We start from the raw sequence: 56130 nt of genomic DNA on the forward strand, positions 1-56130 counted from the left end.
CGCCATCCGGCGCATAGAACAGGTCGGCGGAGAAAATGTTGCCCACGCGAGCGTCAACGCCCAGCGCTTTTGCCGCGTCAACCGCGTTACGCACCATGCCAAAGTCGGCAATCGCCGCAAAGTCGTGGTCTTTAAAACGCATACGGTTAACTTTAGAGTCGGTGCAGGCACCCATGCCGATAACCACGTCGCGCAGCTTAACGTCCATACGCACCGCGCCGCAGGAGCCTACGCGAATGATTTTTTTGACGCCGAAGTCGGTGATCAGCTCTTTTGCGTAAATGGAGCAGGACGGGATCCCCATACCGTGGCCCATAACGGAAATTTTGCGGCCTTTGTAGGTGCCGGTGAAGCCCAGCATACCGCGCACGTTGTTCACTTCGCGGACGTCTTCAAGGAACGTTTCTGCAATGTGCTTCGCGCGCAGCGGGTCGCCCGGCATCAGCACAACGTCAGCGAAATCGCCCATTTCTGCGTTAATGTGTGGAGTAGCCATCGTTAAATCCTTCTGAATGTTGTTGCCTGATGGCGGCAGCGCCTTATCAGGCCGACAAAAAAGGCCCGGCGAACGAAGCTCGCCGGGCAAATAATCACAGCATGTTTTTGCCGTAGTCCATCGCAGAGGTACCGAAGTACGTCGCCAGGGTCTGGCCAATATCCGCGAAGGTTTCACGGTGACCCAGCGAGCCCGGCTTCACTTTCGGGCCATAAATCAGTACCGGAATGTGTTCACGAGTATGGTCGGTACCGGTCCAGGTCGGGTCGCAGCCGTGATCGGCGGTCAGGATCAGAATGTCATCTTCCCCGACCAGTTCCATCAGCTCCGGCAGACGGCGATCGAACAGCTCCAGCCCTGCGGCATAGCCTGCAACGTCGCGGCGGTGGCCCCAGGAAGAGTCGAAGTCTACGAAGTTGGTGAAGACGATGGTCTCGTCCCCCGCTTCTTTCATCTCTTTGATGGTGGCGTCAAACAGCGCATCCAGGCCGGTCGCTTTCACTTTTTTAGTGATACCGCAGTTGGCGTAGATATCGGCGATTTTACCCACCGAAACCACCTGGCCGTTTTTCTCGTCGACCAGCTTCTGCAGTATCGTCGGCGCCGGCGGCTCAACGGCCAGATCGTGGCGGTTACCGGTGCGCTGGAAGTTGCCGGCTTTATCGCCGATAAACGGACGCGCGATGACGCGACCAATGTTGTAGCCGCCTTCGGTCAGCTCTTCACGCGCGATTTCACACAGCTCGTACAGCTTATCGAGACCATAGGTTTCTTCATGGCAGGCAATCTGGAATACCGAGTCAGCGGAGGTATAGAAAATCGGCTTGCCGGTTTTCATATGCTCTTCGCCCAGCTGGTCGAGGATAACGGTACCGGAAGAGTGGCAGTTGCCGAGGTAGCCCGGCAGGTTGGCGCGCTTAACCAGCTTATCCAGAAGCTCCTGCGGGAAGCTGTTTTCATGCTCGGGGAAGTAGCCCCAGTCAAAGAGAACCGGCACGCCGGCGATTTCCCAGTGGCCTGACGGGGTGTCTTTACCGGAAGAGAGTTCATGCGCCCATGCGTAAGCGCCGATAACTTCCGCGCTGCCGTCCATACCGGCGGCAACTTTACCGGTAGAACCCTCATGGGCTTTAACCAGCCCCAGACGGGTCAGATTAGGCAAATTCAGCGGGCCTTTGCGGCCGTTGTCAGCCTCGCCCTTGGCGCAGGCTTCTGCAATATGGCCCATGGTGTCCGAGCCGACGTCGCCAAAGCGATCGGCGTCTTCAGTCGCACCGATGCCGAATGAGTCCAGCACCATAATAAATGCACGTTTCATATTATTCTCCGTACCTTTTGCGCTGTAAAAAAGCGATCAGATCAGTATATAACTATTCGGTGATACGACGATAGACCGTCGGCGTCATTTCAGGCGCTTTAGCGCCAAGTTTTATGGCGGCTTTAACGGCCCTGGCCGCTTCCTGCCAGCTGTTTTCATCTTTTGCATGGATAACCGCCAGCGGCTGCTGCGCGTCGATACGCGCGCCGAGGCGAACCATATCGGTGAAACCGACGCTGTAATCAATCAGATCCGAGGCCTGACGGCGACCGCCGCCCATCGACACCACCGCCATGCCCAACGCACGGGTGTCCATTTCTGCGACAAACCCTTCGCCTTCGGCGTAGACCGCTTTGCTCAGCATCGCGGCCGGCAGATATTTATCGTAGTTTTCCACGAAGTCGTTCGGCCCTTTTTGCGCCGCCACCATCCGGCCGAAGACGTCGGCGGCTTTACCGTTATCCAGCACCGCCTGCAGCTTCGCCCGCGCGTCGGCGTCGTTCTCCGCCAGTTTGCCGGAAATCAGCATCTCGACGCATAGCGCCATCGTCACCTCAAGCAGCCGCGGATTGCGGTACTCGCCGGTGAGGAACTGCACGGCTTCACGCACTTCCACCGCATTACCGGCGCTGGAAGCCAGTACCTGATTCATATCGGTTAACAGCGCGGTCGTTCGCACGCCGGCGCCGTTGGATACCCCAACGATCGCTTCAGCCAGCGCGGCGGAAAGCTCATAAGTAGGCATAAAGGCGCCGCTGCCGACTTTGACATCCATCACCAGCGCGTCCAGTCCTTCCGCCAGCTTCTTGGCCAGAATCGAGGCGGTAATCAGCGGGATAGAGTCCACCGTCGCGGTGATATCGCGCGTCGCGTAAAAACGTTTGTCCGCCGGCGCCAGAGAGCTGGTCTGCCCGATAATCGCGACGCCGACATCTTTAATGATTTCCCGGAAGCGGCTATCGTCCGGGAAGATATCGAACCCTGGAATCGCCTCCAGCTTATCGAGCGTACCGCCGGTGTGCCCGAGGCCGCGCCCGGAGATCATCGGCACATAGCCGCCGCAGGCCGCGACCATTGGCCCCAGCATCAGCGAAGTCACATCGCCCACGCCCCCGGTGGAGTGTTTATCGACGATTGGGCCATTAAGGTTAAGATGCTTCCAGTCCAGAACGGTTCCTGAATCCCGCATCGCCATGGTCAGCGAAACGCGTTCCGGCATAGACATATCGTGGAAAAAAATGGTCATCGCCAGCGCGGCGATCTGCCCTTCTGAGACGGTGTTGTCGCGGATGCCGTTGATGAAGAAGCGAATTTCTTCATCACTCAGCGCATGACCATCACGTTTTTTACGAATAATTTCTTGTGCGAGAAACAAGATAACCTCCCGGGGAAAGAGTCAAAGACCAACCGCAGGCCGGACAACATCCGGCCTTGAGGTCGGCAAATTACGTTTTAGTAGCTGCTGGCGCTCTTACCATCGCCGTGACCCAGCGCTTTCAGCAGGCTTGCCAGCAGGCTGGAGGCGCCAAAACGGTAGTGGCGAGAGTCCGCCCAGTCGGCACCGAACAGCTCATCGGCAATCGCGAGGAATTTTTGCGCGTCTTCTGCGCTACGCACGCCGCCTGCCGGCTTGAAGCCGACGCTCTGCTGAACGCCCATATCGCGGATGACCTCCAGCATGATGCGCGCGCTTTCCGGGGTCGCGTTCACCGGAACTTTACCGGTAGAGGTTTTGATGAAGTCGGCGCCGGCTTTGATGGCGATTTCAGACGCTTTACGAATCAGCGCATCTTCTTTCAGTTCGCCGGTTTCGATAATCACTTTCAGCAGCACGTTTGCTGCCGCGCAGGCTTCTTTACAGGCTTTCACCAGGTCAAAACCGACCTGTTCGTTGCCGGCAATCAGCGCGCGGTAAGGGAACACGACGTCAACTTCGTCAGCGCCGTAAGCGATCGCCGCGCGGGTTTCCGCCAGCGCGATATCAATATCATCGTTACCGTGCGGGAAGTTAGTCACCGTCGCGATGCGAATATCCGGGGTACCCTGCTCGTTCAGCGTTTTACGCGCGATCGGGATAAAGCGCGGGTAGATGCACACTGCGGCAGTATTACCTACCGGTGTTTTGGCCTGGTGACACAGCGCGATCACTTTTTCATTGGTGTCATCATCGTTCAGGGTGGTCAGGTCCATCAGTTTCAACGCGCGCAGGCTGCTTGCCGTTAAATCAGTCATTTCATACTCCGACGGCGTAGTGCCGTTTTAAAGTTTGTTCACCTTGCGAGTCTGTTACTATTGTAACATTCCCTCGCCGCTACACTTCGATACACATCACAGTTAATGAAAACTAATTACTAATTTGCATTACTGTATAGTGATAAAAATCACAAAATAAAGCCTAATCCGTGCGCTTCCACTGCCAGACTCTCTATAAGCATAATCAGGAATCGCCACTGCGAATCAATGTTATTATTATAACATAGCCTCGCAACAAGCCTCGACACCAGCACCGACATTTTGTGCGAAAAAATGCCAGATACATCATGAGTGGTTGATAAATAGAGAATTATAAAATGATAGAATTTTAACACTCAGAAGTGAGAACCCCACGGTGGCAATGCCGCGGGGTTCTTGGCGTGCAAGACGGCGTTATAGCGCGAGGAATACGCCCGCTATCGTGGCGCTCATCAGGTTAGACAGCGTTCCCGCCGCCACGGCCCGCATGCCCAGTTGGGCAATTTCCTGGCGGCGATTAGGCGCCATGCCGCCCAGTCCGCCAATCAGGATGGCAATGGACGACAGGTTGGCAAAACCGCACAGGGCAAAGGAGATGATGGCCTTGGTGTGGGTTGAAATCACCTGCAAACCGGCGGCAGCGACCTCGGTATCGGCTTTCAGATACTCGCCGAAATTCATGTAGGCCACAAACTCGTTGATAATCAGCTTCTGGCCGATAAATGAACCGGCAACGGTGGCTTCATTCCACGGCACGCCAATCACCCACGCCAGCGGCGAGAAAACCCAGCCAAGGATCATTTGCAGCGACAGGTCCGGATGGTTAAACCAGCCGCCCACGCCGGAAAGAATACCGTTAACCAGGGCAATCAGCGCGATAAACGCCAGCAGCATCGCCCCGACGTTAAGCGCCAGCTGCATCCCGGAAGCCGCGCCGGATGCGGCGGCATCCAGCACGTTCGCCGGCGCCTGCGGATCGGCGTCATTTTTTTCCATCGCCGGGTTGTCCCGGGGCTGCTCGGTCTCCGGCACGATAATCTTCGCGAACAGCAGGCCGCCCGGCGCCGCCATAAACGAAGCGGCGATCAGATATTCCAGCGGTACGCCCATCTGAGCGTAACCGGCCAGAACGGAGCCCGCTACCGAGGCCAGCCCTCCGCACATCACCGCGAAAAGCTCGGAACGGGTCATGGTGGCGATGTAAGGACGCACCACCAGCGGCGCTTCGGTCTGACCAACGAAGATGTTCGCCGTGGCGGAGAGCGACTCCGTGCGCGAGGTTTTGAGTACCGCGCGCAGCGCCCCGCCGAGGATGCGGATAACAAACTGCATGATGCCGAGGTAATAAAGCACGGCGATCAGCGATGAGAAGAAGACGATGACCGGCAGGACGCGCAGGGCAAAAACAAACCCGCCGCCGCCGAAGACTTCAAACATCTTATCGGAAACCAGCCCGCCAAAAATAAAGCCGATCCCTTCATTGCCGTAGGCAATCACGTTAGCAACGCCGTTCGACATGGCCAACAGCGCCGTACGCCCGGCCGGTACATAAAGAATTAACGCGCCGATCCCGACCTGGATAATCCAGGCGCCGAGGACGGTGCGCAGATTGATGGCTTTTCGATTACTGGAGAGGAGCACAGCGATGGCTAACAGCACCACCATGCCAATAAGTCCCATGATAATTTGCATACAGAGTCCCTGTGTATTGATAGTTCAGTCTAAAACCCCGCGATTATAACGGCATGAAACCATCACGCTTATTTCAGCTCACACATTTTAAGCAAAACAATGAGATAAAAAGGCAGGAATGAGACACAGGTCACTCAGTAAGACGTTACTGAAGGGAAAACATCTCTTTTGTATTATCTATCAGGGTATTAGCTATCACTTCCGCGGGCTCAGGGCGCAGCTCGCATAGGGTGGAGAAGACGCGAGCCGCCTGTTCGGGCCGGTTCGGCTGCCCCTGGAAACCGTTCAACGGCATATCCGGCGCATCGGTCTCCAGCAGTAGCGCCGAAAGCGGCAGCTGCGCCATCACATCGCGGGTCTTGCTGGCGCGCGGGTAGGTAATGGTGCCGCCAACGCCAATCTTATAGCCCAGTTGCACAAACCGCTCCGCCTGCTGAAGGCTGCCGGCAAAACCGTGGACCACGCCGGTTCGCGGTAAAGCGTGTTTTTTCAGCAGCATCGCCAGCTTATCGTGAGTGCGTCTGGAGTGGAGGATCGCCGGCAAATCGTAGCGTTTCGCCAGACGTAGCTGCGCCTCAAATACAGAAAGCTGGCGCTCAAACTGCGGATCTTCGCGATAGAGATCGAGACCTATCTCCCCGACCGCGACCAGCTTAGCATCGCGTTTCGCCAGACAGCGCTCAAGCCGTTCAAGGCTGTCGGCGCCATGCCGCTCAATCGCTATCGGGTGGAGGCCCAGGGCGGCGTAGAGCTCGCTATGCTTCTCTGCCAGCGCTAACACGCGGTCAAAGTTATCCGCTTCCGTCGCGGGCACCACGATCTGCGTCACGCCAGCCCGCACCGCCCGGGCAATACTGGCGCTTTCGTCACCGGTGAACGGGGGGAAATCGAAATGGCAGTGGGTATCAATAAATCGCAGGGTCACGCCAGATCCTCACTCTCAAAGCTGGCATCATTGGCCTGCACGGCCCCGATAACCGGAGCCTGGGGGATCTCATTGGCCACCGGCGCCGGCGGGATAACCACCGTTTTCGGCACCGCAATACGCGGCGCATGGCGCAGCAGCGGCGGTCTGTCGGCCAGCAGTTTGCCGACGGTGGCGAGGAAATAGCGCCCGCACTGGCGCCCGGTCTTGTAGTCTTCCAGCAACGCCGGTAGACGGCTGCCTAACGCCATACTCTTCAACGGCTTCTGCGGATAAATCTCCAGAATTCTCAGCTTACCCGGCGGTTTTTCAATGAACTCCTGGGTGGAGCGATAGGTGGTTTCGTGGTGCTGCACCAGATTCACAAACGGCTGCAGGCTGCTTTCGCCGAGCCAGCGCTCCATCCGCTTAAACCACTGAGGGGTGTAGTACATCTGGGACGGTACGGTGCGGATCACCACGATGGTTTGCGCCCCGCGACGGGCGGCTTCCTGCACGGGGATCGCATCGCTGACGCCGCCGTCGAGATAGCTCACGCCGTCCAGCAGCACGCCGCTGCGGTAAAAACCGGGAATGGCGCTGGAGGCGCGAATCAGGTCAAGCCAGGTCTGCTGGGTTGGGGAGAAGTAGTTTGGCGTGTAATCATCGCCGCGACAGGCGCACATCCAGAACTCTTTGCCCTGGGCAAAACGATCTTCAGCATAGGCCATCGCCAGCGGCATTTTTTTCGCGGTGCTGTCGACCAGCCAGTCAAGATCGATAAGATTTCCGCCGCGCACAAAACGCATCGGGTCGAAAAACTCGCGGGCGGTGGTGTAGCGGGTGATCACCTTGCGGGCATAGCCGGGCTGGTTGCATAGATAGGCCGACAGGTTTTGCGCCCCGGCAGAGGTGCCAAACATCATATCGAACGGGTTAAATCCCGCGCGCATGAATTCGTCCAGCACCCCGGCGGTAAAAATCCCTCTCTGTCCCCCGCCTTCGCACACCAGAGCAAGCCTGCCCGGCTGGAAGGGTTTAACAGATAACGGCGTAATGTTGCCCAACGTAACGGGAATTCGCTGCCCCACCCTGCTTTCCTGTCCTGCTTATTATAAAAACAAAGGTAACGCATTTTTTAACGCCCTGAAACCGAGAAAGCCAGTCACATTGACTGGCTTTATGTAAGACGGTATTTCACACGTTAACGTCTAGGGACGCCGACGGCCGGTGAACAGGCTGACCAGGAACAGGATAATACCGACAACGAAGACAATTTTCGCAGCCCAGGCAGCGGTACCAGCCAGGCCACCAAAGCCCAAAGCGGCGGCAATTAACGCGATCACCAGAAAAATAATGCCCCATCTAAACATACGTCTCTCCTTACCATAGTTAATGACGGTCGATTTTCTGCGCACTCAGGCCGCGCATACACAACCCTGTGGTGCTACACATCCTGCGGAAAGGCCGCAGAATAATTGTTTTAATGAATAGATTTATTTGACGCTAAGGTCGTTCTTCACGCTTTTGACGCCGGATACAGCTTTCGCAATACCTTCCGCCCGCTCCGACTGCTTACTGGATGCGACCGTACCGGATAGATGTACAACGCCATCGGTGGTCTCTACCTTCACGTTTCGCGACGGAACGATATCGTCAGCCAGCAATTTAGCTTTGATCTCGCTGGTCACCGCCGTGTCGCCGGCATAGCCCTTCAGCGAAGCAGATTTTTCGTTCTGCACGCTAAGCTTATCGTTAACGGAGCTCACACCTTCAACCGCCTTCGCGACGCTAAGCGCCTGCTGGTGCTGTTCTGAACTATCAACCGTCCCGCTTAAGGTGACGACTTTATCTTCAGTTTTCACAGAGATATCGGTGCTGCGAATATCTTTATGATCGATCAGCGCCGCTTTCACCCTGGCGGTGATGGTGCTGTCGTCCATAAAATTCCCGACTTTGTTCATCGAATTATCGACGGCTTGCCCGGCATTGCTTGCTGCAGATTTCGCGCTGTCTACGGTCGAGTTTTCTGCATACGCCGAAGCGCTGATTATTGCTGAGCCCAGGAAGAGGGCCAGGAGTGTCTTGCCGCTCTTAAGTCTTGTCATCGTCGTTCCTCGTTATATCTAAGCAGGTAAAGCAAAATAAGTAGTCTATTAAGCCAGGATTCCAAAAATTACTTATTAAATGTAGTAGATACACGGAAGAGTGCGGCATTAACGGGTAAAAAAGCGCGCAAAACGGTAAGAATTAAGAACTTTCCAGAAAGGGCAAACCGAGGGGAAAATGGCGTGGAGCGCGGCGAAAACCGCGCTCCAAAGAGGATTAGTGCTCGCGGGTTTTACGGAACTGGACGTCTGGGTAACGTTCCTGCGTCAGATTCAGGTTCACCATGGTCGGGGCGATATAAGTCAGGTTATCGCCGCCATCCAGCGCCAGCTGAATTTCATTCTTACGCTTGAACTCTTCGAATTTCTTCGCGTCGCTGCATTCCACCCAGCGTGCGGTCGCGACGTTGACGGACTCATAAATCGCCTCGACGTTGTATTCGCTCTTCAGACGAGCGACAACCACGTCAAACTGCAGCACGCCCACCGCGCCGACGATCAGATCGTTATTGGCGATCGGCCGGAATACCTGCACCGCGCCCTCTTCCGAGAGCTGTACCAGTCCTTTCAGCAGCTGCTTCTGCTTGAGCGGATCTTTCAGGCGAATACGGCGGAACAGTTCCGGCGCGAAGTTCGGGATACCGGTGAACTTCATCATTTCGCCCTGGGTGAAGGTATCGCCAATCTGGATGGTGCCGTGGTTATGCAGGCCAAGGATATCGCCCGGATACGCTTCTTCCACGTGCGAACGGTCGCCGGCCATAAAGGTTAGCGCGTCGGAGATCACCACGTCCTTGCCGATACGCACCTGGCGCATCTTCATGCCCTTCTCGTACTTACCGGAAACCACGCGCATAAAGGCCACGCGGTCGCGGTGTTTCGGGTCCATGTTAGCCTGAATTTTAAACACGAAGCCGGTGAACTTATCTTCCGAGGCTTCCACCGTGCGGGTGTCGGTTTTACGCGGCATCGGCGCAGGGGCCCACTCCACTAAACCGTCCAGCATATGATCGACGCCAAAGTTACCCAGCGCGGTTCCGAAGAATACCGGGGTAATTTCGCCCGCCAGGAACAGCTCTTTATCGAACTCGTTAGACGCGCCCTGCACCAGCTCCAGCTCATCGCGCAGCTGCTGCGCCAGGTCTTCACCCACCGCCGCATCAAGCTCCGGGTTGTCTAACCCTTTTACGATGCGCACTTCCTGGATGGTGTGGCCTTTACCGGTCTGATACAGGTAGGTTTCATCTTTATAAAGATGGTAAACGCCCTTGAACAGTTTGCCGCAGCCAATCGGCCAGGTGATCGGCGCGCAGCCGATTTTCAGCTCGTTTTCCACTTCATCCAGCAGCTCCATCGGGTCACGGATGTCGCGGTCGAGTTTGTTCATAAAGGTCAGGATCGGCGTATCGCGCAGACGGGTGACTTCCATCAGCTTACGGGTACGATCCTCGACGCCTTTTGCGGCATCGATAACCATCAGGCAGCAGTCCACCGCCGTCAGGGTACGGTAGGTATCTTCGGAGAAGTCTTCGTGCCCCGGGGTATCCAGCAGGTTAACCAGGCAGTCGTGATAGGGGAACTGCATCACGGACGTGGTGATGGAGATACCGCGCTGCTTTTCCATCTCCATCCAGTCAGATTTTGCATGCTGGCTGGAGCCGCGGCCTTTTACCGTACCGGCGGTCTGAATCGCCTGTCCGAATAACAGAACCTTTTCAGTAATGGTCGTTTTACCGGCATCCGGGTGAGAAATAATGGCAAAAGTGCGGCGCTTGGCCACCTCCTGCAAATAAGGAGACAACGTCATAATTCAATCTTCTTGAGTAAGCGGCAACGCGCCGCGCATGTTGAATACGAAAAAATTGCGGCTATTTTACCCATCAATGGGGGGGAGGCAATCAGTGTTTACACAGGAGTTGCTCCAGTTCGCTCAAAGAGGTGACCGTCCAGTCCGGGCGGAGGTCCGCGGGCAGCTCGCGTTGATGGGGGTTGAACCAGCAGGTCGCCAGGCCGGCATTTACGCCGCCGCGAATATCAGACTCAGCGGTATCGCCAACCATCAGCACCCGCGCACGATCGGGGTTGCCCGCCTGCGCCAGCGCATAGTCAAAAATACGCGCATCCGGCTTAGCCACCCCAACCTCTTCGGAGATAATCAACAAATCAAAGTGATCGCGTAAACCGGTACGTTCAAGACGCGTCTGCTGTAGCGAGGTAAAACCGTTGGTGATGATGCCCATTTTCACCTTCCCCTGCAGCGAGTCGAGCAGCGATACGGCCCCCGGCAGCGGCGAACAGATTTCCGCCATCGCGTTCATAAACGCGGCGTTCAGCTCGCCGGGAGGGACATTCAGGCGCTCCGCCCAACCGTCAAAGCGCTGATGCTGCAGCTGAAGCGAAGTAATGGCGCCGTTCTGATAATCCACCCACAGCGGCTTATTCACGGCCTGGTAGTCCTGAAAATCCTCTGCGGAGAACGTCACGCTATAGTCGAGAAACATCCGCTGTAGGCCGCTAAACGAGTCAAACGTAAATAACGTTTCATCGGCATCAAAGAAAATCCAGTCCCACTTCATCGTATCACCTTGTCTTACATACTGATTGGCAGTGCCATAATGATTGCGTCCTCACGTCCGTCGACCGTGGGGTAATAGTTGCGGCGAATCGTCGCCTCGTTAAAGCCTAAGCTTTCATAGAGCGCGATGGCGGCGACGTTAGACGCGCGCACCTCCAGCCACAGCGTGACGACGCCGCGTTTTTCGACCTCATCAATCACCTGTTCCAGCAGTTCCCTGCCCAGACCGCGACGCTGAAACGCGGGGTCGACGGCGATATTGAACAGCGTCGCCTCGTCGAGGATGATTTGCGTAATGGCAAAAGCCGCCATCACGCCGTCCACGGACAGTTGAAGATTCAGATAGCGCTCGCCCTGATTACTGGCAAACGTCTGCTCGCTCCACGGAAAAGCGTGGGCGCGCGTTTCAATTTGCCAGGCGCGGGGCAAATCAGCCGGGTTGAGGGTAGAAATCGTGTTCATGTGCGCAAATCTGTTGCCAGAGCGCCATGCGGGCAGGCGTACTGGTCTGAAGTTCATCGAAAGCGGGCGTGGCGATCTGTGCGCCCGCCAGCGGTAGCGGCGCGTCGGTGCCCAGCCGCCAGCTATTACAGCGTGCGTCCTGAGGCAGCATCGCAACGCGCTCAGGCGTCAGCTGCATCACCTGCTCCGGCGTCAGGGCCAGCGCGCGCAGAATATCGCTGATAAGCGGTTCGCTCAGCAATGGCGGTTCTTCCGCCACCATCACCAGGCGAATATGTCCAGGAAGCGAGATAGCGATTTCACCCTGTAACGCCCCAGGACGACGCAGCGACCACTGGGTGATGCCCAGCTGCTGTAATTGCCAGTCTCGTCGGGATGTCATAGCGAAACACTCCTGTTAATTAAGCGCGCAATATAGCAAATCCGTCGTATCTGCGCCAACAAACTACGCGGCGGTCGGAGCGCGTCCCACCGCCAACAAAGAGGCAGCCTGAAAGATAACGTGTATAATCGGCGCCAGTCTCAATGAAGGAGTGTTTCATGTCCGCTTTTACCCCGGCAAGTGAAGTCTTGCTGCGCCACAGTGATGATTTCGAGTCCGCCCGCGTTCTGTTTGCCGGTGACCTGCAGGATGACCTGCCCGCACGTCTGGACACGGCCGCCAGCCGCGCCCATACCCAGCAGTTCCACCACTGGCAGGTACTGAGCCGCCAGATGGGCGAAAATGCCCGCTATAGCCTGGTCGCAGAGGCCGGCGATGTCGCCGATTGCGATACGCTGATCTACTACTGGCCAAAGAATAAACCGGAAGCGCAGTTTCAGCTGATGAACCTGCTTTCGCTGCTGCCGACCGGTATTGATATTTTCGTGGTTGGCGAGAACCGCAGCGGCGTACGCAGCGCCGAGCAGATGCTGGCGGAGTATGCGCCGCTGAGCAAAATCGACAGCGCGCGCCGCTGTGGCCTGTATCACGGTCGTCTGGAGAAACAGCCCACGTTCGATCCCGAACAGTACTGGGGCGAGTATCCGCTGGAGAATCTGACGATTAAAACGCTTCCCGGCGTCTTCAGCCGCGACGGGCTGGATATTGGTAGCCAGCTGCTGCTTTCCACGCTCACCCCGCATACCAAAGGTAAAGTGCTGGACGTCGGCTGCGGCGCTGGCGTGCTGGCAACCGTGCTGGCCAGCCACTCGCCTAAAGTTCGCTTAACGTTATGCGACGTCAGCGCGCCGGCAGTAGAAGCCAGTCGCGCTACGCTCGCCGCTAACGGCATCGAAGGGGAAGTGTTCGCCAGCAACGTATTCTCCGAAGTAAACGGCCGTTTCGACATGATCATCTCCAACCCGCCTTTCCACGACGGTCTGCAGACCAGCCTGGAAGCCGCGCAAACCCTGATCCGCGGCGCCGTTCGTCATCTCAACAGCGGCGGAGAGCTCCGCATTGTCGCCAACGCCTTCCTGCCCTACCCGAACGTGCTGGATGAGATCTTCGGCTTCCATGAAGTGATTGCTCAAACGGGCCGCTTTAAGGTCTACCGAACGGTGATGACGCGTCAGGCGAAGAAATAATCTCGTTTTTTTTCGGCGCCAGCAGCCGCTGGTCGCCGATGCTTCCCCTCCCTGACCGCCCATTTTTGCAACAATCAATCCAACTGATACAATTAACTATTGACGAATAGCTGAAAACCACTAGAATGCGCCTCCGTGGTAACGATACTTTCATAGTGTCGATGGTATGCGAAGGTGGCGGAATTGGTAGACGCGCTAGCTTCAGGTGTTAGTGTCCTTACGGACGTGGGGGTTCAAGTCCCCCCCCTCGCACCATAATCCACGTTGATATTGCTCGCACTGGGCGAAGGTGGCGGAATTGGTAGACGCGCTAGCTTCAGGTGTTAGTGTTCTTACGGACGTGGGGGTTCAAGTCCCCCCCCTCGCACCAACGAGGCGATATCAAAAATTAAGAATACTGTGCGAAGGTGGCGGAATTGGTAGACGCGCTAGCTTCAGGTGTTAGTGTCCTTACGGACGTGGGGGTTCAAGTCCCCCCCCTCGCACCAATATTCTTATCCCTTCTGCTTTATCCCATCAGCTTGACATTCATTATAATCAGCATCATTCCACTGACTAACGCCACGCATGACGGCAGCAAAACGAAATGTCGCAGCTGACGGTGCCAAATCATCATCGCTGACATAAGCATTCCCAGCGCCACCAATGCGCGCCAGGCATCAACCGACAAATCGGCAAACCCAAGCGCGGCAATCAGTACGCCGGGGAGCACCACGCCCCATCCACTCCCTAAAGTTCGCTGCAACATGTTTTCGCCTCTCGTAACGATAATGATAACCAATATCATATGGTAGTTTTTATCATTTGTCATGTCAGGGAAACGGGAAGCCTTTATTCTTTACGTTTGCAGTAATGACATACATTCATGAAGGTGATAAATTAAGCAAAAGAAATTATATATTAAATAATCTGATTATTTCGTAAAAACCTTATTTTGCGCACTGTTTTTTATTATTCACTTCAAACTAACATCACATTGAATTTTAACGATTAATAATGACAACTCCGACATGACTGCACAATCCTGGCGCTCCCATTACGAACAGAAATATCAGTATTCCTTACGGCTATTTTTACTGCTTAATTTAGTTTCATCTTTCTTATCCCTTGTCAGCCCGCTCTTCACCGTCATCACGTTTACTCTGCCCTGTTTTCTGATTGTTGCCTGCAGCACGGTCCTGCTGCTGTGGCACTGTAAGTTCGCTCAGCACAAAATAAATATTCCGGTTATTTCTCTGATATTTGGCCTGCTTTGGGCATGGCACGTTGCGCTAAAAGCAATGATGATGGGTCCGCCGCATTTTAACTACCTGGTGATCGCCTTATTAAGCGTGTTATTTATTGGCACTATTGCTTTTTCCAGCAATATCATTGGCTTTACTTTGCACTCTTTACCAACCTACCTTACCTGCCTGATTCTTGGCGGCGGAGAACAATGGTTGCGCATGTCCTGGTGCTTCTTGTTGCCTATTGCGGGTATCACCCTGCAAAGCTTAATTCAGAAACGCAGCGATATATTCACCCAGGGACTAATGGATAAGCTGCTGAAGGAACGTAATACCCTTAACGATCTCAGTATGTTGGATCCGCTTACCGGCTTGTATAACCGTCGGGGTTTACAAAATCGTCTGGATACCGTTCTCTCTCTGGACAGCGCCGGACATTACGTCCTGCTGCTGGATATTGACCATTTCAAAGCCTACAACGACCACTATGGGCATATGATGGGCGACCAGGCATTAATTCAGGTTTCCGCCGCCATTCGTAACGCCGTACGCTCACGCGATATCGTAGCCCGCTTTGGCGGCGAAGAGTTCATGGTGCTGTTGACCAGCAGCAGCGCGGAGAACGCCCTTCAGGCCGCAGAGCGCATCCGTCAGCGGGTCTACGATCTGAAAATCCCGCATATGTTTAACGAAAGCGTCGCGACCAATGTGACCATTAGTATCGGTATGACGCCGCTGGTGGATGCTGATATCGACAGCGCCCTGAAACGGGCGGATAACGCGCTCTACGAAGCCAAAAACATGGGAAGAAACATCATTCTCGCCAGCTAATCCTTTACCGCGCGGCAAGAGTCGCCGCGCGGACAAATCACTTGCCAAGCCGGGACCACGGCATTAGTATCAGAAATCATTATCATTTAGATTTGTATCTGGCACTCGATGGCTTACCGTTCACTCGCATTCAATACTGAGATCATCTGGCGGGCCCCGCTCCCTTCGGCTGAGCGTGAACTGGCAAATTCGATACGCGACAAAATTAGCGCGTTACGTCCCCATCTGCTGGATTTTCTCCGTCTGAATGAAGAAGCCCCTCCCCATGCGCTAACTCTGGCTGAGTGGTCACAGCCCGCGACGCTGAGTTCGTTCATCGCGACCTGGTCCGACCATATTTATCGTCACCAGCCCGGTCAACCCCGTGAGCAAAAACCGCTGCTGTCCCTCTGGGCGCAATGGTACATCGGTTTATTGGTGCCCCCTTTAATGTTGGCGCTGTTGAGCGAAGAACGCGCCATTAGCCTGGCGCCGGAACATGTGCGCGTCGAGTTTCATGAGTCAGGCCGCGCCGCCTGTTTCTGGATTGATGTTCATTCAGCAGGTACTTCCCCGACAGAGTCCGCGCAGTCCCGGATGGAAAAGCTGGTCACCACGGCTTTACAACCCGTCGTGCAGGCGCTTGAAGCCACCGGCGATATTAATGGCAAACTTATCTGGAACAATACTGGCTACCTGATTAACTGGTATCTGGGAGAAATGAAAACGTTGCTGGGAGATGAAAAAGTGGCCGCTCTGCGCCAGCGCTGCTTCTTCGAAAAACAGCTATCCAACGGCGAGGATAATCCGCTGTGGCGAACCGTGGTTTTACGTGAAGGACAGCTTGTGCGCCGCACCTGCTGCCAGCGCTATCGCCTGCCGGATGTGCAGCAGTGCGGGGACTGCACGCTGAAATGATCTTTTGATAACGACAACGGGCGGCTATTTCAGCCGCCCGTTTGCTTTTATGCCGTCTGCTGGCTCTCTTCCGCAATGCGCTGCGCCTCTTCGGCCTCCTGCGCTAACAGCTGTTTCTCATAAACCTTGAAGAAGGGGAAGTAGATAATCGCGGAAACGCACGCGAGGACAACCACCAGAATCGCCGCCCGGAAATCCCAACCCAGCGCCCATGCGCCGCCAATCGGTGCCGGGGCGGTCCACGGCACAACCGAAATCACCCGACCAATGAGATCCATCTTCATGGCAGCCCAGGCCAGTACGGCGTTAACCATCGGCGCCAGCAGGAAGGGAATAAAGAACACCGGGTTCATCACAATAGGCGTGCCAAAAATGACAGGCTCGTTGATGTTAAACAGGCTTGGCACCACGCTCAGGCGGCCAATCGACCGCAGATGCGCGGAGCGGCTACGCAGATAGCAGAACACCAGCCCCATCGTCGCTCCTGAACCGCCAATCACAATAAAAAATGTCCAGAACGCTTCCATAAAGATATGCGGCAGCGGCGCCCCCTGCGCCAGAGCCTGCTGGTTCATGCCGAGGTTAGTGAGCCAGAACATCTGCAGCATGCCGGAAACAATAGCCGCACCGTGGATACCCGCAAACCACAGCAGGTGGCCCACCAGAACCGCCAATAAAATGGCGGGTAACGAGTCGGCTGCGGAAACCAGCGGTTTAAAGATAGCCATGATGGCCTGAGGGATCAGCATATCAAAATGATGCTGAATAAGCAGGCTCAGGGGATATAGCGTCAGGACGACAACCAGTACCGGGATCAGCAGATCAAATGAGTTTTTGATCATCGGCGGCACCTGATCCGGCAGGCGAATACCAATATTATGCGCTTTCAGGAAACGCATCATTTCAACACAGTAGACCGCTACAAGAATCGCCGTAAATATCCCGGTTCCTCCCAGGCTATCTACCGGCAGGTTGCCGTTCGTTTTTGGCGCCGCCACCAGCAGGAAGGCCATAATCGACAGCATGGCGCACATAAAGGGGTCGAGCTGATTGGTTTTTTCGTAATGCTTGCCGAGGTTATAGGCGATCGCGGCGCAAATGTAGATCGACATAATACCCATCGTCATATCGAACGGCGTCAGAATTCGCCCTTCAAACTCTTTTGCCAGATCCAGCCAGGCGCGGGCAAATCCCCATGTGGTATCCGGTGAAAACGGCGGATAAGCGAATACCAGCAGAAAAGAGCCGACAATCATAAACGGCATGGCGGAGATAAAACCGTCGCGGATAGCCATCACATGGCGCTGAGATGAGATGCGCCCGGCGACAGGGCTGATGTAATTTTCTACGAAGCGAAATATCAGATTAAATGCAGCATGGTTAGCAGACATAGCAGCCCTCCTGACAGGCTAGATGAACAGGCCCAACAACGATTATCCTGCCGCTGTGATGAATCTGCTTCTGCGAGTGGGCGACCAGATTTGATAACCCGCAGGCTTTAGTGCTCAGGTACGTTCGATTCATCTTCGGCTCTTTTGTTATAGGTGACGCAGGGAAGTTACCTTGTCAGTATTCATGTCTCCATGAATAACCGCAACCGGTTACAGTAACCGGTTGCGGCGAATGTGAAGGAGATCCAGAAATTAGAAAGAATCTTGATTATCAACGAGAGATATTTACACTTTGCGAAGCTTGTGACAGATTTTTAACAAGCCTTAATCAGGAGATTCCAATGAGTCTGCAGTCCGTGCGGCAGTTTTTTGCTGAGCGCGCCCCCGATATCGAAATCATCGAACTTACTCAGAGCACGGCCACGGTAGCGTTAGCCGCAGCGGCACATAATGTTGAACCCGGGCAAATAGCCAAGACCCTGTCTTTAAAAATAAAAGAAAGGGTTGTGCTCGTTGTCGCAAAAGGCGATGCACGCCTGGATAATAAAAAACTAAAGGAGGCATTTGGCGCCAAAGCGCGCATGCTCAGCAGCGATGAGGTCATTACGCTAACGGGACACCCCATTGGCGGCGTGTGCCCCTTTGGTCTGGAAGTTCCGCTGGCGGTGTACTGCGATATCTCACTGAGGCAGTACCCGGAAGTGCTGCCAGCAGCAGGATCAATTCATAGCGCCGTTCGCATTTCACCCGAGCGGATGGCGCAGTTGACTGATGCTAAGTGGATTGATGTTTGTCTTTAATAGACCGTTGGCGCTACTGAGCAAGGCGCATAACTCTGGCATCGTCATTATTCGCCGACAGGCGCATTAAAATGTCTGCCGCGCTCAGTAGTCCTATATCAGAACTGACGCCAAGCTTGGTCATGGCATTGAACTTATGGGCCCGAATCGTTTTAATATTTCTTTCCAGCTGTGTCGCTATTTCAGGTAATGAGTAGCCATAAGACATATATCGTAGGATGGTATGTTCCGTTGGGCTCAAAATTTGGCTAGAAATATTCTGCTTTTGACATACCGATCCCTCATTAGTCTGGTAGCTATGTTCGAGAAGCTGAAGCAAATATTCCTGCAGTTGGATCCGACAGGCCGATTTATTCAGAATGCCGTGTAAACGGGAAGGCGTCAAATGGCTAACCAAACGCATTTCCGCTTCATCATTAGCCAGGACAATTCTTTGCGTTTCGGGGCAATAACGCGCGATCTCATGGAGAAAGAGCAAACTTTCAAGACGGGACCTGCGGTTCCCTGAAAGGGAAAAAATAATCGCAGAAAAATCTTCAGACTGGAACTCTCGTTTTAATGCTTTAGTATCTTTAAAGAATTGAATACGATAATTCTTACCACTTTCATTAAGTAATGATGTGGCGAAGAGCCACTTCCGTCATCGCACATTTCTCTACGATAGCGATATATCGTGTTGTGACGTCTTTTTCCATTCTGTTTGATCTCCATAGGCTGAATAAATATTCAGCTCCTTCATTCCCTGTGCACTATTAATCCAGGCATACATCTCTGCATTACTACGCAGAGATAAGCGGCGCATAGCACTATTTTTCTGCGCACTTATGGTTTTATTGCTCTTCTTCAATAAAGCAGCAATTTGATTAATTCCCCACCCTTTTGCAAGCAGCCTCAATACCTTACGCTCAGAAAGAGTCAAAATGACCATCTTTTGCTGTTCTTCACCGATGCGTTCAACTTCAGGAGAAAACAACGTCTGGCTAATACGCTCAGCGGCAAGACCACCGGCGCGAACCACTTCGATAAGGCGTTTTACCGGCTCGCTGTCTGAAATTAACGTACTTTCGGGACGCATTAATAATTGAACGGCTAACGGAAAACAGGTGCTACCGACCATAAAGACCCAGTGTATATCCCTGTATTGGGTCATTAAAGAGTAGTAGTGTTCACAAATATTTCCTGGATGCTCTATTTCACCGGAAAGATCAGCGATAACCAACACTGCGCGGCGCAATTGCAGCAGGGTTAGCTCATCCTGAGAACGACAAAAACTCAATTCATAATCAGGGAGATGCTCCCCAACGATGGCCTTCAAACCGGACTGCATCACCGGTATTCTACTGATAATAATGCCGAACTTACCCTGTCCTGGTAACATAAACCCTCCGCTTCCTGTCGAAGATTCACCGCCGGCGCAAAACAATCGGATGAATAATTTAATAGCCATCATAATTATTTTGCCAAAATGAATCTTTATCGTCCCTGGCGGGTACGCTATTTCGCACCCTAAAGCCAACTTATATAATGAGGAGTAACATATTGCTGTTATCCATGCCAATGATTAACATTAACACAGGTAGTTGTCATCAATAAATTAGAAATGGTTAACATCGTCGTTAGATACGCTAACTTAAGATATATTAAATAAAGATTTGTTTATTTTATTTTTTTCCTAAATGCTTTTGGGGATTCACCGCTATAGCGACGAAAGAAACGAGAAAAATAGGCCGCGTCATTAAACCCCAAGTAATCAGAAAGTTGCGCAATAGTCATGCTGGTATACTGCAGGTTGCGCCGCGCCTCAAGCATCAACCTTTGATGTAAAACGCCCAGCGCACTGCAGCCATAAAATTCATGGCACAAATAATTTAAATGGGTCGCGGATACCCCCACCCGACTGGCATATCCGGCTAAGGGCAGATGTTCGCGATAATGGCTTTCTATAAGACGAGAGAAATGGCGCATCACGCTACGCTTGCGTTCCGCTTTGTCCTCCGCTATCGGCTGCGGGCGATATTGCCGATTCAGCCAGACCAACAGCGCTCCCAGCAGTGAATGCAGCATCATTTCACGCGCATCATATTCCTCACGGTATTCTTCTCGCAAAGCGGTAAACAGCGCCCGAATATGGCCTCGGGAGGCTTTTACCGGCACACACTGCGGCTGGCCGAGGAGATCCAACTGGCGACCAAACTGATTCTCAACCCTCCTGAGCAGGGGTAACGCCAGGGATAAAACGTATCCTTCCGTGCCCGGCGAAAATCGAAATCCATGAATACATAGCGCCGGAACAACCTGAATACAGGATTCCACCATCACGGTGGTTGTTCCTTCGATTTCAATTTCCGCCCGCCCTTTATGCAGGTACAGCAGTTGCACCAGCTCAGCATGCTGATGCACGCGGATATGCCATTCATAAAGATGGCTGCGCTGGAGTATCGACTCACAGTGCAGAAGTTCGGGCGTTGGCCAGCCCTGCTCTTCGCCATACAGTTTGAAAACGGGAATGGTGCTCACTGCCTGCATCACGCCTCCTGATATTTTGGGTGTTACACCACGCGCTCCATCGGCAGACCAACATAGTTTTCAGCGATAGTGGTTAACCCCGCGCGTGATTGCAGATAATAACGACGATCCGCCGCCTGCATTTTTCTGTCGAACTCGCTTTGCTGCGGAAAATCATGCAGCAGACGCGTCATAAACCAGCTGAATCGCTCCCCCTTCCACACCCGATCCAGCGCCAAACGCGAGTAGCTGGCTAAGAGGTCAACGCGGCCATGGTGATAATACTCGCGCAGGATCCGCCATAAATAGTTCACGTCGGACGCCGCGAGATTCAGCCCTTTTGCCCCGGTAGGCGGTACGATATGCGCCGCATCTCCCAGCAGAAATAGTTTGCCGTACTGCATCGGCTCTACCACATAGCTGCGCAGCGGCGCGATGCTCTTCTCCAGTGAGTGACCCGTTACTAACTTGCTGGACAACTCATCAGGGAGACGCCGTTTAAGCTCATTCCAGAAGCGCTCATCAGACCAGGCCTCCACCTTTTCGCTAAGCGGTACCTGCAGATAATAGCGGCTTCTGGTTAGTGAGCGCTGACTACACAACACAAACCCGCGTTCGTGGTGAGCGTAAATCAGCTCCGGATTTACCGGCGGCGTGTCGGCCAGCAGTCCCAGCCAGCCAAACGGCCAGACGCTCTCGTACTCTTTCAGAACCCCTGCCGGAATGCTCTGCCGGGACACGCCGTGAAAGCCGTCGCAACCGGCAATAAAATCGCACTCCAGGCGGTGGTTTTCTCCGTTACAGGAAAAAGAGACCGACGGTCTATCGCTTTTGGCATCATTAATTGTGACGTCGCTAACGCCATAAATCGTCGGGGCGCCACTTTCCGCCCGCGCCGCCATTAAATCCCGCGTCACCTCAGTCTGGCCGTATACCATCACGCTTTTGCCTTCCGTCAGCTCCGTCAGCGCAACCGGTACGCGTTTGCCTTCAAACAGAAACTCGACCCCATGATGGATCAGGCCTTCAGCATCCATTCGCCGGGCCGCCCCGGCTTCGCGCAGCAGCTCTACCGTTCCGCTTTCCAGAATGCCCGCGCGGATCCTCCCCAGTACATACTCGGGCGTCTGCCGCTCAAGGATCACGGTCTGAATCCCGGCGTGATGTAATAGCTGCCCCAACAGGAGCCCGGATGGACCCGCGCCGATAATCGCCACCTGTGTTTTCATAGGATTGCCTCAGCAAAGTTAATTATTTGTTTGTTTTTTGTTTATTAAAAGTTTGAATTTGCATTTTTGATAAGTCTGCCGGGAAAAAGAAGGGAGAAAATGGCGCAAAAATTGTACTTTTCACCAATTTTACGGAAGTGTGGCTGAGTTCAAATTTTCACGGAGCCCGCAGAACGGGTGTTTTTTTACACATTGTTTGATCCTGACCGCTCAGAGAAAGCACGACTTCAGGTAAAAGTATCGCCAGACACTACGGCATCGGGCATCACGGACAGCAGGTATTTATGCAAGCAGATCGGGCAACCCAGCGCGCAATCACGCGCTTGTGCATTCAATGTGGTCTTTTCTTATTACAGCATGGCGCGGAAAGCGCGCTGGTTGAGGAGCTTTCAACTCGTCTGGGCCTGGCGTTGGGGATGGATAGCGTTGAAAGCGCCATCTCTTCCAATGCGATTGTGCTCACCACCATCAAAGATGGCGAATGCCTGACTTCAACGCGAAAAAACACCGATCGCGGCATCAACATGCACGTCGTCACGGAAGTTCAGCATATTGTGATTATGGCGGAGCATAAGCTGCTGGATTATAAGGATGTCGAAAAACGATTCGCGCAAATAAAGCCGCTGCGCTATCCACGCTGGCTGCTGGTGTTAATGGTCGGCCTCTCCTGCGCCTGCTTTTGCAAGCTTAACAACGGCGGCTGGGACGGCGCGCTGGTCACCTTCTGCGCCAGTACGATAGCCATGTATATTCGTCAGGTACTCACCCATCGCTCCATGCATCCGCAAATCAATTTCTGCCTCACCGCCTTCGTCGCAACGACCATCTCCGGACTGATGCTGCGCCTGCCCGCTTTCGCCAGCACGCCGACGATAGCGATGGCCGCCAGCGTACTGCTGCTGGTGCCCGGTTTTCCGCTGATCAACGCCGTTGCCGACATGTTTAAAGGGCATATCAATACCGGCCTGGCGCGCTGGGCCATTGCCAGTCTGCTCACGCTCGCCACCTGTATTGGCGTGGTGATGGCGATGACGATGTGGGGGCTACGCGGATGGGCATAATTATGTATCTCTACGCGCTGGCGCAGGATATGGCTCTGGCAGCCATCCCCGCCGTTGGGTTCGCCATGGTATTCAACGTCCCGCAGCGGGCGCTGCGCTGGTGCGCGCTACTAGGGGCTATCGGCCACGGCTCGCGCATGGTCATGATGACGGCGGGTTTTAATATCGAGTGGGCAACGTTCATGGCCGCCCTGCTGGTTGGCAGCATTGGGATCCAGTGGTCTCGTTGGTATCTGGCGCATCCAAAGATTTTCACCGTAGCGGCGGTGATCCCGATGTTTCCCGGTATCTCCGCCTATACCGCGATGATTTCAGCGGTCAAAATCAGTCATTTTGGCTACTCGGAAGAGATGATGATTATGCTGCTGAGTAACTTTCTCAAGGCTTCATCCATCGTTGGCGCATTATCGATCGGCCTTTCTATCCCGGGGCTTTGGCTGTATCGCAAGCGTCCGCGCGTTTAATTCACCGCGCCGCCGGGTTACCTGCGGCGCTCCTTCCTGAGCGACCTCTATGCTACTATGTGTGCAGCTACCCCTCTCCTTTTAGTTGTTCAGAGTTGAGATTGATTTATGTCTTCACGAATATTAACTACCGATTTTAGCGGTCTGGATGACTTCATGCAGGATCACGCAGCGGTACTGGCAAAATCGGCCGGCGGCGCCGTCGCCGTGTTTGCCAACAATGCCCCCGCCTTCTATGCGCTGACGCCGGAGCGTCTGGCGCAGCTGCTGGAGCTGGAAGCCAAACTGGCGCGCCCCAATAGCGATATCGCCCTCGACGCGCAGTTTTTTGACGAGCCGACGGCGGTTCCCGTTGCGGTACCGATGGGGAAATTCCCGATGTACGCCGACTGGCAGCCGGACGCCGATTTCCAGCGTCTGGCCGCGCTGTGGGGCATCGCCCTGAGCCAGCCCGTTACGCCGGAAGAGCTGGCCGCATTTGTCGCCTACTGGCAGGCGGAAGGTAAAGTCTTTCATCACGTCCAGTGGCAGCAGAAGCTGGCGCGCAGCGTACAGATTGGCCGGGCCAGCAACGGCGGCCAGCCGCGGCGTGACGTCAACGCAATTAGCGAACCTGAAAATCATATTCCACGAGGATTCCGAGGATGAGCATGAAAAATGTCGGCGATTTAATGAAGCGCCTGCAAAAAATGATGCCAGCCCATGTCGAACCCGCGTTTAAGACAGGTGAGGAGCTACTGGCATGGCAAAAAGAACAGGGCAAGCTGCGGTCTGAAGCGCTGGAACGCGAAAACCGCGCCATGAAAATGCAGCGTACCTTTAACCGCTCCGGCATCCGACCGCTGCACCAGAACTGCTCGCTGGATAACTACCGGGTTGAGTGTGAAGGCCAGATGATTGCGCTGTCCCGAGCGCGCCAGTACGTCGAGGAGTTCGACGGCAATATCGCCAGCTTTATCTTCTCCGGCAAACCGGGCACCGGAAAAAACCACCTCGCCGCCGCAATCTGCAACGAACTGCTACTGCGGGGTAAGTCGGTGTTGATTATTACCGTCGCCGATATCATGTCAGCGATGAAAGATACCTTCGGCAACCGGGAAACCAGCGAAGAGCAGCTTCTCACCGACCTGAGCAAGGTCGACCTGCTGGTGATTGACGAAATCGGGATGCAAACGGAATCACGCTACGAAAAGGTAATCATTAACCAGATCGTCGATCGCCGCTCTTCGTCAAAGCGCCCCACCGGTATGCTGACTAACAGCACCATGGACGAGATGAACAAGCTGCTTGGCGAGCGCGTCATGGACCGCATGCGGCTGGGCAATAGTCTGTGGGTCAACTTCAACTGGGACAGCTACCGCGATCGCGTGACCGGCAAAGAGTATTAAGATATTTCTGAACACTGCCGGCGTTATAATCAGGGCATTGTTCACTCACGGCGAAGAGTATGTCTATGAAATCGGTAAAAACGTTATTCCGCACGGCGATGGTGGCCGGCGCACTATTGACCTTCGGCGCTCACGCCACCTCCTGGCAGGATTCTCTTTCCAGCGCCGCGAACCAGCTCAGCAGCCAGAGCGGTAGCCAGCAAAGCGGCGGCATGTCCCTCTCTTCGCTGACCGGTTTGCTCAACGGCGGCAGCCAGTCGTTGACTTCCAGCAGTATGAATAATGCCGCCGGGATTATGTCTTATTGCGCGAAACAGAAACTGACCTCGGTAACCAATACCGAAAACATTAAAAACCAGGTTCTGGATAAGCTGGGTCTCAGCGCGCCGGAAAAACAAAAAGAAGACACCAACTATCTTGATGGCCTTCAGGGCTTGCTGAGTAGCAAAGACGGTCAGCAGCTGAATTTGAATAGCCTCGGCAGTAGCCCGCTGGCGGAAAAAGTGAAAACCAAAGCCTGCGACCTGGTATTAAAACAGGGCGTTAGCTTCCTCTCCTGATCCTGGCCGCATAATGCCGCGTTTGGCGCTTTACCCTGGCCAGCGCGGCCGCAACCTCTGTTTTTTAACATCTCTCCTTCTGAACCCCTGGCAGACAAGATGTGAAGCGGGTCAAAAATGGCGATTTCTAAACCAATTCTGAACCACAGCACAAATTCATGACGATACAATTGCGGCAATATTGCGCTGCAATTACAGTGTAGCGTGAAAAAAGATCTATCTGGCCAGCCGACAGCTGGCGTGAATGAGGATGAGCTGTGTCAGAGTTGTTATCCATCGCCCTGTTTGTTGCCTCGGTGATGATTTACGCGTTAAAAGCCGGTCGTAATACCTGGTGGTTCGCCGCCACGCTCACGGTGCTGGGCCTGTTCGTTATTCTGAATATTACCCTCTACGCCAGTAATTACTTCACCGGCGACGGTATCAATGACGCGGTACTTTATACGTTGACCAACAGCCTGACGGGCGCTGGCGTGGGCAAATATATTCTGCCGGGCGTTGGGCTGGTCGTGGCGCTGGTCGCGGTATTTGGCGCACTCGGCTGGGTGCTGCGCCGCCGCCGTCATCATCCTCATCACTTTGGTTACAGCCTGGTGGCGCTGGTCCTGGCGCTGGCGTCCGTGGACGCCAGCCCGGCCTTCCGCCAGATTAGCGAGTTGGTCAAATCCCAGTCCCGCGATGGCGACCCTGACTTCGTGGCTTACTACAAAGAGCCGTCAAAGAGCATCGCGAACCCAAAACTGAACCTGGTGTACATCTACGGCGAAAGCCTTGAGCGCACCTATTTTGATAACGACGCGTTCCCGGATCTGACCCCGGAGCTCGGTAAAGTGAAAAGCGAGGGGCTGGATTTCAGCAATACCGCCCAGCTACCCGGCACCGACTACACGATTGCCGGAATGGTCGCTTCCCAGTGCGGGATCCCGCTGTTCGCGCCGTTCGAAGGCAACGCCTCGGCCTCGGTTTCCAGCTTTTTCCCGCAGAATATCTGTCTGGGCGATATCCTGAAAAACTCCGGTTACGAAAACTACTTCGTCCAGGGGGCGAACCTGCGCTTCGCCGGGAAAGATGTGTTCCTGAAATCGCACGGCTTCGATCATCTCTACGGCGCGGAGGAGCTAAAAACCACGGTCGCCGACCCAGCTTACCGTAACGACTGGGGCTTCTACGACGATACCGTCCTTGATGAGACGTGGAAAAAATTTGAGGCGCTTTCGCAATCCGGAAAACGCTTCTCGCTGTTCGCTCTGACGGTCGATACCCATCATCCGGATGGGTTTATCTCCCGTACCTGCCAGCGCAAAAGCTACGATATGGACGGTAAAAAGAACCTCTCTTTCAGCGCCGTTTCCTGTAGCCAGGAGCATATCGCGGCGTTAATCGAGAAGATTAAAGCTTCTCCGTGGTTCAAAAATACGGTCATCGTGGTCTCATCCGATCACCTGGCGATGAAAAACAGCGCCTGGGATTATCTGAATAAGCAGGATCGCAGCAATCTGTTTTTCGTCCTGCGCGGCGATCAACCCCAGCAGGATACGCTGGCCGTCAAACGTAATACCATGGATAACGGCGCGACGGTACTGGATATTCTCGGCGGCGATAACTTTATTGGCCTTGGCCGCAGCAGCCTTTCCGGGGAGTCGCTTTCAACCGTTTTCCTCAATATGAAAGAGAAAGTGCTGGCGTGGAAGCCGGATATCATCCGCCTGTGGAATTTCCCCAAAGAGATGAAGAATTTCACCGTCGATTCGCAGAAGAATATGATCTCCTTCTCCGGCAGCCATTTCCGCCTGCCGCTGCTGCTGCGCATCTCCGATAAGCGCGTTGAGCCGCTGCCGGAGAGCGAATACTCCGCGCCGCTGCGCTTCCAGCTGGCCGACTTCGCGCCGCGCGATAACTTCGTCTGGGTCGACCGCTGCTACAAAATGGGCCAGCTATGGTCGCCGGAGCTGGCGCTCTCCACCGACTGGTGCGTATCGCAGGGCCAGTTGGGCGGCGAACAACAGGTCCAGCGCGTTGACAAGGCCCTGTGGCAGGGTAAAACCGCCTTTAAAGATACCCTTATCGATATGGAACGTTATAAAGGCAACGTCGATACGCTGAAGATTGTCGATAACGATATTCGCTATAAAGCCGACAGTTTCCTGTTTAACGTGGCCGGCGCGCCGGAAGAGGTGAAGCAATTCAGTGGCATCTCTCGCCCGGAATCATGGGGACGCTGGTCTAACGCGCAGCTCGGCAGTGAAGTGAAAATTGAATATAAAGCGCCGCTGCCTGAGAAATTCGACCTGGTGATTACTGCCAAAGCCTACGGGCCGAACGCCAATAAACCGATTCCGGTACGCGTGGGCAACAGCGAGCAAACGCTCACTTTGGCGAACGATGTCACCACCACTACCCTGCATTTCGATAACCCGGCGCACAGCAATACGCTAACGATTGCCCCGCCGGACCCGCAGTCCACGAACGAGGGTAATATTCTCGGCCACTCCCCGCGCCAGCTGGGCATCGGCATGGTTGAAATCAAAGTGGTGAAAAGCGAAGGATAAAACAAGCGCGCCCGGCGTTTTTTACGCCGGGCCATAGTATCAGGGGCAGGATATCAACAATGCAGCGGCTTTAATTCATCCGCCGAAAGCCCGGTGATCCGCTGTACCGTCTCTTTATCTAAGCCGTCCTGCAACATGCTGCTGGCAATGCGTAGCGCCTCCCGTCGGCTCCCTTCCTGCAGGCCTTCCTGGCGACCTTCTTGTATCCCTTCCCGCATCCCCTCCTGCTTCCCCTCTTGCCAACCTTCCTGCTTAAGTTTTTGAGCGATAGACATCAACCTCTCCTCATACTGTGGCAGACGGCGGGCCAACCGGCGGAGAAACACGCTCGGGTCGGCGGTATTGCCGTACTGCAGCATATAGTGAAACAGCACTCGCAACTGTCTGCGGTTAGTGTATCCCAGCATCACAAGGGTCGCCAACGACTCCGTGATCCCGCTGAGATCGCGCTGGCGAATATGCTTTTGCATCAGCTCCAGCAGCGCGACCCGTCGATGCTGGACGATCTCGTCATCCGGCATCGCCGTAACGTCAATCAGCGGAAACGGGCGGCCATACAGCGTCTTAGCCATCTGCGGGTCGGCAAATTCATCCAGCCAGTTCAGGGAGAAAGGATAGGGACTGGTCGCGCCATGATAGAAAAGCATCGGCACCACCAGCGGCAGCTCTTTATGCCCGGCGTCGAGGTGGCGCTGCATCGCGGCAATCGCATAGCGCATCAGGCGAAACGCCATATGATTATCCGGCGAGCTTTGATGCTCTATCACCACATAGACATACCCCGGACCGGAGGTGGTTTGTACCGACCACAGCACATCAGAGTACCAGGCGCGCAGATCTTCATCGACAAAGCTCGCCGACTCCAGGCGCAGGGTGGCAAAATCACACTGCTGGCGGATCTCCTCCGGCAGGTACAGCGTGAGGAAATCATTCGCCGTCTCCGGGTGGCGAAGAAATCGTTTGAATACCGCATCATGCGGCGTCGAGGTCATTCGTTTTTTCATGGCCATCCGCTTGCCTGAAAGAGAAGGAAAGCCGGACTCTAACACCGGTTTTTATCCGGTTGGGATTGGCGATGATTTTCTGGGAAGCGCCTCGGAGAATAGCGCGGCGGCCAGCCGGGCTGGCCGCTACAGGCAAGAGTTAGTAATCAAACTGACGGTAATAACGACGGATATTCAGGTCGTGGCCGGTGTGATGCTCAAAGTGGGCCGCCAGCCTGTCCACCAGCAGGGTCGACACCACGCACGGCGCCATAATCCAGCGGAAGGCGTCATCAATACCGTTCAGCGGATAGTCGCGCGGGTCGATCACCACCAGATGGTCGGTGATCTTCTCAGCGAAGCGTTCGACGCGCTCATCCAGCGCCCGGCATTTACCCTCGCCTTTGACCAGGAACAGCGGGACCTCTTTTTCCAGCAGCTCGAGCGTGCCGTGGAAAAACTCGGCCGAACTCACCGACTTGGTCCGCTTCCACTGCATCTCTTCGAGAATACACATCGAGAACAGATAGACCTCGCCCCACATTTCCGCGCCGCCAATCCACATCATGTAATCACTGGTATGATATTGAGCGGCGATTTTATCCGCCTGCGGATCGAACTGGCGTTTAGCCTGTAACAAATTTTCCGGCAGTAATTCCAGCTGGCTGGCAAAACGATCGTAATCGGCAAAGTCGCCGTGACGATAAATCACGCGGAAGAATAACCAGTACAGCAGCATATATTCATATTCCACGCCGTTCTTGTGGCACATCGGAATATGCCAGCTGGCGGCCTCGGCTAATGGCGAATCGGCATTACGGGTAATGGCCACCACGCGAATCCCCTGCGCTTTGCACCATTCTGCAATGGCTACCGACTCTTTGGTATCGCCGGACTTGGATAGCGTCACCACCACCGCATCTTTATTTAATTTTTTGTGTCCACGATGAATTAATTCCGCCGCCTGCTCAAGATAAACCGGCACGCTGGTTAATTCTTTAGCAAACTCATTAATTGCCATCATCGGCGCCAAAGAACCGCCTACCGAGGCGAAAAATAACGCGCTACAGCCGCTGTGATAAATATCATCGGCGACGGCTTCCGCCTGTTTGCGCGCAGCGATGATCTCGCGAGCACTGGTCAGGTACTCGTCCTGATTAAAACCCAACATAGTTATTCTCCTGAATAATCAGATTTTACTTTTTAATACGCGGTCAAAATCGTCAAAAATACGTTTTGCCAGATCGATCCCTTTTAGTCGGGCGGTATGCCATGCCAGCATTTGGACGGGAACGATCAGCAGCAGCGGCGCCAGGTGATGGTCGCACGGACAACTCAGCGCCAGCGCCTGCTCATCCTCTTCGTCGCTGAGCGTCAGCGTAAAGGCCCGGGCAATGGACGGCGCCATATAGTCCCGCAGCACCCGGGTCCGCGCATCCGGCGCATCTTCGATAAACAGCATCACGTGACGGGCGTTCGCCTCCAGATAGGGGCCGTGCATATAGGCCTCAAGCTCAAAGCCGCTGGAAGGCACGCGCACCGTCTCGGTAAATTTGGTTTCGAACTCCTTCGCCACGCCAACCAGCGCGCCATAGCCGGTGGCGACAAAGCGCTCGCCGCCCCGCAGCGTTTCGCCATGCCGCTCGATAAACCGCGAGGTGCGGGCGATAACGTCCGGGATCGCCGCCGCCAGCCGTTCTAATTCAACAAGATAATGCTGCTCCTCGGCCTCGCTGGTTTTCCCCTGGCTGCGGGCGATCATCAGCGCCATCAGCAGCAAATTCAGCACCGTCGCGCTAAATCCGCGGGTGACAAACCCCACGCTCTCAATGCCGGTATTGATATCCAGAACGCCATCGCAGGCCAGGGCTATCGGGCTTTGCGGGTCGGAGGTCAGGGCAAAAACCGGCAGGCTCAATGCCTGGACCTTACGCATCGCCTCCAGCGTCGAGGCGCTTTTTCCGCTTTGTGAAATCGCCACCACCAGATCGGTATGCGGATCGACCGCCTCATAATGCGTAAAGTTGTACGGCTCTTTAATCTCCACCAGCACGCCGAAACGCTGTTCAAAGAAATAGCGCGCGCACAGGGCGGCGTTGAGCGACGATCCGGTCGCCAGCAGCAGAATGCGGCGCACCGGGTGCTGGCGGGCAAAGTCCTCAATCGCCGCCAGCTTTTGCCGGTAATCGCGCAGGATCTGCGTCAGACAGGCCGACTCTTCGCTGATATAGGTCATCATCGTTGGTACCATTTTCGCCTCCCGTTAAAACAAGCCAATCCACGAACCCACAATGCCCACCAGCGCCATGCCGCCGATAATCGAGAGCGGCTTAACCTTGCGCCCCAGCAGCCAGTAGACGATGCCGAAACTCACCAGCGGCAACATGCAGGGCAGAATGTCGTTGATAATGTCCTGCACCTGGGTTTTCGCCTCCCCGGCGCCGAAGGAGACAGGAATAGTGATATCAATCATTGAGGCGGTCATCGCCCCCACCACCATCAGGCCGATAATCGACGCCCCGTAGGTCAGGCTCTCCATCATTCCGCTCTTCTGGATCCGCTGCAGCACCCCGGTGCCCAGCACATAGCCCCAGCGGGTAAAGAACCAGCGCACCAGGATATGGGGCACGTTAAACACCAGCAGAAACAAGATTGGCCCGAGAATATTGCCCTTCAGCGCCAGACTGGTGCCGATGCCGGTGGCTATAAGGCGCAGCGTGCCCCAGAAAAAGGAGTCCCCCAGCCCGGCCAGCGGCCCCATCAGCGACGCTTTAACGTTATCAATCGCGTTGGCGTCCATATTTTTCTGCTGGCTGTTTTTCTCCTCCATCGCCGTGGTGATCCCCAGCAGCAACGTGACGATATGCGGCGTGGTATTGAAGAACACCAGATGCCGTTTCAACGCTGCGGCCAGCTCCTCTTTGCGCGGATAGAGCTTTTTCAGCACCGGAATCAGCGCGTAAACAAAGGCGAGATTCATCTGCCGCTCATAGTTCCACGAGAACTCCATCTGGAAGGAGCGCCAGAACACCCGGCGTAGATCGCGCGGCGTAATGCGAGTTTCGTCCTGCTCCTGCGGCTGCAGGGTCTCTTCAGAAATCATCTTCGTCGTCATCGCTGACTCCTTGTTCTGTCGTCGTACGAGTCGCGCTCAGCGCGGTAACGTTAACCATCACCACCGCCACGATAGCGCCGAGAATGGCGATGCCGGTCACCGGGATTTTCAGGTAGGCCATCAGCACGAAGCCAAGGAAAAAATACGGCGCGACTTTCTTGTTAATCAGCAGCCTGGCGAGCATCGCGAAGCCGAGGGCCGGAATGATGCCGGTAGCGACGCTGAGCCCGTGTTTGATAAATTCCGGGATGGTATCGAGCAGGGATTTCACCGCGTTGCTGCCGACCAGGAATGAAACGGTCACCACCGTGGCCAGCATCAGCGACAGCCCGAAGCCGGCAATCAGATGCATCCGCTCAATGCCCCGCGTATCCGCCCGTTCCGCGTAGCCGTCAGCCTTCTGGCTAAGCATCGGGATAAACATCCCCAGATAAACGTTTTTCAGGATCAGCGTCAGGGTGGCGATAGGCAGGCCAAGCAGCAGCGCCGTTTCCGTTCCCGCGCCGGAGGTAATGGCGAACGCCACCCCGAGAATGCCGCCGGTCACCACGTCAGGCGGTATCGACGCACCGACGGAGAAAGATCCGATAAACGCCAGCTCGAGCGTCGCGCCCATGATCACGCCGGTCTGCACATCCCCCAGCACCACCCCGGTCAGCAGCCCGGTGACGATTGGCCGCGAAATCAGCGACGTCCCTAATGCATATTCCGATTGCGCGATAAACGCCACCAGACCCAGTAAGAGAGCCTCTACCATAATCTGTCCTCCGGAATTAAACGCATTCCGCAAAAAGCTGTTTGCGATCGTTAGGGACCTGGCGGATCTCAACCTCGACGCCTTTCCCGACCAGTTGCTGCAGCTGCTCTATCTCTTCCGGGAGTAAATTAATCGCCTTAGAGATATTTTTACTGCCCTCTTTAGCCTTAATCCCACCGAGATTAATGCTTTTTATTTCCGCGACGGCGCTGGCAATACGCCAGGCGTCATTCACTGACTCCACGACGATAAAGAGATTATATTTATCCGTAACGCCGCTTTTTATCGCCTCAATAGCGTCGTCAATATTTTTAATCACCAGCTTTACCGAAGGCGGCTTGGCGAGCTTAATCGTGGTTTTTCGCAGCTCATCGGTGGGGACATTATCGTTGGCAATTAAAATGCAATCGGCCCCGACATACTGGGTCCAGGAAAAGGCGACCTGGCCGTGGAGTAATCGATGGTCTACCCTTAATAGCGTAATCATGGTGTTCCCTCATTTCAGAAGTCTTTATCAACGGTCATCGCACTGGCAATCGTGTGATTGCAGTACTGAATGCTCTCTTTGGCGCTTGTTAATGCTTCAGAAATTAATTTCTCGGTATTTTCTTCCCCTGCGGAAATAAGCAAATCAATAATCAGCGGCAGGTTTAAACCGGACAATAAATGAAAATTAGGGCGCGCTAAAAAACGCACAAACTCATTATTGACGCTACCGGCGAAAATATCCGTAATGACAATCAGCTCATCCTCGGCGGGAAAACGCGCCAGCAGCGTCTCCACCTGCTGCGTCAGATCGGCCTCCTCTTCGACGTAGGCGCAGAGGGTATGAATATCCGGCTGCTTGCCGAGGATCAGCTCCACGGAGTTCAGCAGACCGTTAGCAAAGGTGCCATGGCTGGCAAAAATATAGTGTCGTTTCATCCTTACCTCGAAAGCGCATTCCACTGCTTTCTTAATTGCAACCGGCGTGCCAGAAACAGTGGCGCGCCGGTTAGCGCAAGGACGAACGGAGGAAGGGAACTAAAACTCTTGATCTTCCTGAATAAATTCTGTTTCCCGCGTCAGGATATCGTGAATGTAATACAGCTCCACGGCGGGGATTTTGACACTATATCCGCTCTCAATGACACTAAAGGCCTCGCGCAGAATAACCAGCTCGCTCTCCGGACACTGCCTTCCGGAATAATGGGATGGCGACGCGTTGCGGATCAGGCGCTCAATCAGACAGCTGATATGCACGTACAGCGCCACCTTGCGATCGTTGGGCACGTCGCAGCCGGCCAGATGCTCATAGCGCAGTAAAAACTGCTCGACCTGATTGATCACTTTACCGGTATCAAGGATCGTCACCGATTCGATCACCCGGCGCAGCGAGAAATTTTTCAGGATCAGGTTATTGATCTCGCTGACCTGTTCAGAGGAGGCCAGCTCGCCGAAGATACGCATCAGCGGGCGGCTGCCCTGGCCGGAAATCAGCGAATCCAGCGAGATCCACGGCAGATCGGCAAGATGCGGATCGAGAGTACCGACGATAGCCAGCACCTCGTAGCGGCTGAGCATCGGCTCCCGCCGCGCGGGATCGGCGAGCGTGTCCACATCGCAGGCCACAATATCGATGCCGAGCGCTTCGGGAATACTGGCTTTTAACAGCGCCGACAGATTCGCCGCCGCCCCCAGGCCGGTGGCGCAGGTCGTGAGAATCGCCCGCGGTTTGTCCGCCTGCGGATAATAGAGCTGATGCTCAACCGCGAGGTCATCGCCAATCTCACGGACAATATCTTCCAGCATATCGCCCTGCAAAATCCGCTCCCCGACGTACATCGCCATCCCGGTCGAGACGTTATTAATAATCGCCACCGGCGTGGTCAGACGGCGGTTAAAGTGGCTGTGAATGGCGTTCAGCGATCCCATATCGACCAGGATGATCAGCCCGGAGGCCAGCGCGTGGCTCTCGATATAGGCCATCACCTGGTCGGCGATAGCCTCCGGCGTCACGTCGAGCGGCATATCGAATGACTCAAACAGCTGGCTTTTCAGCAACCGGTTCGCCACGTTGGCGATGCTGCTGGCGGTGGCGTAGCCGTGGGCGAGAACGATCGCCCGGGTAACCTGCTGCTGGCTGATGGCGCCGTTTTTCTGTAACCACAGCACCAGCAGCAGCAGATCAATGCGCCGGGGTTCAATATCCAGCTTCAGCGCCAGCGCGGCGAGGATCTCTTCACAAAAGCGATACAGCAGCGGAAACTTTTGCGCCAGGAAATCCTCCAGCTGGCGGCTTTTCTCGGTGCTCATGGTGGAGTGCGCCTGACGAGAGCGATGTATCAGGTAGTGGCTAAGGGCGTAAATACAGTTGCCGTTAAACTGGATATTGAAGCGCTTTTCAAGGCGATAAAACTCTTCCCGCGCCTGATGAGTCAGCAGCAGCAGCAGATGCGAACTATTAGCATCGTGATTATCGAAAATCAGCCGATCGAAGAGGGTTTCAATCTCCTCGCCCATGCTTTTTTGCGCCTCTTCCCAGACCGTTTTTTTACTTAATACCGCTTCATATAGCGCCAGAACGCGGCACTGAGTATCGTAGATCAGCCCCTGAACCGGATCGCGCGCGCGCAGCAGCCAGACCAGACTGGTCTGCGGTTCGATAAGCAGCGGCTCCTGCTGGCCCATCGGTTCGCTGAGCGCTGGCGTCGCGGCCATGATATTTTCCGGCAGATCGTGCAGCGTGACGTTAAGCATCTCGCTGCCCGGACACCTGGCCCAGGCCGACGCAACGGCGTACTTCACCACATTCTTCAGCTCACCGACGTTACCGCGATAAACATAGTGCGTCAGCACCTGTAGCAGCCGGGGCGTCAGCTGCAGCCGGGCGGCCAACGTGCGCGCCTCCTGCCAGAAAAACTGCAGCGTTAACGCTTCTTTTTCGTGGCGGCTGCGGTTTTGTAAATCAGGCAGGCTAACGAGGATCGGAATACGGCGAATAAAGGTGGTCAGAAAAGTGCTGTGAATATCTTCGGTAGTGGCAAACACCAGCCGCAGAGAAATCGGCATCCCCTGCGCCGTTTCCCCCACCCGATAGATCTCCTTGCGATCCAGCCAGGTGAAGAGCTTCTCCTGCCCCTGCGCATCCAGACGATGGACTTCATCGAGAAACAGCACGCCGCCGTTTGCCGCCTCAAAGGCCCCGGCTTTATCCCCCTGCGCGCCGGTAAACGCGCCTTTAACGTAGCCAAACAGGTTGGCGGCCAGCAGCTCCGGATTACTGGCGTACTGGGCGCAGTTGAAGCTGACAAAGGGCGCATCGGGCGCCAGCAGTCCCTGGGCGATGGCAAACTCGTGCATCAGCTCCGCCATATAGCTCTTACCGGTACCGCTGTCGCCGGTAATCAGCAGCGGTAGGCCGCCGTTAGGATAAAACAGCGCGGTTTTCATCTGTTCGATAGGCTTGCGCAGGCTGCCGTCATGGCCGGTCAGCAATGAGAAATGATCCGCCTGCTCCGGCTGTCGGTCGCTCTCCGCCAGCAGCTCCGCCATGCTGACGTACTCGCTGCGCGAAAGAGGGAAAAACTGCTGGCAGAAGGCGGCCTTATGCAGAAAATAGACCGGCCGGGTATTGATCTTCACCAGCACATCCTGGGCCACCAGTTGATTCAGGTAGTGGCTGGCGGTGTTTCTTTGCATCGCAAAACGCCCGGCGAGATAGCTGGCGGTAAAGACCTCGCTCAGATTATCCGGATCAAAAAAATCGGTCTGATTTTGCAGAAAAGCCAACAGTTCCGTTTTACGCATCGCATCCCCCCTCTTCGCCTGTCAGGGGCTTATGATGCGGGAAATCCGCCAGGCGTTGGCGCTTAATTCATTTTTTGCGGTTCAGAGCACAAAAAAAAACGACGCCCAAATCCGCGGGCGCCGCACAACAAACCGACTACAGCCGCGACAGGGCCTCCCGCATCCCCGCGCTCAAAATCACTTCCAGATACCGCGTGACCTGTTCGGCAAGCCCCTGTATTGCCGTCAGATCCTCACCCCAGTGCGCGGTATCCTGCAAAACCTCCGTCACCAGCTCACCCAGCGGGCGGCCCTGGGCCACCTGTGCCCACCCTTCAGCAAAACGAGTTAACCAGACGTCATCATCCTGTAACGGATACGTCTGCCCGTCACGCTGGCCGCGGTAGAAGGCGATAAGCGCCGCCAGGGCGAAGGTTAAGCGCGGCGGAATGACGCCATGCTGGCGGGTATTCGCCAGCAGCTGCGGCAGGATCCGGGTGCGAAACTTGGTCATCCCGTTCAGGGCGATGGAGAGCAGCTGATGGCGGATAAACGGGTTGAGAAAGCGTCCGGTAACGGCATCAGCAAACTGGCGTAGCTCATCGGCGGGCAAATCCAGCGCCGGGATAATCTCCTCGTCGATGGTTTGCTGCACATAGTGGCGAATGGCTTCGTCGCGCATCGCTTCGCCGACGGTATCCACGCCGCACAGCCACGCCACCGGGACCAGCGCGGTGTGCGCGCCGTTAAGAATGGCGACTTTGCGCTCTTTGTAGGGCCGGATATCCTCTACGATATGAATATTGAGCGGGCAGCGGTCAAGCCGCAGCTTTTCCGCCAGCGCCCGCGGTCCCTGGATAACGAACAGCCAGAAATATTCGGCGGTATCGAGGAAAGCATCATGGTAGCCCAGCTCCGCCTCCAGCTTTTCTGCTTCATCACGCGGGTAGCCGGTGACGATGCGGTCAACCAGCGTTGAACAAAACGTATTGGCGGTCTCAACCCAGTCGCGAAAAGCCGCGGGCAATTGCCACTCTTCGGCGTAGCGCAGCACCAGCGCCTTCAGCGCTTCGCCGTTGTAGTCAATCAGCTCACACGGGATAATCGTCCAGCCCTTATCCGCTGCGCCGTTGAAATGGCGGAACCGTTCGAGCAGCAGCTGGGCCAGCTTCGCCGGGAAACTCACCGGCGGCTTATCGTCAGGCCGGTCTCCGGCGTGATAGCTGATGCCCGCTTCGGTGGTATTTGAAAATACGAACGCGATCGCCGGATTTCGAGCCAGCGCCAGATAGCCGGCAAAATCCTGCCAGGGGTTAATTTCATTGTTTACGGAGCGAATAATCCGCGCCTCGCTCACCGCCTCGCCGCGTTCGTCCAGCCCGCGGATCACCGTGGTGTAGAGTCCGTCCTGGGTATTGAGCGACGGCGGAAACTCAGTGTTGATCGGGCGAACGATGGTTACGCCTGCCGCCAGATCGGTTTTCTCATTCAACAGATCCAGCTGCCAGTCGATAAACGCCCGCAGGAAGTTGCCCTCGCCGAACTGAATCGCGCGCGTCGGGTACTGCGGCCCGGGAAAATCTTGTCTGTTTAACGATTTCATGAGTTTACCTGCTAAAAATGAATGACGCCTTTGATCAGCTGGCGATTATTAATCACTTCGCTTTCGTAAATGTCCGCCAGCGATCTGAAATCGTAACGGTGGGTCAGCATCATCCTGGCGGTGATTTTCCCCTCGGCCATCAGCCGCCCGACTTTGGCAAAATCCTCTTCCGTCGCATTGCGGCTGCCCATCATGGTGGTCTCTTTCTTATGAAATTCCGGGTCTGAGAACTGCAGTTCACCTTTAAACAGGCCAACGAATATGATGCTGCCGCCGTGGCGGATTAAATTCACCGTGTTGTTCATCGCATGCTGATTCCCGGTGGCGTCGATCACTTTTTGCGCCAGAGAACCGCCGAAGGCTGCGCACAGCTGTTCGATAAACTGCGGGTCGGAAGGATCGAGGGTGCTCAGGCCGAGATGCTGCGCCACGTGTTCGCGCCGCGCTGGACTGGTGTCCGCCACCACCACCTGCGCCCCGTCGGCTTTGGCGATAGCCGCCGCCCCAAGGCCGATGGGGCCCGCGCCAACCACCAGCACCTGCTCTCCCGCCCGGATAGCGGCGCGACGCACCGCGTGGGCGCTGATGGCGAAGGGTTCAATCAGCGCCGCGGCTTCCGGCTCGACGTCATCCACCACCAGCAGATTTTTGACCGGCACGCTGAGGTACTCGCTAAACCCGCCGTCCCGATGCACGCCGATAACGGAAATCTTCTCGCAGCAGTTTGTCCGGCCGCTCAGGCAGGCCGGACACTGGCGGCAGGCGACGTAGGGAATGACGGCAACCTGCTGGCCGCTTTTCAGATTAAGAATATTTTTACCAAGCCCGATTATCTCGCCGCATATTTCATGACCAAGAACGCGCGGATAGCTAAAAAAAGGTTGATTGCCGCCCCATGCGTGAATATCCGTGCCACAAATCCCCACCGTTTTTATTTTAATGAGAACCTCATCGTCACCGGGAATGGGAATCTGGCGTTTTTCCCAGTGAAATTTTTTGGGTTCTTGACACACTAGCGTATTCATCGACGTCATAATAATTGCCTCCGTATTTGTTGGCTTAGATATCGATGAAAAACAGAGGTGAGAATAAATTCATTGCAAAAATTGTGAAATCTCGCGCACAAAACTGTTTTAAATCCGGCTTTAATAGCGAAAAAACAGGAAACCTATTATGAGCCGCTCGCAAAATCTTCGTCACAACGTCATTAACCAGGTCATTAACGATATGGCGCGCGGCTTTCTCCCCTCGCCGCTACCCTCACAAAGCGCGCTGGCGGAGATGTACAACATCAGCCGCACCACCGTGCGCCACATCCTCAGCCACTTATGCGAGCGCGGCGTGCTGCACCAGGTCAAGCAGGATTACCAGATCCTCCGCCAGCCGGAGGTGCAGGACGGCTTCGATGGCGCCAGCGCCTCGCTGGCCGAACAGAATCGTCTCTTCGAACAGGCGTTTTTCACCATGATCAACCAGCGCCAACTGCGCGCCGGGGAGATGTTCTCCGAGCTACAGCTGGCGCGGGCGGCGGGCGTCAGCCCGGTGGTGGTCAGAGAGTTTTTGTTGAAATTCAGCCGCTACAACCTGATTGAAAGCGAAAAGCGCGGCCAGTGGAACATGAAGAAGTTTGAGTTATCCTGGGCCGAGCAGTTGTTCGAACTGCGGGAAATGCTGGAAACCCACGCGCTTCAGCACTTCCTCAACCTGCCGGATAACGACGCCCGCTGGCTGCAGGCCAGAACCCTGCTTGAGCGCCATCGCGCCCTGCGGGACAGCATCGGCGACAGCTTTCGTATGTTTTCGCAGCTCGATCGCGACTTTCATACGCTGCTGCTGTCCGCTGCGGAAAATATATTTTTTAATCAATCACTTGAAATTATTTCCGTGATCTTCCACTTTCACTATCAGTGGGATGAAAGCGATCTTAAACAGCGCAATATCATCGCCATTGATGAACATATGACCATCCTCAGCGCCCTCATCTGCCGCAGCGATCTGGACGCCAACCTGGCGCTGCGTAACCACCTGAACTCGGCGAAGCAATCGATGATTAACTCGCTCAAACAGAGCGAATCCCTGGCTCATTAAGTACCGATTAAAAACAGAAAATGATTATCAGCAGCACAAATCTCAAAACATAAACCAATGCCGTAAAAAAGGTTATTTATGCTGAAAACAAGTCGACTTACTTTACTGTGAAATAGGTGGGTGGTGTTTAAACCATTCGATGTCACTTGTCGTTCAAATAGAATAGCCAGGAGTCAGGCGTGGAACAACAAAATATAACTATCGACCCGCAGACAACCTTTAAAAAAGGGAAAGCGGAGACGATTTCAGTTCCGTTAGATAATACGTTAACGCGTAGCACTCGCATTAAAAAAATTCAGACAACGGCAATGATCCTGTTATTTCTTGCGGCGGTAATCAACTACCTCGACAGAAGTTCATTGTCCGTCGCGAACTTAACGATTCGCGAGGAGTTGGGGCTGAGCGCCACCGAAATCGGGGCGCTGCTGTCCGTTTTCTCGCTGGCCTACGGTATCGCCCAGCTCCCCTGCGGGCCGCTGCTGGACCGTAAAGGTCCGCGCATCATGCTCGGGCTGGGTATGTTTTTCTGGTCGCTGTTTCAGGCGGTCTCCGGAATGGTGCACAGCTTTACCCAGTTCGTGCTGGTGCGTATCGGCATGGGGATCGGCGAAGCGCCGATGAACCCCTGCGGCGTCAAGGTGATCAACGACTGGTTTAATATTAAAGAGCGCGGCCGCCCGATGGGTTTCTTTAACGCCGCGTCGACCATTGGCGTCGCCATCAGCCCGCCAATCCTGGCCGCCATGATGCTGATGATGGGCTGGCGCGGGATGTTTATCACCATCGGCTTGCTGGGGATCTTCGTCGCTATCGGCTGGTATATGCTCTATCGCAACCGGGAGGATATCGCTCTCACCGCCGACGAGCAGGCCTACCTTAACGCCGGGAGCGTCAACGTTCGCCGCGACCCGCTAAGCTTTGCCGAATGGCGCAGCCTGTTTAAAAACAAAACCATGTGGGGAATGATGCTGGGCTTCAGCGGCATCAACTATACCGCATGGCTGTATCTGGCCTGGCTGCCGGGCTACCTGCAAACGGCATATAACCTCGATCTGAAAAGTACCGGTTTTATGGCCGCCATTCCTTTCCTGTTCGGCGCCGCCGGGATGCTCATCAACGGCTACGTCACCGACTGGCTGGTCAAAGGCGGCATGGCGCCGATCAAAAGCCGCAAAATTTGCATTATTGCCGGGATGTTCTGCTCCGCCGCCTTTACCCTTGTTGTGCCGCAGGCCACCACCTCTATCGTCGCGGTGCTGTTAATCGGTATGGCGCTGTTCTGCATCCACTTTGCCGGCACCTCCTGCTGGGGATTGATTCACGTCGCGGTGGCCTCAAGGATGACCGCGTCCGTCGGCAGCATCCAGAACTTCGCCAGCTTTATCTGCGCCTCCTTTGCGCCGGTGGTGACCGGGTTTATCGTCGATACCACCCATTCATTCCAGCTGGCGCTGATTATCTGCGGCTGCGTGACCGCCCTCGGCGCGCTGGCCTATATTTTCCTGGTCCGACAGCCGATTAGCGACCCGCGTAACGGCTGAATCTTAACGCCCTGCCGACGGCAGGGCGCTCAAGGCCGCGCTCATCTCATACTGTTTTAATGCCATGGGCGTATAGCCGGCGGCGTGAAACAGCGGCGTAAAGCGCTCCGGGATGGTCACCGACGTCCCGAGGCCGGGAAAGCGTTGGGCGAGCGTCCTCAGCATTTCCTGTCCCAGCCCGCGCCCGCGGGCGGCGGGATCGACCCATAAAAACTGCAGCTGCGGCCTGCTGGATAAGGTCGCCAGCACGGCGAAAGCCTGCTGATGAAGGCTCAACGCCCGGCACGGGAGGGTGCTGAAGGTTAGCGGGTCCATCAGCCACGGCAGCTGGCCGTTAATCTCGGCGCCGGCCCTGCGCGTCAGCGCCAGCACGTCATACTCCTGCAATACGGATGACTCCCCGCTCGCGGCCTGCGCGCTCAGATAGCCGCACAGCCCGTGCCGCACCTCGAAGCCCAGCGATTGATACAGCGCCACCGCGGCATGGTTGTCGCGGATAACCTCCAGCCACATCCGCCGTACGCCCTGCGCGCGCAGCGCGTCGATAAGCGGCGTCATCAGCCGGCGGCCAACGCCCTTTCCGCGATACGCGGGCCGCACCGCGAACGCCGCCAGCCGGGCTTCATCGCCGCGTCGGGCGACGACCGCCATCGCGGCGGGGACATCACCATCCAGCCAGACGCGAGAATCCAGCAGGCTCAGCCCTTCGGCGCTAAAACGCTGGACAAAAACCTCCACCGACAGCGTGACGGGAACGAGATAATCTTCGAAACAGTCGCAGAGGATCGTCGTCAGCTGCTCAATGCTGAACTGGGTGGCGGGAACGGCGGTAAGCTCCATACATTTCTCCCGGAGGCTGCTATGCTGAGGTGATGAAAACTAACACTATAACCGCCGCCGCGACGTTACGCCTGACTGAGGAGAACGATATTCCCCTCCTGCCTGCGATTGAGCGCTCGGCGGCCCAGGCTTTTCGCCAGATCCCGGCGCTGGCATGGCTGGCGGAAAGCGATGTGATAAGCCCCGAGCGTCACCGGCTGTTTCTCGAAACGGACCACAGCCTGCTGGCCGTAGCCGATGAACACCCGATCGGCTTCGTGCTGACCGAACCGCTGGACGATGCGCTGTTTATCGCGGAGATCGCCGTCCATCAGGCGTGGCAGGGGCGAGGCGTTGGCCGCATGATGCTGGAGCAGGTTATAGCGACAGCCCGTCAGGCGGCGTATCCGGCGGTCACGCTCACCACCTTCCGCGACGTGCCGTGGAACGCGCCGTTCTACACGCGCCTCGGATTTTCAATGCTGAACGAGCTAAGGCTACCGGCAGGGCTGGCGGCGAAAAGAGATCTGGAGACGGAACACGGGCTAGCGCCGGAAACGCGCTGCGCCATGCGCTTAGCGCTATAGCCTTCGTCGCTGCTTTCAGCGTCTGAATATGGTACAAAGTATCATTCCAAATTAACCCGTTGATACCCGTATGTCCTCGCCAATCGATATCATTTCCTGCATTACCGATCGCTTTGTTGAACTGACGGCGACCGAAAAGCGCATCGCGCAGTTTATTCTCGATGATGTCGCGGCGGCGGCGGCGCTGCCCATCGCGGAGATGGCGCGTCTGACCCATACCAGCCAGGCCTCGGTCACCCGCTTTGCCCGGGCGCTGGGCTGCAAAGACGTCCGCGAGCTGAAGATGAAGCTCGCGCAATCCCTCGCGGTCGGGCAGCGGTTTATCCTCGATGTGCCGGACCTTGAAGGCGTACAGGGGATCTACGAGTCGATCATCGGCGTGCTGGAGACCAACCGGCGGGCGCTGGATCTTGAGGCGCTGAAGCGTGCAGTGAGCTGGCTGAGCGACGCGCGGCAGATCCTCGCCCTCGGCATGGGCGGCGGCTCCACCATCTGCGCCCAGGAGATCCAGTATCGCCTGTTTCGCCTCGGCCTGCCGGTGGTCAGCCAGAATGACGGTCTGCTGGTGCGTATGATGAGCTCGGCGGTAACGCCAAAGGATGTGGTTATCGTGCTGTCCTTAGGCGGCTATACCCAGGAAATCATTGAAAGCGCGGCGATTGCCAGCCAGTACGGCGCGAAGGTGATTGCGATTACCCCTGCCGGAACGCCGCTGGCGGAACAGGCGGATCTGGTGCTGCCGCTGCTGGTGCGCGAAAACGACTATATCTTCAAGCCCAGCACTTCGCGCTATGCGATGCTGGCGATGGTTGACGTGCTGGCCACCGAACTGGCGATGGCCAACAAGACCCAGGCAAAAGGCAGGCTGCGCCGCATTAAGCTGGCGCTCGACAGCCACCGCGGCGGCGTCGACCGGCAGCCGCTGGGCGATTAACCGCAGCGGGCGGCGGCGATAAACCTCTCCGCCTGCTGACGGGTACGCTCCACGGCCTGCCCGGCGCGATAAAGATCGCTTCCCAGACCGGCGCCGGCGCACCCCGCCCGCACCCAGCTCGCCAGATTCTCCGGCGTCACGCCGCCGACCGCCAGCACCGGTACCTCCGGCGGCAGCACCGCTTTCAGCGCCCGAATGTAGTCCGGGCCGAATGCGGAAGACGGGAAAATCTTCAGCCACTGCGCCCCGGCGTCCAGCGCGCTAAACGCCTCGGTCGCCGTGGCGCATCCGGCGCAGACCCGCATTCCGCGCGCCACCGCCCGGCGAATCACCTCCGGCTGAGTATTCGGCGTCACGATAAGCTTCGCCCCGGCGTCGGCCAGAAAATCGACCTGTTCAACCTTAAGCACCGTGCCCGCGCCAATCACCGCCTGTTCGCCAAAGCGCGCGACCATCTGCGGAATGCTCTGCCGCCAGTCCGGTGAATTAAGCGGGATTTCAATATAGCGGAAGCCCGCGCCCACCAGCGTCGCAATATGCTCCGCCGCCTCAGCGGGGCGGATGCCGCGTAAAATCGCCACCAGTTTAATCGTGTCCATGCATTATCCTCGCCATGCCGTTCAGCAATGCCTCATCGCCGCTGCAGCGGTTAACCGTCATTCCATGCGCCCTCATCGCCCGACTGTAGCGGGCGTTCAGCGCCGGGTCGCCGACCAGCGTGACGGTAGAGGGGCGGTAACGCTGGCCCATGACCGCCACCTCCGCGCCAATCAGCAAGCCGGAGAGATAGTCGCTGACCGAGGTCGCCGCCAGCGCCCCGAGTACCCTGGCGGCCCTGGCGACAAACAGTTCGCTCACCAACGACGGCTGCGCCAGCCCTTTTTCCAGCCCCCGCTCAAACGCCGCCTCGTCCGGCTGCTGGGCCGGTAGCCCTTTGCCGAGCAGCGACTGCGTCATCAGCAGATGATGCAGTTCCCCGGTCATCGCCGTGGCAAAATGGCGCACCGCGCCATCCTCCATCTGCACCCATTTACAGTGGGTGCCCGGCAGCACGTAACACTCCGCCGGCGCCAGCAGCCAGGCCCCCAGCAGCTGCGTCTCTTCGCCGCGCATCACGTTGTAATCTCCGGCCTGGTCCATCTTGAGGCCGGGAATAATCCACACGCCTTCGGCCACGGCGCAAAGCTGCTGCCCCGGCGCGTCAATCGCCGCCGGGCAGGCAAGATAGGGCACCGCCTGCCAGCCGGCATCACTGCCGATCATCCCGGCCATCAGCACCGGCAGCGTCGCCGCGCCACGCCAGGGCGCCAAATGCTCCTCGAATACGTCGGCGGGCGCCCGCCCGTTCAGGCGGGTGATGCCCAGCGGCAGCTGCTTCGTTTCGACGCACTGGCCGTTGCGAATCAGCCAGCCGCGCAGCTGGGTGGAGCCCCAGTCGACGGCAATATAGTCCCTCATTGCGCTTCTCCTGAGGCCTGCGCCACCGCCGTTTTCGCCGGCGCCGCCTGCCCTTCCCGCTCCAGGGTAATCATCTCCAGCGCTTGCTGACGGCTGATTTTGCTGGCAGGCGTCATTAACGTGACAAAAACAGCGGAAACGAAGCTGCCGACGACCGACGGTATGCACGGGTTGCCCCAGTAAGCCAGCCAGTCGGCCTTAATCAGAACCACAATAGAGACCAGCATGCCGCTCAGCAGCGCGGTTAACGCGCCCTGCCAGTTAAAGCGCAGCCAGAAGCGGCCCAGAATCGAGCAGACGAACAGCCCGGACATCAGCATGGAGATCATTTTGGTGATATAGCTGATGATATCGTTCGAGGTCAGGGCGAAGATCATCGCCAGGCCGATAACAAACGCCAGCATCCAGCGCGACAGCGTAATGGCTTTATCTGCCGGGGGCATTTTCCCGGTAACGAGGGTATAAACATCGCGCATCATAATGGCCACGGCGGCTATCGCATCGGAGCTGGCCGAAGACATGGTGGCGGAAAGCCCGGCAATCAGCACCACCAGCCCCAGCATCGCCGGCAGGAAGCTGGTCGCGAACAGGAATGCGTAATTGCTGTTCTCCAGATGGGGGTTCATCGTCCATGCCGCCATGCCGATAATCGCCGGTAGCACCGAGAAAAACAGATACAGCACGCCGGTATAGACAAACGAGCGGCGCACCGAAGAGACGTCTTTCCCCGAGTAGATACGCTGACGATAGGAAGGGGTCGCCAGTACGCCGACGCCGATGACCATCGCCAGCGATAGCGCTGGCATCACCCCGAGCTTGTCAACGGCAAACAGGCTCATCGCCTTAGGATCCATCGCCTGAACAATGGCATCCCATCCCCCCACGTGAACCACGGCCAGAATCGCCATCAGAATAAAACCGAAAAACAGAATTAATGCCTGAATGGTATCCGTCCACACCACCGCAGAATAACCGCCAATAATCACGTAAATCGCAAACGCCAGAGCGATAATAATTTTTGCCAGCGTCAGATTTATTCCTGTGGCCCAGGATAAATACATGCTGCCGCCGAGAATATGCGCCCCCAGCCAGCCAATCGAAGCAATAAATATCATTATGCCGACGATATTTTTAATTAAATGGCTGCCGCCGGTATAATACGACAGCTCCTCGCTCATGGTCATAAAACGGAGTTTACGCACCGGCGCAAACAGCCAGGCCACCAGCAGAATACCGATCGCCCCGCCCACGCCGTACAGCATGCCGGCCCAGCCGTTGCTGTAGCCGAAGCCTACGGCGCCCATGCTTGAACCGGTTCCCACCATGGTCGCCACGGTGGAACCCAGCGTCAGAAAAAGCGGTAAGGAACGGCCGCCGAGTAAAAAATCTTCACCGCTTTTTTGATTACGCGACACGTACCAGCCAAGCCAAATCATGGCCAACGCGTAAATAATAAAGCCGACTAAAAAGATATGACTATTCATAATTCACATCCTGCCAGTTGAGTAGGTAAAAGGTAAAAGGCTACGGAGCGCTGAATGAATTCAGCGCTCAAAATTCTGTTTATATTTCTGATGAATAAATTTTTATACGCGAGCCGCGTTATAACAGGTCACATCCACTTCGACTTTACAATCCACCACCAGGTCCGCGACGCAGCAGATACGGGCAGGCGGGTTGTCGGCAAAGAACTCGCGGAACACTTTATTGAACGACTGAAAATAGCGCGAATCGGTGAGGATCACCTTGACATGCACCACGTCGGCCAGGCTATAGCCCGCTTCGTTCATGATATCCACACAGTTCTGAATCGCCAGCCGCGACTGCTCGACAATCCCGCCCTCCACCACTTCACCATCTTTCATCGGCGTCTGGCCGGAGACATACAGCCAGCCTCCCGCCTCCACCGCGCGCGCGAACGGCAGATGCTGCCCGCCGGTGCCGGTACCGCCTTCCACGCCATAACGTTTAATACTCATCTTTCACTCCTCAGTTCATTTGGCGGCGCAGGAAACGCCCCGCACGCCCGATAATCTTTTTATCGCTGCCGTAGCTCATCACGCCGTTGACCATCACCGCCTCAATACCGTCCGCCGGTTGTTTCGGGTCGGAGAAGCTGGCGACATCGCGCACCGTCTGCGGATCGAACAGCACCAGATCGGCGAAATAGCCCACTTTCACCAGCCCGCGATCCGCCAGCTGGAAACGCGCCGCCGACAGTCCGGTCATTTTGTGAATAGCGGTGGTCAGCGGAAACAGCCTTTCATCGCGGCTGTAGTGGCCTAATACCCGAGGGAAAGCGCCCCACAGCCGCGGGTGCGGCATCGGATCGTTCGGCAGACCGTCGGAGCCGATCATCGTCACCGGATAACGCAGTACCCGCCGTACGTCCTGCTCATCCATGTTGTAGTAAATGGCCCCGGCGGGCATCAGCCGCGCCGCCGCCTCATGCAGGCTAACCTGCCAGCCGTCGGCAATCTGCTGCAGGGTTTTCCCGGCCTGTTCCGGCTGCGCTTCCGACCAGGTGATGACGATGTCGAACTCATCGGTCACCTGCTTCATATCCAGCGTCGATGAGCTGGCGGAATAGGGGTAGCAGTCGCAGGCGATCTCCTGGCGCTGGCGCATTTCATCAAAGAAGGCCAGCGTCTCCTTCGTGCGACCCCAGTTTTTCGCGCCGGCGCACTTGTGGTGCGAGACCACCACCGGCACGTTGCCGTGGCGCCCAATGCGGAACGCCTCGTCGAGCGCATCCAGAATCGGCTCGAACTCCGAACGCAGGTGGGTGGTATAAATTCCCCCCTCTGCCGCCAGTTCCTCGGCCAGCGCCATCACCTCTTCAGTGGTGGACTGAAACGCGCTGGCGTAGGCCAGCCCGCTGCTCAGGCCAAGCGCGCCCTGGCGCAGCGCGTCGCGCAGCTGGACGCGCATCCCGGCGATTTCGGTTTGCGTTGCCGGGCGGAACAGATCGTCCATATGATTATTACGCAGCGCGGTATGGCCAATCAGCGTGCCAACGTTCAACGACGGCTTCGCCGCCTCCACCGCGTGGGCGTAAGCGTCCACGGTGGGGTAAATAAAGTGCTCCTGCTCGCCCAGCAGGTTCATCGGGTCCGGCACGCCGTCGCGCAGGGTCGCCGTCGCCGCGCTGATCCCGCAGTTGCCGACAATCACCGTCGTCACCCCCTGGCTCAGCTTGGGCAAATAGGCCGGCATACGGATGACGTTAATGTCGTCATGGGTATGCACATCGATAAATCCGGGCGCCAGCACGCGCCCCTGCCCGTCAATCACCTGCTCCGCCGGCAGGTTTAGCGCCGGGGCCACTTCCACAATTCGATCGCCCTTCACCGCCACGTCGCCGCGAAACTGCGGTCCGCCGCTGCCGTCAATGACCGTGACGTTTTTGAAAAGCCAGTTAACTTTCATCGCAATTACTCCCTTTCAACTCTGCCGACAAGTTAACCATTTACAAGGCGGAAAAACAGTGGAAAACTACGCAAAAACCAGATCAAATTATGATACTTTTATTCATACATAACGAAATAAAGTAAATAAATATATAGTTTTCAATTAATTATAATTGATACTCAGCTTTAATCCGAGCATAAACCCTGAAAGGATAATGTTATGAAATACCATCAAGATACGCTGATTCCGCATAAGGCCGCCGTCATGTCCGCCCCGGCGAATCTGCTGGCGGAGGAGGTCTGCCTCCCTGCCGCGCTGCTGAAAAAAACGGCGCTGGAGAATAACATCGCCTGGATGCAGCGCTATGCCGACGCGCGCGGCGTCTCGCTGGCGCCGCACGGCAAAACGACGATGACGCCGTGGATTTTTCAGGCCCAGCAGCGGGCGGGCGCATGGGGGATCGGCGCAGGCAGCGCCTGGCAGGCTGGCGCGGCGATGGCCAGCGGGGTTGAGCGCGTCCTGATGGTCAATCAGCTGGTCGGCAGGGCGAATATGCAGGCGGTTTCGCGGCTGAAAGCGCATTACCGGGCGGCGGATTTTATCTGCTGTATCGATAGCCTCGCCAACGCCCGCGCGCTGTCGGCCTTTTTCAGCGAACGGCGGCAAACGCTGGACGTGCTGATTGAGCTGGGCGTGGCCGGCGGGCGCTGCGGCTGCCGCAGCGTTGACGATGCGCTAACCCTGGCGCAGGCCGTCGCGGACCTTCCTGGCCTCAAGCTGCGCGGTCTCGAACTGTATGAAGGGGTGCTGCACGGTGACGATCCGCAGCCGCAGGTGGAAGTTATGCTGCGCCAGGCCGCTGATTTGGCCTGCCGGATGGAGCATCTGGTTGAGGGGGAGTTTGTGCTGACCGGCGCGGGCACCGTCTGGTATGACGTGGTGTGCAATATCTGGCTGGCGGCGCAGAAGCCGGCGCGGTGCCGAATCGTCATTCGCCCCGGCTGCTATATCACCCACGACCGGGGGATCTACGATATCGCGCAAAAAGCGCTGGTGGCGCGCGATCCGATCGCCTGCGATCTGGGCGGCGATTTAACCTCGGCGCTGGAGCTGATGGCGATGGTCCAGTCGGTGCCGGAAGCGGATCGCGCGGTGGTCAACTTCGGTAAACGCGACTGCGCCTTCGACGCCGGGCTGCCGCAGCCGATCGCCCGGTATCGCAACGGCGAGCGGCTGTCCGCAGAGGGGATCGAAAGCGTCGGGATCATGGATCAGCACTGTATGCTGCGCCTCGCGCCCGGCAGCGACGTGCAGGTCGGCGATATTCTGGTGTTCGGCACCTCGCACCCGTGCCTGACGTTTGATAAATGGAAAACCCTGCTGCTGGTGGATGAGCAGTATAACGTGCTGGAAGAGCTGGATACCCTGTTCTGAAGAACGCCTCCGGGATGTTTTTCGCGCGGACAACGCATTACGCCTCTTCCTCGCCCCGCGTTCCATTCCCCAGGGCGATAAACTCCTCCAGCAGCGCGGTAAGCTGGCGCATTTTTTCGACGGTAAACTCGGCTTCTATCTGGCGATAGGCTTCTTCGACCTGGGCCTGGGCGCTTTCATACAGCTTCAGGCCCGCCGGGGTCAGCGAAACGTACAGCTTGCGCTGATCGTTAACCGGCTTTAAGCGCAGCACCAGGCCGTCGCGTTCCATACGGGTCAGGATGCCGGTCAGGCTCGGGCGTAAAATACAGGCGCGAAAGGCCAGGTCGTGAAAATCCATCGACGGATTTTCGGCGAGGATCCGCACGATACGCCACTGCTGCTCGGTAAGATTATGGCGTTTAACAATGGGCCGAAAGTGGGCCATCGCCGCTTCCCGCGCCTGCAGCAGCGCGATAGTTAACGAATCATGCATCACATACCTCTGAATGAAATTCCTCATCTGTTAATAAGTTAATAATTAGCCTTAATTGCCGCAGAAGGCAACCGGTTTCTGTCTTTGAAAAGTACCAGATGGTACAAAGAAATTTCATTACCAATTGATTTAAAACATAAAAATTAAAATTCTGTAAATATATTGTTAATCCGATCACAAAAAATTCACTTCTGTTTGCCAAACCTTCCTGCAAAGCATAAAAGATGATCATTAACATATTAATGAAATTCGTTATTCCCAAATCTGCAGCAGAGGAGTGGTCAATGAAAGGCACCATCTTCGCCGTGGCGCTTAACCACCGCAGCCAGCTCGACGCCTGGCGCGAAGCGTTCCAACAGGCTCCCTATAAAACCCCGCCGAAGACCGCGGTCTGGTTTATCAAACCGCGCAACACCGTTATCGGCGACGGCGAGAGTATCCCCTATCCGGACGGTGAAACCGTGCAGAGCGGCGCCACCGTGGCGCTGATCGTTGGTAAAACCGCGCGCAAAGTCGCCGCAGAAGACGCTGCGGCTTATATTGCCGGGTACGCGCTGGCCAACGACATCAGCCTGCCGGAAGAGAGCTTCTATCGTCCGGCCATCAAAGCCAAATGCCGCGACGGCTTCTGCCCGCTGGGCGCCCTCGCGCCGCTCAGCAACGTCGATAACCTGACCATCATCACCGAAATCAACGGTCGCGAAGCGGACAGCTGGAATACCGCCGATCTTCAGCGCTCCGCCGCCGAGCTGCTAAGCGCCCTGAGCGAATTCGCCACCCTCAATCCCGGCGATGCGATTCTGATCGGTACGCCCCACACTCGCGTTACGCTGCGCCCCGGCGATCGCGTACGCCTTCTCGCCGAGGGCTTCCCGGCGCTGGAAAACCCGGTGGTTGCTGAAGGAGAGCTGGCATGAGACGAGCACGTATTGAGTGGCAAGGACAGCGGCACGATGTCCAGGTTAATGAACGCGGTCAGGTCAAGCTCGCCAACGGCAGTCTGCTTAAGGAAGGCGAGTTTCGCTGGCTGCCGCCCGCCAACGGCACCCTGTTCGCGCTGGGCCTGAACTACGCCGATCACGCCAGCGAGCTGGCGTTTACGCCGCCAACGGAGCCGCTGGTATTTATCAAAGCGCCCAACACCTTTATCGGCCACCGGCAGGAATCAGTGCGCCCGGATAACGTCGAGTACATGCATTACGAGGCGGAACTGGTGGTGGTGATTGGCAAAACCGCGCGTAAGGTCGCCGAAGCCGACGCTATGGCGTACGTAGCCGGCTACACCGTCTGCAACGATTACGCCATCCGCGACTACCTGGAAAACTACTATCGCCCCAACCTGCGGGTCAAAAGCCGTGACACCCTGACGCCGATCGGCCCGTGGATCGTCGGCAAAGAGGCGATCCCGGATCCGCATAACCTGGCGCTGTGCACCTGGGTCAACGGCGAACTACGCCAGCAGGGCACCACCGCCGATCTGATCTTCAGCATTCCGTTCCTGATCGCTTACCTCAGCGAATTTATGACCCTGCAGCCGGGCGACATGATCGCCACCGGCACGCCTAAAGGGCTATCGGACGTGGTGCCGGGCGATGAAGTGATCGTCGAAGTGGAGGGCGTCGGCCGTCTGGTCAACCACATCATCAGCCAGCAGGCATATGAGGAGAAGCTGTCATGAAAAAAATTAACCACTGGATCAACGGCAAAAACGTCGCCGGAAGCGACTATTTCCACACCACCAACCCGGCCACTGGCGAAGTGCTGGCGGAGGTCGCCTCCGGCGGCGCCGACGAGGTGAATCAGGCGGTGGCCGCGGCGAAAGAGGCGTTCCCGAAATGGGCCAATCTGCCGATGAAAGAGCGCGCGCGTCTGATGCGCCGGCTGGGGGATCTGATCGATCAGAACGTCCCGGAGATCGCCGCCATGGAGACTGCCGATACCGGTCTGCCGATCCACCAGACCAAAAACGTGCTGATCCCGCGCGCTTCGCATAACTTCGAGTTCTTCGCCGAGGTGTGCCAGCAGATGAACGGCAAGACCTACCCGGTTGACGACAAGATGCTCAACTATACCCTCGTGCAGCCGGTCGGCGTCTGCGCGCTGGTGTCGCCGTGGAACGTGCCGTTTATGACCGCGACCTGGAAGGTGGCGCCGTGCCTGGCGCTGGGTAATACCGCGGTGCTGAAGATGTCCGAACTGTCGCCGCTAACTGCCGACCGTCTTGGCGAACTGGCGCTGGAAGCGGGTATTCCGGCGGGTGTGCTGAACGTGGTTCAGGGCTACGGCGCGACGGCGGGCGATGCGCTGGTCCGCCACCATGACGTGCGCGCGGTGTCTTTCACCGGCGGTACCGCCACCGGGCGCAACATCATGAAAAACGCCGGGCTGAAAAAGTACTCCATGGAGCTGGGCGGCAAATCGCCGGTGCTGATTTTCGAAGACGCCGATATTGAGCGCGCCCTCGACGCCGCGCTGTTCACCATCTTCTCGATCAACGGTGAACGCTGCACCGCCGGCTCACGCATCTTTATTCAGCAGAGCATCTACCCCGAGTTCGTTAAACGCTTCGCCGAGCGGGCGAACCGCCTGCGCGTCGGCGACCCGACCGACCCGAACACCCAAGTGGGGGCGCTGATTAGCCAGCAGCACTGGGAGAAAGTCTCCGGCTATATCCGCCTCGGCATTGAAGAAGGGGCGACCCTGCTGGCCGGCGGCGCGGATAAACCGACCGATCTGCCCGCCCATCTGAGAAACGGCAACTTCCTGCGGCCCACGGTGCTGGCGGACGTCGATAACCGCATGCGCGTGGCGCAGGAAGAGATTTTTGGCCCGGTAGCCTGTCTGCTGCCGTTTAAAGACGAGGCGGAAGGTCTGCGCCTGGCCAACGACGTGGAGTACGGCCTCGCCTCGTATATCTGGACCCAGGACGTCAGCAAAGTGCTGCGCCTGGCGCGCGGCATCGAAGCCGGAATGGTGTTCGTCAACACCCAGAACGTCCGCGACCTGCGTCAGCCTTTCGGCGGCGTGAAGGCCTCCGGCACCGGCCGCGAAGGCGGCGAATACAGCTTTGAAGTGTTCGCTGAAATGAAAAACGTCTGCATCTCGATGGGCGACCATCCGATCCCAAAATGGGGAGTCTGATATGGGAAAGTTAGCGTTAGCAGCAAAAACCACTCACGTACCGTCGATGTATCTTTCTGAACTGCCGGGTAAAAACCACGGCTGCCGTCAGGGAGCCATCGACGGGCACAAGGAAATCGGCAAGCGGTGCCGCGAACTCGGCGTCGATACCTTCATCGTCTTTGATACCCACTGGCTGGTCAACAGCGCTTACCACATTAACTGCGCCGACCATTTCCAGGGCGTCTATACCAGCAACGAGCTGCCGCATTTTATCCGCGACATGACCTACGACTACGACGGTAACCCGGAGCTCGGCCACCTGATCGCCGACGAAGCGGTCAAGCTCGGCGTCCGCGCTAAAGCGCACAACATCCCGAGCCTTAAGCTGGAGTACGGCACGCTGGTGCCGATGCGCTACATGAACGCCGATAAGCACTTCAAAGTGGTGTCGATCTCCGCCTTCTGTACCGTTCACGACTTCGCCGACAGCCGCAAGCTGGGCGAAGCCATTCGTAAAGCTATCGAGAAATATGACGGCACCGTAGCGGTGCTGGCCAGCGGTTCGCTGTCGCATCGTTTTATCGACGATCAGCGTGCCGAAGAGGGGATGAATAGCTATACCCGCGAGTTCGATCATCAGATGGATGAGCGGGTCGTGAAGCTGTGGCGCGAGGGTAAATTCAAGGAGTTCTGCACCATGCTGCCGGAGTACGCCGACTACTGCTACGGCGAAGGCAATATGCACGACACGGTGATGCTGCTGGGCCTGCTGGGCTGGGATAAATACGACGGCAAAGTGGAATTTATCACCGAGCTGTTCGCCAGTTCCGGCACCGGCCAGGTCAACGCCGTGTTCCCGCTGCCGGAAACGGCTTAAGGAGAGCGCAGAATGCCGCATTTTATCGCTGAATGTACCGACAACATCCGGGAACAGGCTGATTTACCGGATCTGTTCAGCAAAGTGAACGACGCGCTGGCGGCGACCGGCATCTTTCCCATCGGCGGCATTCGCAGCCGCGCCATCTGGCTGGATACCTGGCAGATGGCCGACGGCCAGCATGATTATGCCTTTGTGCATATGACGCTGAAGATTGGCGCCGGGCGCAGCCTGGAGAGCCGCCAGGACGTGGGCGATATGCTGTTCACGCTGATCAAAGCCCATTTCGCCGCGCTGATGGAGAGCCGCTACCTGGCGCTGTCGTTTGAGCTCGATGAACTGCACCCGACGCTGAACTACAAGCAGAACAACGTGCACGCCTTGTTTAAATAGCGTGCGCCCGGCCAGTCCCCTCTCCTCGTTAGGGAGAGGGAGAAAACAAGCACTGCCACAAAACCCCAGGCCGGGTAAGACGCGCCAGCGTCGCCACCCGGCGCAGCAGCACCGAAAGACGTAACAGGAAGCGACTATGCTCGATAAACATACCCATACCCTGATCGCCCAGCGGTTGAACCAGGCGGAAAAACAGCGTGAACAGATCCGCGCCATCTCGCTGGATCACCCGACGATCACCATCGAAGACGCCTACGCCGTACAGCGCGAATGGGTAAATATGAAAATCGCCGAAGGCCGCGTGCTGAAAGGGCATAAAATCGGCCTGACCTCAAAAGCGATGCAGGCCAGCTCGCAGATAAGCGAGCCGGACTACGGCGCGCTGCTGGACGATATGTTTTTCCACGACGGCGGCGATATCCCCACCGACCGCTTTATCGTCCCGCGTATCGAAGTGGAGCTGGCCTTCGTGCTCGCCAAACCGCTGCGCGGCCCCAACTGCACGCT

Annotated in this window: 56 protein-coding genes, 3 tRNA genes and 2 pseudogenes (2 of these 61 running past the window's edge); 25 read left to right on the forward strand and 36 right to left on the reverse strand. The window is 56.3% G+C overall.

Annotation, left to right across the window (positions count from 1 at the left end; all coding sequences use genetic code 11):
• The 13 genes from deoD to CMQ96_RS22305 all read right to left on the reverse strand — a co-directional run.
• On the reverse strand, positions 1–496 hold the 5' portion of the coding sequence (gene deoD, locus CMQ96_RS22245; protein ID WP_004098401.1) for a purine-nucleoside phosphorylase. Its footprint begins 227 nt before the window's first position; the window shows 496 of its 723 coding nt (coding positions 1–496); the start codon lies at positions 494–496; the stop codon falls past the left edge of the window.
• Positions 497–590: 94 nt separating this feature from the next.
• Positions 591–1814 (reverse strand): phosphopentomutase, encoded by a 1224-nt coding sequence (deoB, locus tag CMQ96_RS22250; protein WP_098067342.1) that lies wholly within the window; start codon positions 1812–1814, stop codon positions 591–593.
• Between the two features lie 52 nt (positions 1815–1866).
• On the reverse strand, positions 1867–3189 hold the full coding sequence (gene deoA / locus CMQ96_RS22255; RefSeq protein WP_098067343.1) for a thymidine phosphorylase: 1323 nt from the start codon (positions 3187–3189) through the stop codon (positions 1867–1869).
• Positions 3190–3266: 77 nt separating this feature from the next.
• Positions 3267–4046 (reverse strand): deoxyribose-phosphate aldolase, encoded by a 780-nt coding sequence (gene deoC / locus CMQ96_RS22260; protein WP_004132293.1) that lies wholly within the window; start codon positions 4044–4046, stop codon positions 3267–3269.
• A gap of 414 nt (positions 4047–4460) precedes the next feature.
• On the reverse strand, positions 4461–5738 hold the full coding sequence (locus tag CMQ96_RS22265) for a NupC/NupG family nucleoside CNT transporter (protein WP_004132295.1): 1278 nt from the start codon (positions 5736–5738) through the stop codon (positions 4461–4463).
• A gap of 145 nt (positions 5739–5883) precedes the next feature.
• Positions 5884–6663, reverse strand: coding sequence for a metal-dependent hydrolase (locus tag CMQ96_RS22270; RefSeq protein ID WP_024360398.1), 780 nt, complete (start codon positions 6661–6663; stop codon positions 5884–5886).
• Positions 6660–7733, reverse strand: a complete 1074-nt coding sequence (locus tag CMQ96_RS22275; RefSeq protein ID WP_024360399.1) for a patatin family protein — start codon at positions 7731–7733, stop codon at positions 6660–6662. Before CMQ96_RS22275 ends, CMQ96_RS22270 begins: the two co-directional genes overlap by 4 nt.
• 120 nt (positions 7734–7853) lie before the next feature.
• Positions 7854–8015 (reverse strand): DUF1328 domain-containing protein, encoded by a 162-nt coding sequence (locus CMQ96_RS22280; RefSeq protein ID WP_003856556.1) that lies wholly within the window; start codon positions 8013–8015, stop codon positions 7854–7856.
• A gap of 123 nt (positions 8016–8138) precedes the next feature.
• Positions 8139–8750 carry a molecular chaperone OsmY gene (gene osmY / locus CMQ96_RS22285; protein WP_004132300.1) on the reverse strand — a complete coding sequence of 204 codons (612 nt, stop codon included), beginning with the start codon at positions 8748–8750 and terminating at the stop codon, positions 8139–8141.
• A 217-nt stretch (positions 8751–8967) separates the two neighbouring features.
• On the reverse strand, positions 8968–10557 hold the full coding sequence (prfC, locus tag CMQ96_RS22290) for a peptide chain release factor 3 (protein WP_004128689.1): 1590 nt from the start codon (positions 10555–10557) through the stop codon (positions 8968–8970).
• A gap of 91 nt (positions 10558–10648) precedes the next feature.
• Positions 10649–11326 (reverse strand): pyrimidine 5'-nucleotidase, encoded by a 678-nt coding sequence (yjjG, locus tag CMQ96_RS22295; protein WP_024360400.1) that lies wholly within the window; start codon positions 11324–11326, stop codon positions 10649–10651.
• 14 nt (positions 11327–11340) lie between these two features.
• A complete protein-coding gene (gene rimI / locus CMQ96_RS22300) occupies positions 11341–11787 on the reverse strand; it encodes a ribosomal protein S18-alanine N-acetyltransferase (RefSeq protein ID WP_004128686.1) in 447 nt (148 codons plus the stop codon).
• Positions 11756–12169 carry a DNA polymerase III subunit psi gene (locus CMQ96_RS22305; RefSeq protein ID WP_004132304.1) on the reverse strand — a complete coding sequence of 138 codons (414 nt, stop codon included), beginning with the start codon at positions 12167–12169 and terminating at the stop codon, positions 11756–11758. The genes rimI and CMQ96_RS22305 overlap by 32 nt, the downstream gene beginning before the upstream one ends.
• A gap of 158 nt (positions 12170–12327) precedes the next feature.
• Between CMQ96_RS22305 and rsmC the strand changes: the two genes are divergently transcribed.
• The 4 genes from rsmC (at position 12328) to CMQ96_RS22325 (ending at position 13844) form a co-directional block, all read left to right on the forward strand.
• Positions 12328–13356 (forward strand): 16S rRNA (guanine(1207)-N(2))-methyltransferase RsmC, encoded by a 1029-nt coding sequence (gene rsmC, locus CMQ96_RS22310; protein ID WP_024360401.1) that lies wholly within the window; start codon positions 12328–12330, stop codon positions 13354–13356.
• Between the two features lie 168 nt (positions 13357–13524).
• Positions 13525–13611 (forward strand) — tRNA-Leu (locus CMQ96_RS22315).
• Positions 13612–13639: 28 nt separating this feature from the next.
• Positions 13640–13726: transfer RNA gene (locus CMQ96_RS22320), tRNA-Leu, on the forward strand.
• 31 nt (positions 13727–13757) lie between these two features.
• Positions 13758–13844 (forward strand) — tRNA-Leu (locus CMQ96_RS22325).
• 20 nt (positions 13845–13864) lie between these two features.
• On the opposite strand, the gene CMQ96_RS22330 is transcribed toward CMQ96_RS22325, so the two are convergent.
• Entirely contained in the window at positions 13865–14104 is a 240-nt protein-coding gene (locus CMQ96_RS22330; protein WP_004132308.1) for a DUF1435 domain-containing protein, read from the reverse strand.
• 262 nt (positions 14105–14366) lie between these two features.
• Between CMQ96_RS22330 and CMQ96_RS22335 the strand changes: the two genes are divergently transcribed.
• Positions 14367–15413, forward strand: a complete 1047-nt coding sequence (locus CMQ96_RS22335) for a GGDEF domain-containing protein (RefSeq protein WP_024360402.1) — start codon at positions 14367–14369, stop codon at positions 15411–15413.
• 108 nt (positions 15414–15521) lie between these two features.
• The gene (gene fhuF / locus CMQ96_RS22340; RefSeq protein ID WP_004132120.1) at positions 15522–16310 is read left to right on the forward strand and encodes a siderophore-iron reductase FhuF; all 789 of its coding nucleotides are present in this window, start codon (positions 15522–15524) and stop codon (positions 16308–16310) included.
• A 47-nt stretch (positions 16311–16357) separates the two neighbouring features.
• On the opposite strand, the gene CMQ96_RS22345 is transcribed toward fhuF, so the two are convergent.
• Positions 16358–17701 carry a PTS cellobiose transporter subunit IIC gene (locus CMQ96_RS22345; protein WP_004128673.1) on the reverse strand — a complete coding sequence of 448 codons (1344 nt, stop codon included), beginning with the start codon at positions 17699–17701 and terminating at the stop codon, positions 16358–16360.
• 341 nt (positions 17702–18042) lie between these two features.
• Here CMQ96_RS22345 and CMQ96_RS22350 point away from each other — a divergent pair, with 341 nt between their 5' ends.
• Positions 18043–18501 (forward strand): YbaK/EbsC family protein, encoded by a 459-nt coding sequence (locus tag CMQ96_RS22350; RefSeq protein WP_004132117.1) that lies wholly within the window; start codon positions 18043–18045, stop codon positions 18499–18501.
• Positions 18502–18514: 13 nt separating this feature from the next.
• Here the strand turns inward: CMQ96_RS22350 and bglJ are convergent.
• The 4 genes and pseudogenes from bglJ to pobA form a co-directional block, all read right to left on the reverse strand.
• Positions 18515–19196, reverse strand: a pseudogene (gene bglJ / locus CMQ96_RS22355) (DNA-binding transcriptional activator BglJ).
• Positions 19157–19879 carry a LuxR C-terminal-related transcriptional regulator gene (locus tag CMQ96_RS22360; protein ID WP_004132115.1) on the reverse strand — a complete coding sequence of 241 codons (723 nt, stop codon included), beginning with the start codon at positions 19877–19879 and terminating at the stop codon, positions 19157–19159. Before CMQ96_RS22360 ends, bglJ begins: the two are co-directional and overlap by 40 nt.
• Before the next feature lie 278 nt (positions 19880–20157).
• A complete protein-coding gene (locus tag CMQ96_RS22365; RefSeq protein WP_024360405.1) occupies positions 20158–21027 on the reverse strand; it encodes a helix-turn-helix domain-containing protein in 870 nt (289 codons plus the stop codon).
• 23 nt (positions 21028–21050) lie between these two features.
• Positions 21051–22235 (reverse strand): 4-hydroxybenzoate 3-monooxygenase, encoded by a 1185-nt coding sequence (gene pobA / locus CMQ96_RS22370; protein WP_024360406.1) that lies wholly within the window; start codon positions 22233–22235, stop codon positions 21051–21053.
• Positions 22236–22519: 284 nt separating this feature from the next.
• On the opposite strand from pobA, the gene CMQ96_RS22375 reads away from it, so the two are divergent.
• The 6 genes from CMQ96_RS22375 (at position 22520) to opgB (ending at position 28257) form a co-directional block, all read left to right on the forward strand.
• Entirely contained in the window at positions 22520–23296 is a 777-nt protein-coding gene (locus CMQ96_RS22375; RefSeq protein ID WP_004128660.1) for a threonine/serine exporter ThrE family protein, read from the forward strand.
• On the forward strand, positions 23287–23760 hold the full coding sequence (locus tag CMQ96_RS22380; protein ID WP_004134228.1) for a threonine/serine exporter: 474 nt from the start codon (positions 23287–23289) through the stop codon (positions 23758–23760). The genes CMQ96_RS22375 and CMQ96_RS22380 overlap by 10 nt, the downstream gene beginning before the upstream one ends.
• A 108-nt stretch (positions 23761–23868) precedes the next feature.
• Positions 23869–24408, forward strand: a complete 540-nt coding sequence (gene dnaT, locus CMQ96_RS22385; protein WP_004134226.1) for a primosomal protein DnaT — start codon at positions 23869–23871, stop codon at positions 24406–24408.
• A 2-nt stretch (positions 24409–24410) separates the two neighbouring features.
• The gene (dnaC, locus tag CMQ96_RS22390; protein ID WP_014227813.1) at positions 24411–25148 is read left to right on the forward strand and encodes a DNA replication protein DnaC; all 738 of its coding nucleotides are present in this window, start codon (positions 24411–24413) and stop codon (positions 25146–25148) included.
• A gap of 65 nt (positions 25149–25213) precedes the next feature.
• Positions 25214–25708 (forward strand): DUF2501 domain-containing protein, encoded by a 495-nt coding sequence (locus tag CMQ96_RS22395; protein ID WP_024360407.1) that lies wholly within the window; start codon positions 25214–25216, stop codon positions 25706–25708.
• 257 nt (positions 25709–25965) lie between these two features.
• Positions 25966–28257, forward strand: a complete 2292-nt coding sequence (gene opgB / locus CMQ96_RS22400) for a phosphatidylglycerol--membrane-oligosaccharide glycerophosphotransferase (RefSeq protein WP_098067345.1) — start codon at positions 25966–25968, stop codon at positions 28255–28257.
• Positions 28258–28310: 53 nt separating this feature from the next.
• Here opgB and CMQ96_RS22405 read toward each other — a convergent pair whose 3' ends face one another.
• The 10 genes from CMQ96_RS22405 to CMQ96_RS22450 all read right to left on the reverse strand — a co-directional run bounded on the left by CMQ96_RS22405 (position 28311) and on the right by CMQ96_RS22450 (position 39517).
• Positions 28311–29267, reverse strand: coding sequence for an Rpn family recombination-promoting nuclease/putative transposase (locus tag CMQ96_RS22405; RefSeq protein WP_165774987.1), 957 nt, complete (start codon positions 29265–29267; stop codon positions 28311–28313).
• A 133-nt stretch (positions 29268–29400) separates the two neighbouring features.
• Positions 29401–30411, reverse strand: coding sequence for an SIS domain-containing protein (locus tag CMQ96_RS22410; RefSeq protein ID WP_098067346.1), 1011 nt, complete (start codon positions 30409–30411; stop codon positions 29401–29403).
• Positions 30412–30429: 18 nt separating this feature from the next.
• On the reverse strand, positions 30430–31491 hold the full coding sequence (locus CMQ96_RS22415) for an SIS domain-containing protein (protein ID WP_098067347.1): 1062 nt from the start codon (positions 31489–31491) through the stop codon (positions 30430–30432).
• Between the two features lie 12 nt (positions 31492–31503).
• Positions 31504–32355: a PTS system mannose/fructose/sorbose family transporter subunit IID gene (locus CMQ96_RS22420; RefSeq protein WP_049088581.1), complete on the reverse strand. Its 852-nt coding sequence runs from the start codon at positions 32353–32355 to the stop codon at positions 31504–31506.
• A complete protein-coding gene (locus tag CMQ96_RS22425) occupies positions 32333–33112 on the reverse strand; it encodes a PTS mannose/fructose/sorbose/N-acetylgalactosamine transporter subunit IIC (RefSeq protein WP_098067348.1) in 780 nt (259 codons plus the stop codon). The genes CMQ96_RS22420 and CMQ96_RS22425 overlap by 23 nt, the downstream gene beginning before the upstream one ends.
• A 16-nt stretch (positions 33113–33128) precedes the next feature.
• Positions 33129–33599 carry a PTS sugar transporter subunit IIB gene (locus CMQ96_RS22430; RefSeq protein ID WP_024360411.1) on the reverse strand — a complete coding sequence of 157 codons (471 nt, stop codon included), beginning with the start codon at positions 33597–33599 and terminating at the stop codon, positions 33129–33131.
• 14 nt (positions 33600–33613) lie between these two features.
• On the reverse strand, positions 33614–34036 hold the full coding sequence (locus CMQ96_RS22435) for a PTS sugar transporter subunit IIA (RefSeq protein ID WP_024360412.1): 423 nt from the start codon (positions 34034–34036) through the stop codon (positions 33614–33616).
• A 99-nt stretch (positions 34037–34135) separates the two neighbouring features.
• Positions 34136–36901 (reverse strand): sigma 54-interacting transcriptional regulator, encoded by a 2766-nt coding sequence (locus tag CMQ96_RS22440; RefSeq protein ID WP_049130537.1) that lies wholly within the window; start codon positions 36899–36901, stop codon positions 34136–34138.
• Positions 36902–37037: 136 nt separating this feature from the next.
• A complete protein-coding gene (locus tag CMQ96_RS22445; RefSeq protein ID WP_082236779.1) occupies positions 37038–38483 on the reverse strand; it encodes a tagaturonate reductase in 1446 nt (481 codons plus the stop codon).
• A gap of 11 nt (positions 38484–38494) precedes the next feature.
• On the reverse strand, positions 38495–39517 hold the full coding sequence (locus CMQ96_RS22450; protein ID WP_004134210.1) for a zinc-binding alcohol dehydrogenase family protein: 1023 nt from the start codon (positions 39515–39517) through the stop codon (positions 38495–38497).
• Positions 39518–39656: 139 nt separating this feature from the next.
• Here CMQ96_RS22450 and CMQ96_RS22455 point away from each other — a divergent pair, with 139 nt between their 5' ends.
• Positions 39657–40571, forward strand: a complete 915-nt coding sequence (locus CMQ96_RS22455; RefSeq protein ID WP_004134209.1) for a GntR family transcriptional regulator — start codon at positions 39657–39659, stop codon at positions 40569–40571.
• 179 nt (positions 40572–40750) lie between these two features.
• The gene (locus tag CMQ96_RS22460) at positions 40751–42112 is read left to right on the forward strand and encodes an MFS transporter (protein WP_004134208.1); all 1362 of its coding nucleotides are present in this window, start codon (positions 40751–40753) and stop codon (positions 42110–42112) included.
• Between the two features lie 3 nt (positions 42113–42115).
• Here the strand turns inward: CMQ96_RS22460 and CMQ96_RS22465 are convergent, their stop codons facing one another.
• On the reverse strand, positions 42116–42952 hold the full coding sequence (locus CMQ96_RS22465; protein WP_049088592.1) for a GNAT family N-acetyltransferase: 837 nt from the start codon (positions 42950–42952) through the stop codon (positions 42116–42118).
• A gap of 32 nt (positions 42953–42984) precedes the next feature.
• Here CMQ96_RS22465 and CMQ96_RS22470 point away from each other — a divergent pair, with 32 nt between their 5' ends.
• Together CMQ96_RS22470 and CMQ96_RS22475 are read left to right on the forward strand one after the other, a co-directional pair.
• Positions 42985–43518, forward strand: a complete 534-nt coding sequence (locus CMQ96_RS22470) for a GNAT family N-acetyltransferase (RefSeq protein WP_049130533.1) — start codon at positions 42985–42987, stop codon at positions 43516–43518.
• Between the two features lie 70 nt (positions 43519–43588).
• Positions 43589–44452: a MurR/RpiR family transcriptional regulator gene (locus CMQ96_RS22475; protein WP_004134204.1), complete on the forward strand. Its 864-nt coding sequence runs from the start codon at positions 43589–43591 to the stop codon at positions 44450–44452.
• On the opposite strand, the gene CMQ96_RS22480 is transcribed toward CMQ96_RS22475, so the two are convergent.
• The 5 genes from CMQ96_RS22480 to CMQ96_RS22500 all read right to left on the reverse strand — a co-directional run bounded on the left by CMQ96_RS22480 (position 44449) and on the right by CMQ96_RS22500 (position 49339).
• Positions 44449–45051, reverse strand: a complete 603-nt coding sequence (locus CMQ96_RS22480) for a 2-dehydro-3-deoxy-6-phosphogalactonate aldolase (RefSeq protein ID WP_049130532.1) — start codon at positions 45049–45051, stop codon at positions 44449–44451. The two genes, CMQ96_RS22475 and CMQ96_RS22480, sit on opposite strands and share 4 nt — an antisense overlap.
• Complete coding sequence (locus CMQ96_RS22485) at positions 45038–45910, reverse strand: 2-dehydro-3-deoxygalactonokinase (RefSeq protein ID WP_098067349.1); 873 nt, start codon at positions 45908–45910, stop codon at positions 45038–45040. Before CMQ96_RS22485 ends, CMQ96_RS22480 begins: the two co-directional genes overlap by 14 nt.
• Positions 45907–47394: a sodium:solute symporter family protein gene (locus tag CMQ96_RS22490; protein ID WP_004134200.1), complete on the reverse strand. Its 1488-nt coding sequence runs from the start codon at positions 47392–47394 to the stop codon at positions 45907–45909. The genes CMQ96_RS22485 and CMQ96_RS22490 overlap by 4 nt, the downstream gene beginning before the upstream one ends.
• Positions 47395–47496: 102 nt before the next feature.
• Positions 47497–47889, reverse strand: coding sequence for a RidA family protein (locus CMQ96_RS22495; RefSeq protein WP_004134199.1), 393 nt, complete (start codon positions 47887–47889; stop codon positions 47497–47499).
• A 10-nt stretch (positions 47890–47899) separates the two neighbouring features.
• A complete protein-coding gene (locus CMQ96_RS22500; protein ID WP_098067350.1) occupies positions 47900–49339 on the reverse strand; it encodes an amidohydrolase family protein in 1440 nt (479 codons plus the stop codon).
• Here CMQ96_RS22500 and CMQ96_RS28950 point away from each other — a divergent pair.
• Both CMQ96_RS28950 and CMQ96_RS22505 read left to right on the forward strand, forming a co-directional pair.
• Positions 49317–49443, forward strand: a pseudogene (locus tag CMQ96_RS28950) (hypothetical protein); the annotation flags it as partial. The gene CMQ96_RS22500 and the pseudogene CMQ96_RS28950 overlap by 23 nt on opposite strands.
• Before the next feature lie 97 nt (positions 49444–49540).
• A complete protein-coding gene (locus CMQ96_RS22505) occupies positions 49541–50755 on the forward strand; it encodes an amino acid deaminase (RefSeq protein WP_064411462.1) in 1215 nt (404 codons plus the stop codon).
• Positions 50756–50792: 37 nt separating this feature from the next.
• Here the strand turns inward: CMQ96_RS22505 and hpaR are convergent, their stop codons facing one another.
• Positions 50793–51230 carry a homoprotocatechuate degradation operon regulator HpaR gene (hpaR, locus tag CMQ96_RS22510; protein ID WP_004133165.1) on the reverse strand — a complete coding sequence of 146 codons (438 nt, stop codon included), beginning with the start codon at positions 51228–51230 and terminating at the stop codon, positions 50793–50795.
• Positions 51231–51514: 284 nt separating this feature from the next.
• On the opposite strand from hpaR, the gene CMQ96_RS22520 reads away from it, so the two are divergent.
• The 6 genes from CMQ96_RS22520 to hpaH form a co-directional block, all read left to right on the forward strand.
• Complete coding sequence (locus tag CMQ96_RS22520) at positions 51515–52147, forward strand: fumarylacetoacetate hydrolase family protein (protein WP_024360420.1); 633 nt, start codon at positions 51515–51517, stop codon at positions 52145–52147.
• Complete coding sequence (locus CMQ96_RS22525; protein ID WP_024360421.1) at positions 52144–52908, forward strand: fumarylacetoacetate hydrolase family protein; 765 nt, start codon at positions 52144–52146, stop codon at positions 52906–52908. Before CMQ96_RS22520 ends, CMQ96_RS22525 begins: the two co-directional genes overlap by 4 nt.
• The gene (hpaE, locus tag CMQ96_RS22530) at positions 52905–54371 is read left to right on the forward strand and encodes a 5-carboxymethyl-2-hydroxymuconate semialdehyde dehydrogenase (protein ID WP_024360422.1); all 1467 of its coding nucleotides are present in this window, start codon (positions 52905–52907) and stop codon (positions 54369–54371) included. The genes CMQ96_RS22525 and hpaE overlap by 4 nt, the downstream gene beginning before the upstream one ends.
• A gap of 1 nt (position 54372) precedes the next feature.
• On the forward strand, positions 54373–55230 hold the full coding sequence (gene hpaD / locus CMQ96_RS22535; RefSeq protein ID WP_004133172.1) for a 3,4-dihydroxyphenylacetate 2,3-dioxygenase: 858 nt from the start codon (positions 54373–54375) through the stop codon (positions 55228–55230).
• A 12-nt stretch (positions 55231–55242) separates the two neighbouring features.
• Entirely contained in the window at positions 55243–55623 is a 381-nt protein-coding gene (locus tag CMQ96_RS22540) for a 5-carboxymethyl-2-hydroxymuconate Delta-isomerase (RefSeq protein WP_049086533.1), read from the forward strand.
• A gap of 136 nt (positions 55624–55759) precedes the next feature.
• Positions 55760–56130: the 5' portion of a 2-oxo-hept-4-ene-1,7-dioate hydratase gene (gene hpaH, locus CMQ96_RS22545; protein WP_024360424.1), read on the forward strand. 433 nt of this gene lie beyond the right edge of the window; the window shows 371 of its 804 coding nt (coding positions 1–371); it begins with the start codon at positions 55760–55762; its stop codon lies beyond the right edge, outside the window.

The sequence above is a fragment of the Klebsiella sp. MBT K-1 genome (assembly GCF_002556465.1).
Classification (GTDB): Bacteria; Pseudomonadota; Gammaproteobacteria; order Enterobacterales; family Enterobacteriaceae; genus Klebsiella; species Klebsiella grimontii.

What these genes read in the sequence shown, in the direction of transcription:
- deoB (WP_098067342.1), bottom strand. Translation starts at nt 1,814, where the DNA reads ATGAAACGTGCATTTATTATGGTGCTGGACTCATTCGGCATCGGTGCG.
- deoC (WP_004132293.1), bottom strand. Translation starts at nt 4,046, where the DNA reads ATGACTGATTTAACGGCAAGCAGCCTGCGCGCGTTGAAACTGATGGAC.
- CMQ96_RS22265 (WP_004132295.1), bottom strand. Translation starts at nt 5,738, where the DNA reads ATGCAAATTATCATGGGACTTATTGGCATGGTGGTGCTGTTAGCCATC.
- CMQ96_RS22280 (WP_003856556.1), bottom strand. Translation starts at nt 8,015, where the DNA reads ATGTTTAGATGGGGCATTATTTTTCTGGTGATCGCGTTAATTGCCGCC.
- osmY (WP_004132300.1), bottom strand. Translation starts at nt 8,750, where the DNA reads ATGACAAGACTTAAGAGCGGCAAGACACTCCTGGCCCTCTTCCTGGGC.
- prfC (WP_004128689.1), bottom strand. Translation starts at nt 10,557, where the DNA reads ATGACGTTGTCTCCTTATTTGCAGGAGGTGGCCAAGCGCCGCACTTTT.
- yjjG (WP_024360400.1), bottom strand. Translation starts at nt 11,326, where the DNA reads ATGAAGTGGGACTGGATTTTCTTTGATGCCGATGAAACGTTATTTACG.
- rimI (WP_004128686.1), bottom strand. Translation starts at nt 11,787, where the DNA reads ATGAACACGATTTCTACCCTCAACCCGGCTGATTTGCCCCGCGCCTGG.
- CMQ96_RS22305 (WP_004132304.1), bottom strand. Translation starts at nt 12,169, where the DNA reads ATGACATCCCGACGAGACTGGCAATTACAGCAGCTGGGCATCACCCAG.
- rsmC (WP_024360401.1), top strand. Translation starts at nt 12,328, where the DNA reads ATGTCCGCTTTTACCCCGGCAAGTGAAGTCTTGCTGCGCCACAGTGAT.
- CMQ96_RS22330 (WP_004132308.1), bottom strand. Translation starts at nt 14,104, where the DNA reads ATGTTGCAGCGAACTTTAGGGAGTGGATGGGGCGTGGTGCTCCCCGGC.
- CMQ96_RS22335 (WP_024360402.1), top strand. Translation starts at nt 14,367, where the DNA reads ATGACTGCACAATCCTGGCGCTCCCATTACGAACAGAAATATCAGTAT.
- fhuF (WP_004132120.1), top strand. Translation starts at nt 15,522, where the DNA reads ATGGCTTACCGTTCACTCGCATTCAATACTGAGATCATCTGGCGGGCC.
- CMQ96_RS22345 (WP_004128673.1), bottom strand. Translation starts at nt 17,701, where the DNA reads ATGTCTGCTAACCATGCTGCATTTAATCTGATATTTCGCTTCGTAGAA.
- CMQ96_RS22350 (WP_004132117.1), top strand. Translation starts at nt 18,043, where the DNA reads ATGAGTCTGCAGTCCGTGCGGCAGTTTTTTGCTGAGCGCGCCCCCGAT.
- CMQ96_RS22360 (WP_004132115.1), bottom strand. Translation starts at nt 19,879, where the DNA reads ATGTTACCAGGACAGGGTAAGTTCGGCATTATTATCAGTAGAATACCG.
- CMQ96_RS22365 (WP_024360405.1), bottom strand. Translation starts at nt 21,027, where the DNA reads ATGCAGGCAGTGAGCACCATTCCCGTTTTCAAACTGTATGGCGAAGAG.
- pobA (WP_024360406.1), bottom strand. Translation starts at nt 22,235, where the DNA reads ATGAAAACACAGGTGGCGATTATCGGCGCGGGTCCATCCGGGCTCCTG.
- CMQ96_RS22375 (WP_004128660.1), top strand. Translation starts at nt 22,520, where the DNA reads ATGCAAGCAGATCGGGCAACCCAGCGCGCAATCACGCGCTTGTGCATT.
- CMQ96_RS22380 (WP_004134228.1), top strand. Translation starts at nt 23,287, where the DNA reads ATGGGCATAATTATGTATCTCTACGCGCTGGCGCAGGATATGGCTCTG.
- dnaT (WP_004134226.1), top strand. Translation starts at nt 23,869, where the DNA reads ATGTCTTCACGAATATTAACTACCGATTTTAGCGGTCTGGATGACTTC.
- dnaC (WP_014227813.1), top strand. Translation starts at nt 24,411, where the DNA reads ATGAAAAATGTCGGCGATTTAATGAAGCGCCTGCAAAAAATGATGCCA.
- CMQ96_RS22395 (WP_024360407.1), top strand. Translation starts at nt 25,214, where the DNA reads ATGAAATCGGTAAAAACGTTATTCCGCACGGCGATGGTGGCCGGCGCA.
- CMQ96_RS22405 (WP_165774987.1), bottom strand. Translation starts at nt 29,267, where the DNA reads ATGGCCATGAAAAAACGAATGACCTCGACGCCGCATGATGCGGTATTC.
- CMQ96_RS22410 (WP_098067346.1), bottom strand. Translation starts at nt 30,411, where the DNA reads ATGTTGGGTTTTAATCAGGACGAGTACCTGACCAGTGCTCGCGAGATC.
- CMQ96_RS22415 (WP_098067347.1), bottom strand. Translation starts at nt 31,491, where the DNA reads ATGGTACCAACGATGATGACCTATATCAGCGAAGAGTCGGCCTGTCTG.
- CMQ96_RS22420 (WP_049088581.1), bottom strand. Translation starts at nt 32,355, where the DNA reads ATGACGACGAAGATGATTTCTGAAGAGACCCTGCAGCCGCAGGAGCAG.
- CMQ96_RS22425 (WP_098067348.1), bottom strand. Translation starts at nt 33,112, where the DNA reads ATGGTAGAGGCTCTCTTACTGGGTCTGGTGGCGTTTATCGCGCAATCG.
- CMQ96_RS22430 (WP_024360411.1), bottom strand. Translation starts at nt 33,599, where the DNA reads ATGATTACGCTATTAAGGGTAGACCATCGATTACTCCACGGCCAGGTC.
- CMQ96_RS22435 (WP_024360412.1), bottom strand. Translation starts at nt 34,036, where the DNA reads ATGAAACGACACTATATTTTTGCCAGCCATGGCACCTTTGCTAACGGT.
- CMQ96_RS22440 (WP_049130537.1), bottom strand. Translation starts at nt 36,901, where the DNA reads ATGCGTAAAACGGAACTGTTGGCTTTTCTGCAAAATCAGACCGATTTT.
- CMQ96_RS22445 (WP_082236779.1), bottom strand. Translation starts at nt 38,483, where the DNA reads ATGAAATCGTTAAACAGACAAGATTTTCCCGGGCCGCAGTACCCGACG.
- CMQ96_RS22450 (WP_004134210.1), bottom strand. Translation starts at nt 39,517, where the DNA reads ATGACGTCGATGAATACGCTAGTGTGTCAAGAACCCAAAAAATTTCAC.
- CMQ96_RS22455 (WP_004134209.1), top strand. Translation starts at nt 39,657, where the DNA reads ATGAGCCGCTCGCAAAATCTTCGTCACAACGTCATTAACCAGGTCATT.
- CMQ96_RS22465 (WP_049088592.1), bottom strand. Translation starts at nt 42,952, where the DNA reads ATGGAGCTTACCGCCGTTCCCGCCACCCAGTTCAGCATTGAGCAGCTG.
- CMQ96_RS22470 (WP_049130533.1), top strand. Translation starts at nt 42,985, where the DNA reads ATGAAAACTAACACTATAACCGCCGCCGCGACGTTACGCCTGACTGAG.
- CMQ96_RS22475 (WP_004134204.1), top strand. Translation starts at nt 43,589, where the DNA reads ATGTCCTCGCCAATCGATATCATTTCCTGCATTACCGATCGCTTTGTT.
- CMQ96_RS22480 (WP_049130532.1), bottom strand. Translation starts at nt 45,051, where the DNA reads ATGGACACGATTAAACTGGTGGCGATTTTACGCGGCATCCGCCCCGCT.
- CMQ96_RS22485 (WP_098067349.1), bottom strand. Translation starts at nt 45,910, where the DNA reads ATGAGGGACTATATTGCCGTCGACTGGGGCTCCACCCAGCTGCGCGGC.
- CMQ96_RS22490 (WP_004134200.1), bottom strand. Translation starts at nt 47,394, where the DNA reads ATGAATAGTCATATCTTTTTAGTCGGCTTTATTATTTACGCGTTGGCC.
- CMQ96_RS22495 (WP_004134199.1), bottom strand. Translation starts at nt 47,889, where the DNA reads ATGAGTATTAAACGTTATGGCGTGGAAGGCGGTACCGGCACCGGCGGG.
- CMQ96_RS22500 (WP_098067350.1), bottom strand. Translation starts at nt 49,339, where the DNA reads ATGAAAGTTAACTGGCTTTTCAAAAACGTCACGGTCATTGACGGCAGC.
- CMQ96_RS22505 (WP_064411462.1), top strand. Translation starts at nt 49,541, where the DNA reads ATGAAATACCATCAAGATACGCTGATTCCGCATAAGGCCGCCGTCATG.
- hpaR (WP_004133165.1), bottom strand. Translation starts at nt 51,230, where the DNA reads ATGCATGATTCGTTAACTATCGCGCTGCTGCAGGCGCGGGAAGCGGCG.
- CMQ96_RS22520 (WP_024360420.1), top strand. Translation starts at nt 51,515, where the DNA reads ATGAAAGGCACCATCTTCGCCGTGGCGCTTAACCACCGCAGCCAGCTC.
- CMQ96_RS22525 (WP_024360421.1), top strand. Translation starts at nt 52,144, where the DNA reads ATGAGACGAGCACGTATTGAGTGGCAAGGACAGCGGCACGATGTCCAG.
- hpaE (WP_024360422.1), top strand. Translation starts at nt 52,905, where the DNA reads ATGAAAAAAATTAACCACTGGATCAACGGCAAAAACGTCGCCGGAAGC.
- hpaD (WP_004133172.1), top strand. Translation starts at nt 54,373, where the DNA reads ATGGGAAAGTTAGCGTTAGCAGCAAAAACCACTCACGTACCGTCGATG.
- CMQ96_RS22540 (WP_049086533.1), top strand. Translation starts at nt 55,243, where the DNA reads ATGCCGCATTTTATCGCTGAATGTACCGACAACATCCGGGAACAGGCT.